General features: G+C 65.7%; 51 protein-coding genes and 4 pseudogenes. 35 read left to right on the top strand and 20 right to left on the bottom strand.

Annotation, left to right across the window (positions count from 1 at the left end; genetic code table 11):
* Window positions 1-658: 658 nt before the first annotated feature.
* The 4 genes and pseudogenes from ACFVJ3_RS39725 to ACFVJ3_RS39710 all read right to left on the bottom strand — a co-directional run bounded on the left by ACFVJ3_RS39725 (window position 659) and on the right by ACFVJ3_RS39710 (window position 1728).
* Window positions 659-1018 carry a hypothetical protein gene (locus ACFVJ3_RS39725; protein WP_378457279.1) on the bottom strand — a complete coding sequence of 120 codons (360 nt, stop codon included), beginning with the start codon at window positions 1016-1018 and terminating at the stop codon, window positions 659-661.
* A 46-nt stretch (window positions 1019-1064) separates the two neighbouring features.
* Entirely contained in the window at window positions 1065-1190 is a 126-nt protein-coding gene (locus ACFVJ3_RS39720) for a DUF6308 family protein (protein ID WP_378457278.1), read from the bottom strand.
* An 89-nt stretch (window positions 1191-1279) separates the two neighbouring features.
* Window positions 1280-1396 (bottom strand): annotated as a pseudogene (locus ACFVJ3_RS39715) (DUF6308 family protein); the annotation flags it as partial.
* On the bottom strand, window positions 1384-1728 hold the full coding sequence (locus ACFVJ3_RS39710; protein ID WP_378457277.1) for a DUF6308 family protein: 345 nt from the start codon (window positions 1726-1728) through the stop codon (window positions 1384-1386). The gene ACFVJ3_RS39710 and the pseudogene ACFVJ3_RS39715, both read right to left, overlap by 13 nt.
* Before the next feature lie 188 nt (window positions 1729-1916).
* Between ACFVJ3_RS39710 and ACFVJ3_RS39705 the strand changes: the two genes are divergently transcribed.
* The 3 genes from ACFVJ3_RS39705 (at window position 1917) to ACFVJ3_RS39695 (ending at window position 5142) form a co-directional block, all read left to right on the top strand.
* On the top strand, window positions 1917-3107 hold the full coding sequence (locus ACFVJ3_RS39705) for a restriction endonuclease (RefSeq protein ID WP_378457276.1): 1191 nt from the start codon (window positions 1917-1919) through the stop codon (window positions 3105-3107).
* Between the two features lie 130 nt (window positions 3108-3237).
* A complete protein-coding gene (locus tag ACFVJ3_RS39700) occupies window positions 3238-4236 on the top strand; it encodes a hypothetical protein (protein WP_378457275.1) in 999 nt (332 codons plus the stop codon).
* 111 nt (window positions 4237-4347) lie between these two features.
* Window positions 4348-5142 carry a hypothetical protein gene (locus ACFVJ3_RS39695; RefSeq protein ID WP_378457274.1) on the top strand — a complete coding sequence of 265 codons (795 nt, stop codon included), beginning with the start codon at window positions 4348-4350 and terminating at the stop codon, window positions 5140-5142.
* Here the strand turns inward: ACFVJ3_RS39695 and ACFVJ3_RS39690 are convergent.
* Window positions 5139-6074 carry a hypothetical protein gene (locus tag ACFVJ3_RS39690; RefSeq protein ID WP_378457273.1) on the bottom strand — a complete coding sequence of 312 codons (936 nt, stop codon included), beginning with the start codon at window positions 6072-6074 and terminating at the stop codon, window positions 5139-5141. The genes ACFVJ3_RS39695 and ACFVJ3_RS39690 overlap by 4 nt on opposite strands.
* Window positions 6075-6212: 138 nt before the next feature.
* Between ACFVJ3_RS39690 and ACFVJ3_RS39685 the strand changes: the two genes are divergently transcribed.
* The 4 genes from ACFVJ3_RS39685 (at window position 6213) to ACFVJ3_RS39670 (ending at window position 10365) form a co-directional block, all read left to right on the top strand.
* Window positions 6213-6419 carry a hypothetical protein gene (locus ACFVJ3_RS39685; protein WP_378457272.1) on the top strand — a complete coding sequence of 69 codons (207 nt, stop codon included), beginning with the start codon at window positions 6213-6215 and terminating at the stop codon, window positions 6417-6419.
* Window positions 6420-6739: 320 nt separating this feature from the next.
* Window positions 6740-7741 (top strand): Abi family protein, encoded by a 1002-nt coding sequence (locus ACFVJ3_RS39680; protein WP_378457271.1) that lies wholly within the window; start codon window positions 6740-6742, stop codon window positions 7739-7741.
* A gap of 113 nt (window positions 7742-7854) precedes the next feature.
* Complete coding sequence (locus ACFVJ3_RS39675; RefSeq protein WP_378457270.1) at window positions 7855-9738, top strand: ATP-dependent endonuclease; 1884 nt, start codon at window positions 7855-7857, stop codon at window positions 9736-9738.
* A 441-nt stretch (window positions 9739-10179) separates the two neighbouring features.
* On the top strand, window positions 10180-10365 hold the full coding sequence (locus ACFVJ3_RS39670; protein WP_378457281.1) for an excisionase: 186 nt from the start codon (window positions 10180-10182) through the stop codon (window positions 10363-10365).
* A gap of 299 nt (window positions 10366-10664) precedes the next feature.
* Here the strand turns inward: ACFVJ3_RS39670 and ACFVJ3_RS39665 are convergent.
* Window positions 10665-11192 (bottom strand): annotated as a pseudogene (locus tag ACFVJ3_RS39665) (exonuclease domain-containing protein); the annotation flags it as partial.
* 990 nt (window positions 11193-12182) lie between these two features.
* On the opposite strand from ACFVJ3_RS39665, the pseudogene ACFVJ3_RS39660 reads away from it, so the two are divergent.
* A pseudogene (locus ACFVJ3_RS39660) lies at window positions 12183-12452 on the top strand (N-formylglutamate amidohydrolase); the annotation flags it as partial.
* 67 nt (window positions 12453-12519) lie between these two features.
* Window positions 12520-12873, top strand: coding sequence for an RES family NAD+ phosphorylase (locus ACFVJ3_RS39655; RefSeq protein ID WP_378457269.1), 354 nt, complete (start codon window positions 12520-12522; stop codon window positions 12871-12873).
* A 188-nt stretch (window positions 12874-13061) separates the two neighbouring features.
* On the opposite strand, the gene ACFVJ3_RS39650 is transcribed toward ACFVJ3_RS39655, so the two are convergent.
* From ACFVJ3_RS39650 to ACFVJ3_RS39620, 7 genes are all read right to left on the bottom strand, one after another.
* Window positions 13062-13298, bottom strand: a complete 237-nt coding sequence (locus ACFVJ3_RS39650; protein ID WP_378457268.1) for a hypothetical protein — start codon at window positions 13296-13298, stop codon at window positions 13062-13064.
* Window positions 13299-13700: 402 nt separating this feature from the next.
* Complete coding sequence (locus ACFVJ3_RS39645) at window positions 13701-14216, bottom strand: hypothetical protein (RefSeq protein WP_378457267.1); 516 nt, start codon at window positions 14214-14216, stop codon at window positions 13701-13703.
* A gap of 27 nt (window positions 14217-14243) precedes the next feature.
* The gene (locus ACFVJ3_RS39640; protein ID WP_378457266.1) at window positions 14244-14951 is read right to left on the bottom strand and encodes a hypothetical protein; all 708 of its coding nucleotides are present in this window, start codon (window positions 14949-14951) and stop codon (window positions 14244-14246) included.
* 22 nt (window positions 14952-14973) lie between these two features.
* Window positions 14974-16203 carry an insoluble domain protein gene (locus ACFVJ3_RS39635; protein ID WP_378457265.1) on the bottom strand — a complete coding sequence of 410 codons (1230 nt, stop codon included), beginning with the start codon at window positions 16201-16203 and terminating at the stop codon, window positions 14974-14976.
* A gap of 115 nt (window positions 16204-16318) precedes the next feature.
* Window positions 16319-17689 carry a ParA family protein gene (locus ACFVJ3_RS39630; protein ID WP_378457264.1) on the bottom strand — a complete coding sequence of 457 codons (1371 nt, stop codon included), beginning with the start codon at window positions 17687-17689 and terminating at the stop codon, window positions 16319-16321.
* Window positions 17686-18039, bottom strand: a complete 354-nt coding sequence (locus tag ACFVJ3_RS39625; RefSeq protein WP_378457263.1) for a hypothetical protein — start codon at window positions 18037-18039, stop codon at window positions 17686-17688. Before ACFVJ3_RS39625 ends, ACFVJ3_RS39630 begins: the two co-directional genes overlap by 4 nt.
* Window positions 18040-18081: 42 nt before the next feature.
* Complete coding sequence (locus ACFVJ3_RS39620; protein ID WP_378457262.1) at window positions 18082-20229, bottom strand: FtsK/SpoIIIE domain-containing protein; 2148 nt, start codon at window positions 20227-20229, stop codon at window positions 18082-18084.
* A 1157-nt stretch (window positions 20230-21386) separates the two neighbouring features.
* On the opposite strand from ACFVJ3_RS39620, the gene ACFVJ3_RS39615 reads away from it, so the two are divergent.
* The 9 genes from ACFVJ3_RS39615 to ACFVJ3_RS39575 all read left to right on the top strand — a co-directional run bounded on the left by ACFVJ3_RS39615 (window position 21387) and on the right by ACFVJ3_RS39575 (window position 32442).
* Entirely contained in the window at window positions 21387-21698 is a 312-nt protein-coding gene (locus tag ACFVJ3_RS39615; RefSeq protein ID WP_378457261.1) for a hypothetical protein, read from the top strand.
* A 44-nt stretch (window positions 21699-21742) separates the two neighbouring features.
* Window positions 21743-22141 carry a hypothetical protein gene (locus ACFVJ3_RS39610; protein WP_378457260.1) on the top strand — a complete coding sequence of 133 codons (399 nt, stop codon included), beginning with the start codon at window positions 21743-21745 and terminating at the stop codon, window positions 22139-22141.
* Window positions 22138-25194: an ATP-binding protein gene (locus tag ACFVJ3_RS39605; RefSeq protein ID WP_378457259.1), complete on the top strand. Its 3057-nt coding sequence runs from the start codon at window positions 22138-22140 to the stop codon at window positions 25192-25194. Before ACFVJ3_RS39610 ends, ACFVJ3_RS39605 begins: the two co-directional genes overlap by 4 nt.
* 26 nt (window positions 25195-25220) lie before the next feature.
* On the top strand, window positions 25221-27335 hold the full coding sequence (locus ACFVJ3_RS39600) for a hypothetical protein (protein ID WP_378457258.1): 2115 nt from the start codon (window positions 25221-25223) through the stop codon (window positions 27333-27335).
* Window positions 27335-28165, top strand: a complete 831-nt coding sequence (locus tag ACFVJ3_RS39595) for a hypothetical protein (protein WP_378457257.1) — start codon at window positions 27335-27337, stop codon at window positions 28163-28165. Before ACFVJ3_RS39600 ends, ACFVJ3_RS39595 begins: the two co-directional genes overlap by 1 nt.
* Complete coding sequence (locus ACFVJ3_RS39590; RefSeq protein WP_378457256.1) at window positions 28162-29763, top strand: peptidoglycan DD-metalloendopeptidase family protein; 1602 nt, start codon at window positions 28162-28164, stop codon at window positions 29761-29763. The genes ACFVJ3_RS39595 and ACFVJ3_RS39590 overlap by 4 nt, the downstream gene beginning before the upstream one ends.
* A 332-nt stretch (window positions 29764-30095) precedes the next feature.
* Entirely contained in the window at window positions 30096-30683 is a 588-nt protein-coding gene (locus tag ACFVJ3_RS39585; RefSeq protein ID WP_378457255.1) for a hypothetical protein, read from the top strand.
* Window positions 30684-30696: 13 nt separating this feature from the next.
* Window positions 30697-31284 carry a hypothetical protein gene (locus tag ACFVJ3_RS39580; RefSeq protein ID WP_378457254.1) on the top strand — a complete coding sequence of 196 codons (588 nt, stop codon included), beginning with the start codon at window positions 30697-30699 and terminating at the stop codon, window positions 31282-31284.
* 117 nt (window positions 31285-31401) lie between these two features.
* Complete coding sequence (locus ACFVJ3_RS39575) at window positions 31402-32442, top strand: DUF3068 domain-containing protein (RefSeq protein WP_378457253.1); 1041 nt, start codon at window positions 31402-31404, stop codon at window positions 32440-32442.
* Here ACFVJ3_RS39575 and ACFVJ3_RS39570 read toward each other — a convergent pair.
* Window positions 32393-33802 carry a cytochrome P450 gene (locus tag ACFVJ3_RS39570; RefSeq protein ID WP_378457252.1) on the bottom strand — a complete coding sequence of 470 codons (1410 nt, stop codon included), beginning with the start codon at window positions 33800-33802 and terminating at the stop codon, window positions 32393-32395. The genes ACFVJ3_RS39575 and ACFVJ3_RS39570 overlap by 50 nt on opposite strands.
* A 79-nt stretch (window positions 33803-33881) precedes the next feature.
* Here ACFVJ3_RS39570 and ACFVJ3_RS39565 point away from each other — a divergent pair, with 79 nt between their 5' ends.
* Together ACFVJ3_RS39565 and ACFVJ3_RS39560 are read left to right on the top strand one after the other, a co-directional pair.
* Window positions 33882-34550 (top strand): ImmA/IrrE family metallo-endopeptidase, encoded by a 669-nt coding sequence (locus ACFVJ3_RS39565; RefSeq protein ID WP_378457251.1) that lies wholly within the window; start codon window positions 33882-33884, stop codon window positions 34548-34550.
* 74 nt (window positions 34551-34624) lie between these two features.
* Window positions 34625-35872, top strand: a complete 1248-nt coding sequence (locus ACFVJ3_RS39560; RefSeq protein WP_378457250.1) for a DUF6545 domain-containing protein — start codon at window positions 34625-34627, stop codon at window positions 35870-35872.
* Here the strand turns inward: ACFVJ3_RS39560 and ACFVJ3_RS39555 are convergent.
* Window positions 35760-36215, bottom strand: a complete 456-nt coding sequence (locus ACFVJ3_RS39555; protein ID WP_378457249.1) for a helix-turn-helix domain-containing protein — start codon at window positions 36213-36215, stop codon at window positions 35760-35762. The genes ACFVJ3_RS39560 and ACFVJ3_RS39555 overlap by 113 nt on opposite strands.
* Window positions 36216-36737: 522 nt before the next feature.
* Window positions 36738-37169, bottom strand: a complete 432-nt coding sequence (locus ACFVJ3_RS39550; protein WP_378457280.1) for a helix-turn-helix domain-containing protein — start codon at window positions 37167-37169, stop codon at window positions 36738-36740.
* A gap of 366 nt (window positions 37170-37535) precedes the next feature.
* On the opposite strand from ACFVJ3_RS39550, the gene ACFVJ3_RS39545 reads away from it, so the two are divergent.
* From ACFVJ3_RS39545 to ACFVJ3_RS39495, 11 genes are all read left to right on the top strand, one after another.
* A complete protein-coding gene (locus tag ACFVJ3_RS39545) occupies window positions 37536-38234 on the top strand; it encodes a hypothetical protein (RefSeq protein ID WP_378457248.1) in 699 nt (232 codons plus the stop codon).
* 671 nt (window positions 38235-38905) lie between these two features.
* Window positions 38906-39196, top strand: coding sequence for a hypothetical protein (locus ACFVJ3_RS39540; RefSeq protein ID WP_378457247.1), 291 nt, complete (start codon window positions 38906-38908; stop codon window positions 39194-39196).
* Window positions 39193-39711, top strand: coding sequence for a hypothetical protein (locus ACFVJ3_RS39535; RefSeq protein WP_378457246.1), 519 nt, complete (start codon window positions 39193-39195; stop codon window positions 39709-39711). The genes ACFVJ3_RS39540 and ACFVJ3_RS39535 overlap by 4 nt, the downstream gene beginning before the upstream one ends.
* Window positions 39708-40010 carry a hypothetical protein gene (locus ACFVJ3_RS39530; RefSeq protein WP_378457245.1) on the top strand — a complete coding sequence of 101 codons (303 nt, stop codon included), beginning with the start codon at window positions 39708-39710 and terminating at the stop codon, window positions 40008-40010. Before ACFVJ3_RS39535 ends, ACFVJ3_RS39530 begins: the two co-directional genes overlap by 4 nt.
* Before the next feature lie 233 nt (window positions 40011-40243).
* On the top strand, window positions 40244-40501 hold the full coding sequence (locus ACFVJ3_RS39525; RefSeq protein ID WP_378457244.1) for a hypothetical protein: 258 nt from the start codon (window positions 40244-40246) through the stop codon (window positions 40499-40501).
* Window positions 40502-42546: 2045 nt separating this feature from the next.
* On the top strand, window positions 42547-43134 hold the full coding sequence (locus tag ACFVJ3_RS39520; RefSeq protein WP_378457243.1) for a hypothetical protein: 588 nt from the start codon (window positions 42547-42549) through the stop codon (window positions 43132-43134).
* A gap of 339 nt (window positions 43135-43473) precedes the next feature.
* Complete coding sequence (locus ACFVJ3_RS39515) at window positions 43474-44709, top strand: hypothetical protein (protein WP_378457242.1); 1236 nt, start codon at window positions 43474-43476, stop codon at window positions 44707-44709.
* Window positions 44710-46007: 1298 nt separating this feature from the next.
* Window positions 46008-46790: a ParA family protein gene (locus tag ACFVJ3_RS39510; protein WP_378457241.1), complete on the top strand. Its 783-nt coding sequence runs from the start codon at window positions 46008-46010 to the stop codon at window positions 46788-46790.
* A complete protein-coding gene (locus ACFVJ3_RS39505) occupies window positions 46787-47158 on the top strand; it encodes a hypothetical protein (protein WP_378457240.1) in 372 nt (123 codons plus the stop codon). The genes ACFVJ3_RS39510 and ACFVJ3_RS39505 overlap by 4 nt, the downstream gene beginning before the upstream one ends.
* A gap of 156 nt (window positions 47159-47314) precedes the next feature.
* Window positions 47315-48790 (top strand): DUF2637 domain-containing protein, encoded by a 1476-nt coding sequence (locus ACFVJ3_RS39500; RefSeq protein ID WP_378457239.1) that lies wholly within the window; start codon window positions 47315-47317, stop codon window positions 48788-48790.
* Between the two features lie 407 nt (window positions 48791-49197).
* Complete coding sequence (locus ACFVJ3_RS39495) at window positions 49198-49506, top strand: hypothetical protein (protein ID WP_378457238.1); 309 nt, start codon at window positions 49198-49200, stop codon at window positions 49504-49506.
* Window positions 49507-50156: 650 nt separating this feature from the next.
* Here ACFVJ3_RS39495 and ACFVJ3_RS39490 read toward each other — a convergent pair.
* From ACFVJ3_RS39490 to ACFVJ3_RS39475, 4 genes and pseudogenes are all read right to left on the bottom strand, one after another.
* Window positions 50157-50717 (bottom strand): hypothetical protein, encoded by a 561-nt coding sequence (locus ACFVJ3_RS39490; RefSeq protein WP_378457237.1) that lies wholly within the window; start codon window positions 50715-50717, stop codon window positions 50157-50159.
* A 253-nt stretch (window positions 50718-50970) separates the two neighbouring features.
* On the bottom strand, window positions 50971-51273 hold the full coding sequence (locus tag ACFVJ3_RS39485; protein WP_378457236.1) for a hypothetical protein: 303 nt from the start codon (window positions 51271-51273) through the stop codon (window positions 50971-50973).
* Complete coding sequence (locus ACFVJ3_RS39480) at window positions 51270-51596, bottom strand: hypothetical protein (RefSeq protein WP_378457235.1); 327 nt, start codon at window positions 51594-51596, stop codon at window positions 51270-51272. Before ACFVJ3_RS39480 ends, ACFVJ3_RS39485 begins: the two co-directional genes overlap by 4 nt.
* A gap of 436 nt (window positions 51597-52032) precedes the next feature.
* Window positions 52033-52979, bottom strand: a pseudogene (locus ACFVJ3_RS39475) (phospholipase D family protein).
* A 259-nt stretch (window positions 52980-53238) separates the two neighbouring features.
* On the opposite strand from ACFVJ3_RS39475, the gene ACFVJ3_RS39470 reads away from it, so the two are divergent.
* The 4 genes from ACFVJ3_RS39470 to ACFVJ3_RS39455 form a co-directional block, all read left to right on the top strand.
* Window positions 53239-53466 carry a hypothetical protein gene (locus tag ACFVJ3_RS39470; protein WP_378457234.1) on the top strand — a complete coding sequence of 76 codons (228 nt, stop codon included), beginning with the start codon at window positions 53239-53241 and terminating at the stop codon, window positions 53464-53466.
* 485 nt (window positions 53467-53951) lie between these two features.
* The gene (locus tag ACFVJ3_RS39465) at window positions 53952-54347 is read left to right on the top strand and encodes a hypothetical protein (RefSeq protein WP_378457233.1); all 396 of its coding nucleotides are present in this window, start codon (window positions 53952-53954) and stop codon (window positions 54345-54347) included.
* Complete coding sequence (locus tag ACFVJ3_RS39460; protein WP_378457232.1) at window positions 54344-56296, top strand: hypothetical protein; 1953 nt, start codon at window positions 54344-54346, stop codon at window positions 56294-56296. The genes ACFVJ3_RS39465 and ACFVJ3_RS39460 overlap by 4 nt, the downstream gene beginning before the upstream one ends.
* Window positions 56296-57077 (top strand): hypothetical protein (locus ACFVJ3_RS39455; protein WP_378457231.1); only part of this gene is annotated, 782 nt, incomplete at its 3' end. The genes ACFVJ3_RS39460 and ACFVJ3_RS39455, both read left to right, overlap by 1 nt.

Here is a 57077-nt window from a genome sequence, read left to right as displayed (position 1 = left end):
GCTCCCGGTGCTCCGCACCGGGAGACGGGGCGGGTCGCTGCGCTCCCCACCAGGGAGCCGCTGCGCGGCTCGCAGTGGGTCCATTCCCGTTGCCGTCGATCGAGTCGCTTCGCTCCTCTGATTTTCCCGAGATTAGGTTCTCACCTGCGCTTTTACTCGTCCCGTTCGATTCGGTCCCCCACACCCCAACGAGGCTGGGGAAGCAGGAGGGTCCGCCCGACCCACCGCCCACACGCCTTCCCGCGCCGCTCCATGTCATACCCACAGCATACCACCCCACCACCACGCAACACAAAACAGTCGAAAAACTCAAAACACTCAAATCTATTGATTTATAATAGATTACGAACCTTACAACCTGATGTTTGTGCACAACATCCGTAAAACCTTATTCATCAATTGATTACCCAAACATATTGTAAATCAACAACTTTCAAAACGGCTCAAAATTGGGCGAAACGGACACCCACGCGCCCGTCGACACCCCCGCGCCGGCACTCCCCCAACACGTCGCCGGCACCCCCACATCACAAACCGGGGACATGTCATCACACCAGGTCACAGCACCATTACGGCCCCACACAGCACACGGCCCGCACCCCGGAAGTCGGGTGCGGGCCGCCGTCAAACCAAGCAGATTCAGCGCTTCGCCGGCGGTTCAGTCGGGGGTGAAGAACAGTTCCATCCCGATCATGAACCACGCCACCATCGCCGCCATCGGCACGAACGCACACACCAACGGCACGGCGAACTGCCGTGCGGGCCGCCACGGAACCGTCATCAACCCGCACGCCACCACCACAACAGTTGGTCCAGCCCAGCTCACCCAATACGAGGCCGGCGGCGGATCAGGCCCGAACGAGCCGTGCGGATACACCCTCGGCTGCGGAACATCGCCGTAGTGCTGCCACAAGATCACCACCGGCAGATAGCAGAAGAACCCCAGCAGAAGACCCGCGATGACGCCCAGCGAAATCCGCAGCCCTTTTCCCGATCCCGCGGGTGTCGCCTCGTCCACACCACCCATCATCGGCCCCACCGATGACGGATCACCCCGGGACGTGTCATCTTCCCAGTTCAGAGCGCTCTCCGAGGCCGCGGCTCTTGCCGTCCATCCACGCGATCACATCGAACACCCGCAGTGCCGAGATCTCGTCGGGGAGGCCGGCCTCCTTCCGGAGCGACAGCAACCGGTGATGCAACGCGCTCCGCCGTCGGCGCGGAGCGCCTCCCGGACCGGGTTCAGATGTGCGCGGGCGGTGCCGAGCACATCCATCACCACCGAATCCCAGATCGGGTACAACCGGGGACGTTTACGCGCGATCAACTTCGTCGCCTTCGTCCAGCCCACCTCCCGCAGGCCGCGGAGGGCGGTTCCAGGTCCTAGGCGGGCCATCCCGGGGGCCAGCGGGACCTGGTTCGTCGACCAGGCCCCGATCCGGGCCTATCGCCGTCAGAAGGGCGTTCAGCGCCTCCGCCTCGGTGTGCAGGATCGCCCGCGCCGCCGTCGGGGGGACCTGTACCGACAGGAACACCCGCCGCGACCAGATCGTCCGCGGTGAACCGGTCCGCCTCCCCGGCCCGATTACCGGTGCTGGACCAGGCGTCGAAGTGCGCGCCGACGTAGGCGTCGTCGCCCAGGTACGGGCGGTCGTAATACCTCGTCAGCGCCGCGACCGCAGCGGCGTCCGAGTCGGTCGCCAGGGTGGTCGGCAGCCGCAATGTCACACCCCGCACCCTCTCACCCCTCAGGTGCCGGCGACAGGGAACCGAGCCGAAATGGTCGCTACACGCCCGGACCGGAATCCGTGCCGACTACCGCGCGGCCGCCAGCGGTCTCGGGCAGAAGCGTCCGCGCCTTCACCAATCTGCGGGCTCATCACCACGCCAAGCTGAAGGGATGGCAAGCTACGTCGGTGAACCTTGAAAACCTACTTCAGGTCATGGATATCGCCGCAGCGAACCTCGCAAAGCTGGAAGTTCTGTGGGAGCGTGCCAGACCATTAATCCCGTCCGGTCCCAGCCGAGGGTCGAGCCCTGAATACGATGACCTTCGTAGATCATGGAAGGACCTCCTCGTAGGGCTTCCACCGATCGATGGGTGGACCGTTTCCGAAGAGCTCCCCGACGCCGACGCAACCGGCCAGGCGTTCATCGATTATATGGAGATCAACGAACCGCCATTCGCGCTGATGAACGAGCTCGACGCACCCGGCCGGGACCTCGATGAGTATCGTTTCCGCCTCGGCCGAGCACGCCGCCGAGCGATTCGCAATCGACTGCAGGAACTCACTGCGAGTATCAGTTCCGCACTCCCGGACCTCCTCCTGGACGTGGCGCGCGACTCCAGCGAACCCCTCTCTGATTCGCGAACACGGCTCGTTGCCGATTCCATCAGCGAGATCGAACGACTCTTGGGCGATACAATTGAACGCCGCGGTCGTTGGGGTGACCTGCACCGCCACCTATACTTCGGTCAGGGACATGATTGGCACGACATCATGGAGCTCGACTGGCCATCCGTTAGGGCAGATATTGAAGCCGTGAGCCTTTCGGACAACGACCCCATCCCCGTGCCAGAAATCGACCTCGGCTCTGCCGCGTCGGCGAACCCCTCGGGCGGCGTGACAACTGGATTGAACTGGAAATCCCTCACTGATGATGGATTTGAGCGGCTGCTGTTTGATCTCCTTCGCGGATTCCCTACCTACCAGAATGTCGACTGGCTGATGAAAACGCGCGCTCCGGACCGGGGACGCGATCTATCGGTTGAACGGATAGTTCGCGACGATGCCGGGACGACACGCACCGAACGCACAATCGTTCAGGCGAAGCACTGGACGACGAAGTCCGTTACCCCTAGCGACGTCATGAACACCTTGGCCGCACTGTCCATATGGGAACCACCCGCAATCCGTGTCCTGATCATCGCCACTAGCGGTCGTTTTACCGCAGACGCAGTTGCGGTCGTGGAGAAGCACAACACAGACGGAAAGATGCCTTTCATTGAACTCTGGCCTGATAGTCGGCTGGAAACACTTCTGTCGCAGCGCCCCCAGCTTGTAGCCGGTCATGGGCTTGAGAACCGGAGCACTTCTGGACAGTGAGCGGTGGTTCCTGCCGAGAACGACATAAGGCAAGCGTCGTCCACCACGGAAGCGAGGCGTTACGTCCGGCCGCGCATCGTCGGGCCTCATCCGTATTCCTACTCACGTAAGCTTTTTAAGGAGCCCATCGATGCCTCCGGTCCCGTATCACCTTCACGCCTTCCCGAGCAGCCTCGGCATCCCAACCGCTGGAACCCTGATCGTGAGGCAAGTTGACCTCATGCGGGCGGCAGCAACCATCGGAGTCACGCCCTTCGGTCGAAGCGCGCACCGCTACCCCGCGAGCATCGATTTGCTGTGGCGTGCAGCAATGGCCCAGGCAAATCTCCAGGAGCGCCATACCCATTGGGAACGGAGCGATAGCTACTGCCGCATGAACCCTACCGAGAAAGGCGCGGTCAGTTACTTCCTCGGCCAGGTTCAGGCCAAGCTTGCCGCTGAGCAGATCTTTGGGATCGCCACATTCGCACACTTCGAAAGCTACCTCGAAGCGATCGGACAGCGGTCAAATCAATCCCGTCCAGATTTCATCGGCTTCAATAACCGCGGCAACACCTTTGTCACAGTGGAGGCGAAGGGCCGATTCGGGAAGCATCCAGCTGACCGCTACGTACAAGCTGCCAAGAAGCAGGCGCAAACAGTGTCCAGCTCAAGATCATCCGGTACCGATCATGTGTACGCCCAGGTCGCCCACTTTGAATCCGGAGTATGGACAGCAGACCTCCATGACCCGCCGAGCGTGAGGCAGACCAACGGACCCGACCCTTCCGCAGTCACCTTTGCCCACTACTGGCCGACGGTCGCCGCGATCAACGAGCGACGACGACTGCTCGAAACGTCGCTTGACCTCTCCGACGCACAGGAACTCGAAGGAACCCGCAGCGCACTTTTTCCTGAGGTCGGGTTCGCACTGGGTGTCCCAGAGGATATCGCCGACTCCGTCACAGTTGCTGCGCAATCGGCACTCGCCAGCAAACATTTAGACCGACAGCAACGATTTCCCGATCTGCTCGATGCCACCAGCATTGATGCAGAAGAAGCCCACGCTCGTCGGACGGACGATCCGCGAGTAAGTGTCGGCAATGACGGGATCGTCTGCGTTCTCTTGCGGCCCGGCAACAGCGGCTGATTCGCTGGGCTCGACGCCCACAAAGTTCAGGAGTTGCCCCCCTGTTGCGTCCGTAATGCGGTTCATCACGCGAACGAAACCGACTCACCACCATGCGAGTACTCTCCTGGGATGGCACTGGGAACAGTAATCCGCGACGTTTACACGGACGCCGAGCGACGGACGATGTACAAGACGTTGCGCGAGCTACTGCCCAGCCCGGACTGGAGCACTGCTGGCCTCTACTGCTACTGGGACCCCCACACCCGCGAGGCGCTGTACATCGGCCTGTCCAACAACCTCCCTTCTCGCTTCGCACAGCACAACAGCCTCAGCGGCAAGCCAGGTAAGGGCGACAAGGCACTCGAGATCAACGACTGGTTCCGAACCCACGACCGTCTTGGGTTCAGCATCGTCATCCAAGACGCAGTCGCCGACGATGATTACGGGCGTTATTCAAAGATCGCGGAAGGTCAGCTCATCGAGGGCTACCGAGCACTGCACGACAAGTTCCCGCCCTGGAACAAGATAAGTGGCAGCACGGACGGCCACGGATACGTCGGCGCGGACACCGCAACCTGGTTCGACTTCATGACCGGCAAGTTCGACGGCCTGGTTGTGGCGAGACGGACCATCCGAGGACTGAACGACGACGGTGCCGCCGACCTCAACGAGGGCCGGATCCACATGTCGCGGACCGCAATGAACTTCCACGCGGTCGACCGGAAGCTCGACGACAGTGCGATTCTGGCCGGCCTGAAGGACCAGGTCGCTATGACCATGAGGGTAGCCCCCTACATGGCGAGTCTGTACAGCTTCGAGGGGCTACGCGACTACCTCATGCAACCCGCGCCCCACCCAGAACGCTTGGAGGACGCGTTCGACGGGGAACTCGACGACGCCACACCCGTCCCTGGAGCTGATTAGAACGGCGCGGAGTAGATGTTCTTCGCCAACCTCGTCAAAGCAGGACGCTCCTCGGCTGGGCGCACAGCGACACGGCCAAGAACGAACTGCTGCGCCTCATAATCCGGTCCGAAATCGCCGCTGAGTGCACCAGGCGGCCTGACTGCTTCGATCTGGTCAACCCACTTTGTGAGGTCGTCCGCACAATCCGACACCGGTTCGAGCACCTTCAACGCCTCCTGCACCGAAGCCGGGGTGAGAGTGAGGTGTCCGTCGGGGTCGAACCACAGTCCGTGTGCCAGACCGATCCGGTAATCGCGTGGCCACGTTGTCAGATCGTCGGATGTGAGGACCGGGTCGAGCCCATCCCACCGAACGACGAAGGTCTGTCGCATCGCCCTCTGGCCCACTGCCATTCCGATGCTCCGCTGATGCCGCGGCTCCAGCGTGGGCAGCTTTGCCGAGAGGAGACGTTCCTTCAGCAGCCCGGCGCTGAAAGAGCTGGGGCTGCTGCCGACAAGAGCGTTGATGAGTGGTTCGGGGCGGCCGATCGCGAAGTAGCCAACTCTCCGTAGAGCCCAGCGCGCCCACAACAGGCCGCCGTCCAACGAGAGCGCGATCATCTCATCATCCAGAGCGGGAACACGAGCACGACCATGCCCTCCCCCGTACTCGTTTCGGATACCACCCAGGTTGAGCGCGATCTTGTTCGCTTGCGTCGCGACCTGGCCGAATGCGCTCTGATTCGCCAGTTGATGCCCTGGTTGGCCAACCAAAAGGTTATGCGCCTGCTTGACGGTCATCTCGTATGCCGCATTTGGAGCTACTGGATTTCCATCGAGGTCGAGGACGATCTTGGCGATGCACTCAACCAGGCACTTGAGATCGCCGAGCGCCTGCGCGCCATCGTCAGCGTCAAGCGACCGCGACAATCGGCCGATCTCCTGCTCCACGCATGTCCAGTGCTCCTGGGGCATGTGCGGGGGCCTCTTGATGTCGAACCGGCTGTATCCAATTCCCACTCGACAAGCATCGCAGACCTGTCACCACGCGTCGGGAGGTAGCGGGGTCCGGGGAGCACTGCGCTCCCGATGACAAGCAGGCCACTGAACGGCAGCGCACAATCGGAAAGTGCCCACAGCACTGTCACCAAAATTACCGATGCTGGCAACGCTCCGCCGGCCGCCGGACGGCGCCGGGTGACGTTCGAGATGAAGTGGGCCAGCGCGATCGCCGTGGTCCGTCTGTTCAGCCGCAACCGCAACGACGTCACCAACAACCTTCCCCGCGCTGTCTGAAACGCTCCTCGAGGCAATCATGGGCCGAAGCGGCATCATGGACGGCGAGATCGTCGCGCTCGAAGAGAAGGGTCGGCCATCGTTCGCCGCGGTCAGCGGAAGATCGCCCTCTCTCCTCTCGTGCCTGGAGGAAGGGCTGGAGGGTGCTACCCACGTGCTTTCGTGAGGCCATCGGGACCACTGAAATGAAGCCCACCAGATGGTCGGCGCGACTGATGTGACACCCATGACACCGGTTTGTCGGTGGATTCCGCTACACTCAGTAGCAACACGGCCAGCCTTCCGCTCATCTGAGGGGAAGGCTGGTTTTCTTTATCCTCGTGAACCAATCCGCCTACGGCAAACCGTTCAAGACCATCCGGGAGCAACGGGAGCTGCTGGAATCACGCGGGATGACGGTACCCGATGCCGCTGCCGCCGAGCGGTGGCTCGACTCGGTCGGCTACTACCGGCTCAGTGGGTACTGGTACCCGTTCCGGGTTCGCAGTCAGCGGGCAAACAGTGCACCTGTCATCGAGGATCGGTTCCAGCCGGGCACGTCGTTTCAGCAGATCCTCGACCTGTACGAGTTCGACCGGATACTGAAGCTCCTCGTCCTCGACGCGATTGAGCGCATCGAAGTCGCCATGCGGGTGCGGGTCGGTCACACGCTGGGCCGGCACGGAGCCTTCGCGCACACCGACCCGAACGTCCTGAGCACCGAGTTCGTCGGAGTCGCGGATCCATCGCGGCCGCCGGCGCATGCCGGATGGCTCGACAGCGCGCACGCCAAGTGGCTCCGCAAGGTCGGACAGGAACAGGACCGCTCGAAGGAAGAGTTCGTCAAACACTTCAAACGAAAATACGGCGGGCCGCTTCCGGTGTGGGTGGTCACCGAGATCCTCGACTTCGGCGGCCTCTCACGCCTCTATGAGGGACTCAAGCAAAGAGACCGCGATGACATTGCAGCGAGCTTCGACCTAAAAGACAACTCCGGTGCCGGCCACGGAGCTGCCCTCGTGAGCTGGATGAAGAACCTCAACTACATCCGAAACACCTGCGCCCACCATTCACGCCTGTGGAACAGAAACATCGACGTCCAGCTCTCGTACCGGCATCTCTCGGCTATAGCTGACCTGCAACACGCTGCTTCACCTGCGACCACAAAACGTGTCTATGCATCGTTGGCGGTCCTCGCATACCTACTCAACCACGTCAGTCCGGGATCGAGCTGGACTACGGACGTCCTCGGGCACATTCGGTCCGGGCTCGCGGCGATGAATCGATCCGAAGCCGAGATGGGTTGCCCACCAGGATGGGTCAACGAAATTCTCTGGGCCTAGCCGCGCGCGCCGGAACCCGGCGGTCGGATCGCCGTCATCTAGAGTCGATCCGAGCTTCGCAAAGACATACTGCAATTGGCCAGTCGGCTCCAAACCAGCTAGAGGGGGATGCGTTGCGCATCGAGTCAGTCGGCATCGTGAACTTCCGATGCCTCGACAACGTCGAGGTCGCCTTTTCGGACATAACGACGTTCATCGGGCCAAATGGTGCCGGCAAGAGCTCCGTACTTCGGGCGCTGGATTGGTTCTTCAATGGCGGAAAGCTGGACGAACGCGACGTGTGGTCTGGCCACGACGGACCGCCCAGAATTCGGGTCCGCGTCACATTTACCGATCTCACGAAGCAGGATCGGGAGGCGTTGGGCCCCAGATACGCCCCACCCGCGGCATCTACGTTCACCGCATGGCGAACCTGGGAGTCGGGCGAGGACAAGATGAGCGGCAGTGCACTGGCCTTCCCTCCGTTCGAGGCGATTCGGTCCGCCACATCGGCGGCTACGAAGAAGACGGCGTACAACGCTCTTCGAGATGAACAGCAGGATCTTGACCTGCCGAAGTGGACCTCGGCGAGCAATGTCGACGGGGCGATGGAAGATTGGGAACGCGACCATCCCGATCGGCTTTCCGATGCCGAGTCCGGTGGGACGCACCTCTTCGGTTTCAACGGGCAGAACAAGCTATCCGGACTCTTCGATTTCGTATTGGTCACTGCGGATCTACGTGCGGGCGAAGAAAGCAGCGATGTGCGCGGCACAATCATCGGTCGAATCCTGGAAAGAACAATCGAGCGTGGAGAGGTAGACGCAGAGTTCGCCAAGCTCGCAGACGAGATCGCCGAGAAGCAAGCTGCCATCAACGCCGAGCATTTGACGGGCCAATTGGCGGATCTGGCGAAGAAGCTCAGCGCCGAGGTCGAGTCGTTCACGCGCGGTCGATCCGTCAATCTGCAACCTGTCGAGCCGGAACTGAAACCGCAGCTGACGAAAATCAAGGTCTCGATCCAAGACCACCTAACGGAGACCGATGTCGAGCGCCAGGGCCACGGCTTCCAGCGCGCGCTCCTGATCTCGAGCCTCAAACTGTTAGCTGATCACGGTACCCACGACGGCAATAGCAGCGTCATTTGCCTCGCCATCGAGGAGCCGGAACTATTCCAGCACCCGACCCAAGCAAGGGCCTTCTCCACGGTGCTTCGGGACCTGGCATCGCACCCTGAGAACAACCTGCAGGTCACCTACGCCACACACAGTCCATACTTCGTCGATGCGCGATATTTCGATCAGGTCCGACGCGTACAGAGGGCAACGGACGGCGATGACGCGCACGCGAAGGTCCGAATTCGCCACGCGACGCTGGAATCGGTTGCAGCCCGACTTCAGGGCTATGTCAAGGACGCTGTCGTTGTTGCACGCTGGCATCTGGTCTGCAACAGCCATCTTGCGGAAGCATTCTTTGCGAACGCTGTCGTTCTTGTCGAGGGTGACAGTGACAAAGCCATATTCGACGGGGTAGCCGCACGGACCGCTCACTTCGCGATCGATGGCATCTCGATCGCTGCGGCGCAGGGGAAAGGACACCTCTACATCCCCCACGCGATCCTCTCCGAACTCGAGATCCCGGTACTTGTCGTATTCGACAACGACTCAGGATGCGAAGGACGCATGCGGACAGACGGTAAAGGCTCAGCAAAAATTCTGGGTACCGTGCGGGATCTCAAGAAGGGCAACAGGGATTTGCTTCGCTATCTGGGGGTGGCCGAGGAAGACTTCCCGGAGGGTCCCGTCGCCCCGCACGTTGTCGCCATCCCGGACACCCTCGAAAGCGTCCTCACCACGCACTGGCCCGCGTGGGACGTCGAACGCCAGCGGATTGTCGCCAGCGGTCAAGGCGTCGACGGTAAGAACTGGCCCACGTACTCCCTCGCGGCCCAGACCTGCCCCCAGACCCCTAGTGGTGTCCTCCTGGACGTTGTTGCCGCGGCACGTGATCTGATCTGACGCTTCGCCGGTTTCAGGCCTTAGTTCTTCTCGAGGAGCGCCTGGGCCTTGGTCCTGCGCGCAACGAGCGGATGGGTCTCGTCGACGTCGTAGCGATTACGGCGGGCAGCGTCGATCCAGCGTTGCAGGATTGCGATCTCGGATGCGAAGTCCTGTTGCTTGCGGTAAACGATGGCGGCCTGCTCGGTATACCACGGCGCGGGTGGGCCGCCGGCCACCACGGTCGGGCGCTCTACGACCTCGACACACTCGAGCAGCAATCCCAAGGCCTCGTCGAGGCGTCCGTCGCGCTTGAGCTGGTTGACCGGCTCGACCCACGCGGTGAAGTGCCTGCCCCGCACCTGCTGTCGGAGGTCGTTGCGGTTGTTCGGTGCAATATTGTCGTCGTCTGCCAGCGCATAGGCATCCACGGCCGACGGCACCGCGAGGTCCGGCAACTCGATGCTCCGGTCGCCGGCTAGCAGCGCTTCCATCCGCGCCTGGTCGAGGATCGCGATCTTTTGTCCGGCCTCCTGCAAACGACGCACCTGTGTGTGCTTCTCCGTGATCGCCGGCTGCCCCGAGTCATCGGTCCACGTCCCGATAACCAGCACACTCGTGCGACGGGTGACTGTCTTCTTCACGTGAGCACCGCATTTCGCAAGCTGGGCCCATGCCTCGTCCTTGGTCAGACCGCTCAGCGCCCCGGTGATGACCACGGTGTGCCCGAACAGTGGGTGTTCAGGGTCGGCGTCGGTGCTCGGTGCCGGTGGTGTCGCGTTGGAGTTCAACGGCCCCCACGTCGGGGCACCCGGACGGCTGGTGGCCTTGGGCCCCATGGCCGCTTCCGCCGTGGCACGGCCGAGCACGATCCCGGTAGCTGAGGCATAGGTGTCGACGGTCGCAGCGCCCCTGCGCCGCATGAGTTCGAGCGCAATCTCGGCGGCCGCTGTCGCGTCGGCGGCGGCGTCGTGATGCTGGAGCAGGGGAATCCCGAGTGCTGCCGCCACGGTTGGCAGTTTGTGGTTGGGTAGCTCGGGTAGCTCGCTGCGAGACCAGATCAGGGTGCAGCCGTAGGTCAGCGGCCGCCAGGAAAGAGCTTCGGCGGCTGACGCTTCGCGGAGGGCCCCGATGTCGAAGGCAGCGTTATGTGCGATCAACGGTAGATCTCCGACGATGTCGAGCATGTCGGCGAGGCGCTGCCGGAAGGTCGGCTGGCCAGCGACGTCCCGGGCCGTGAGACCGTGGACGCGACTGTTACCCGGGTCGAACCGATCGATGCCGGCGGGAGGGCGGCACAGCCACGAATGTGTGGCGGTGACACGGCCGGCGGTGACAACGCTCAGCCCGATCGCGCAGATGCTGCCACGTGCACCGTTGGCGGTCTCGACATCGAACCCGACGAAACTCGGCCCGGTCGAGACCCGGACGGAGACCGTCGGTGCGGCCGCGGGCGGCGGTGACACATCCTCCATCGTGGCTGCCGGCTCTTGCAGGGGCGCAGTCGAAACCGGAACCAGGTCCCTCTGCAGAGGTACCGAAGTCGGGGCCACTGGAGACGCTGGAGAAGATGCTGCGTTGGCGAACGGCCGCGGCCGCTGCTGGTTGTAGGCCACCACCTGCTGCAGATAGGCAACCAATGTCGCCATCTGCTCGCGCTGGCCGCGCTTGAACATCACCGTATGCGGGTCACTCGGCGCGCCGCCACGACCGAGCTCGGGGCGCGGGCCGCCGACACACAGCTGGACCCATCCGTTGCTTAGCAGTGATGGTTGCTTGACGTGGTAGGACACCACATCTGCCAGCGCGATGACCTGTTGGCGACCGATCGTCACCGTCAGTACCCCTCGGCGGTCGATCACCAGGTGTTCCCCTGTGATCGTGACCATCGCCCCGTACCCCTGACACTGTGACACCCGAAGCCTCCTCGCTGTAACTACCTGGACAGTAGAGGTCGGTGCCGACTGATCGTCTATGCGGGTCGTCGACGTCGCCTGAATCCAACTTTGGCAGTTCGGGTGTCGCTGTGCCGGTGCGCTTCGAGAGCTGCATTTCTGCGGCCGGACAGCGGTGTCAGCGCAAGCGGGAAAGGCGTGCTTTCGGTACACAGCGTCTCCAACTCCGCACCTTCCCCCGAGTGAGGTCTTGCCCCCTCCCCCGCCCAGCTCTCGCAGCGATGGTTGGCATGCGCGGTCCGGAACGAGCATGGCGAGTTCACGCTCGAGGTCTGCTGCGGTTCGGTAACTCACGGACCAGTCCTGCCCTGAGAGGACGGTGATCAGAACTGTGCCGCTCTACGGCTTCGAGAAGAACGCTGGCAGTGCGCATTCGCCGGCCAACACCCCATTTCAGGAAGACATGCCGTCACCGCAGGTCAACAGGTCATTCCGCCGAACCAATCGCCGGTCGGACGAATCACCGGTCGCCTTGCCAGCTGGGTATCGGCGGCCCCGTACCCTTGCCCCATGTCCGCTGATCCCGGCAGCACCCGCCCCCACTCAGACGAGGGGCTGCCGTCTCTGGCGACCGATGACACCTCACCGCATCCGCAGATCATCACGGCGTCGGCGCGCACCGGAACGGACGTCGAGCTGCGGATCCACACTGTCCTCACACCGTTCGACGTCGCCGCCGAGCAATGGTTCCCCGCGGCTACCGGGTTCGCCGTCACAGTCATCGTGCACACCGTCGACGCCAAGACGGGCCGGCCCCGCAGAGTCCGAGCTGATCACCCTCCTCGAGACCTGGTGCGGGATCGCGCTCATCCCGAGCCCGGAGATCGCACAACGAGTCATCTCCGCGGTGGTCGTCGACCGAGAACTCCGCGTCGCCGACGCGACCTCGAATGCCGCGATCGGATTCGGAATGACGTCCGAGATCTCGACGACCTCCGACTACGCACGCACCCAGCAGTGGGCACAGGCACTACGCGCAGCCGGCTTCGACGGAATCCGCTACTGGGCGCGGCACGAAATGACCCACGTAGAAGCCTGCGTCGCCCTGTTCGCGCAGAGTGGAGACCAGACCAGCACGGTAGCGATTCCCAGTGACTTCACCGTGCTCGGCACCGACGCATTGCCCGATCGCCCCGACCTCTGGGATGCGCTGCGCGAGACGGCCGGGATCGAGGTCCTGGACATCCCCGGCAGCATCTAAGCGAGGCCACCCCGACACCGGTGGGCGCCTCGGGGTGGCGTCGAAGGAGTGACTCAGGCGGCGGCCGCCATGCGCCACCCAGACCGGGACGTGCCATGTGCGCAGGTCAGCACAGAAAAATGCCCTGCACCCGCCTTACGGGTGCAGGGCCTTCGTCATCGCGTGCTGCGCCGGACGCGCCGACAGCGTCAGTCCACCGTCAACTGGAAGTCTTCGGGCTCGATCGCGATGTCCGAGACGGTCGCGGTGACCTTCTCGAAGTTGGCCTTCGCCTCCCCACCGACGATCTCCCGCTGAAGTTCGTTGACCACGGCGTTCTCCCACGCGTCGGGGTTCTCGGCGACCTCGTCGACGTACACGTCCTTCGGCAGCCTCACGCGGGCGCGGACGGTGAACTCGAGTTCGATCAGATGCGGGTCGTTCATGCGTGTGCGCTCCTCTGGCAGTTGAGATGTGGATCAGGCGAGTGGCAAGCCAGACCACGGATGCAGATCGGTTGTGGCGGCCCCTGCCAGGGCGCCGTGATGGTCATCGTTCGCAAGGCCCCCACCCTCGTCATCGCCGCCTTCAGTCGACAGCGGCCACCGATGGGCGCCCCCGCCGCACAACCGTAAGGCAAGCTCAGAAGCCACGCGGACGCACCCTTGCGATCTTCGGTCCCCTATGCGCCGCGCGTGCGTGGGCCGGGGCCTCACTGGGGTGCCACCCTCGGACTCGACTCCTCGAGTTCTCGGTGTCGGGGCAACATGCGCGGCGGGCGTCACCCAGTTGTTGAGGCGTACCGGGACCGCGCTCGATATGTCGTGCCCGCTTATAGGGTTCATTCGTTATGTGGTGCAGTCGATGTGCAGGGACAGGTAGATGCGGCGGGGTCCGTCGGCGGAAGGCCAGTTGTCGGGTGCGTCGGACGGTGCTGATGTCGACCTGGTCGGGTTGGGACCAGTCCACCGAGTGCAGGTGTCGAGGTTCTGGTTGGTGGTGTCGACGTCGGCGGTGGCCAGGACCTGGTCGGGGTTGGTGGGGGTGAGCGTTTGGGAGCCGTGGCGGGCGTGGATGTTCCAGCCGTGCGGGGCGGTGATGTCGACCGCCAGGGTGTCCGCGCTGCCGTGGCGGGCGGTGACCTCGCTGGGCCGCGGTGTGGTGATCTCGGTGACCGAGTGTTGCTCTCCCCAGCCGATGATGATGCTGCCCAGGTCGGTGCTGGTATCGGTGACGGCCGAGCCGCTGGTCGAGGCGGTGACCGACGCGGCCTCGCGGCCGTCGTCGCTGCAGGCGGTCGGTGCGGCGAAAGCGCCGAGGGCCAGGGCAGCGGTCCCGGAGGTCCGCCTGTGGGACAGGGGCATCGTTCAGTCCTCATCAGTTCGGGGGGCTTATGTGAAGATGTCGACGTACCAGCGGCCGTCGATCTTGACGGTGGTGATGGTCTGGGTGCCGCGTTTGACCAGCTGCGCGGGTTGCATCACGGACAGGTCGGCGAGGTAGACCCCGACGGACAGCTCGATGGTGCGCAGGCAATAGTTGGTTCCGACCGGGACCGCGTCGATGACTTTCTGCAGCTCGGGGCCGGGCAGCACGGACGAGGTGGGGGTGGCGAGGGCGCGGGCGGCGTCGCCGTTGCGCTGGCGGTAGTAGGCGTGGTTGAACGCGGCGATCACGCCGGCTGCGCTCTTCTGGTCGCCGCGGTCGGCGCGGCATTCCCGGTCCGACGCGACTGGCTGCTCGGTCGGTTCGGGGTCGGGCAGGTCCAGGATGGGCAGCCCGTTCTCGTCGGCCGTAGTGGCAGCAGTGATTGTGGCTGCGGCCTGCGTGGCTTCACTGTCGTCGCCGGGCAGGTGGCTGATTGCCATCGCGCCGGCCAGGGCGACGGCGGCCGCCCCCGTGACGGCCGCCGCCTTCTTTGTCGGGCCGCGGCGCCGGGTCGAGAATGATGTGGGCGGCCGGGGCGGTGGTGGTGTGGCCGGGCCGCCGGGTGCCGCGGTGCGGGCGCCCGGCGGGTTGCCGGCGGTGGGTGAGCCGCCTGGAAGGTCGATCACGGCGGGATGCCGCGCAGTCTTACGGCCGAGGGTCGGTTTCTTCATGGTGTGCACCCACCTTCCGATTTCAGTTGCCGGGTGTGATGCCGCCGCCGATGGCGCCGGACAACAGGTTTCCGGCCAGACCGGGCGTGGTGTCGGTGAAGAACGAAGTCAGGGCGCCATCGACCTGGTCGATGATCTGCTCCCCGCCGGGCTGGGCGGCGACGAAGTCGCGGGCCTGCTGGTCGATCGCGGGCGCGGCCAGGGCCGTGTCCTGTGCGGCGTCGGCGGCGGCCTGGCCGACGGGGCCGGAGTTGCGCCAGTCGGTGAGTACCGTCTCGGTCTGGTCGGTCACGGCGTCGGAGTCGATGTCCGGGACCTCGATCTCCTTCGGTTCGCCCTTGTCACCGGCGGCGATCGGGGTCACCGCGGCGACCGCGGCCGCACCGCCTGCGACGGCGCCGAGCGCTGCCGCCGGAATCCCCACCGCCGCGCCGCCGGCGGCGGCTCCGACGCCGGTCGCGATGGCGCCGACCGGTGCCCAGCCGATGCCGGGGAGGAACGCGTTGCCCACGGTGGCGCCGACGATTCCCGCGACGGTACCGACGGCGGCGCCACCGGCGACGGCGGCGGGAATTCCGACCGCCGCGGCACCGGTCACCGCTCCGAGAGCGCCGGCGCCGACCTGCGCGGCGGCGATCCGGTCGGCCCGGGACGTTTCCACACCGACCGAGCGCCAGGCCGTCGAGACCCCGGATTCGACGACCGCGAAGGTGTTGTTGGTGCGATCCTTGTCGACGTCCGTGACCCAATTCGGTTGCGTGAGGTGCAGTTCCCCGATTCGGAGGGTGTCGCGGGGGGCGATGAACGGCTTCGTCGGCTTCACCGGCGTCGGCAGGTGCAGCTGCTCGAACGCCGCCGGCGCGAGGTGGTAGTCCTGCGGCTCGACGTAGACGCCGGTGTTGTAGTCGTAGTTCGGGAGCGGCTGGTACTCGATGTTCTGGTACTGGGCGGGCGGGTCGATCCAGTACACCGGTTCCGCCGGGGTCTCGGGCACGTAGGCCGGCTCGGGTGCCGGTGTCGGGGTGGTGGTTCCGTTGGGGGTGTCACCGCCGGTGACGCCTTCCTGGTTGCTGCCGCCGGTGACACCGCCCTGGATCGGGTCGGCAGCGGCGGACGGGGACAGCGCGATACCGGAGGCGAGGGCGGCGGTGATCACTGCCAGGGCGGCGGCGGCCTGGGTGGCGCTCTGTCGATGATGCCGGCCTCGGGCGCGGCGGGCGGCGCGGTTACCGGTGTTGATGTCGTTGCTCATCGAGCATCGCCTTTCATCTGGGTTCACCCCTCGCGGGAGGCGGGGATCTTTTGTGGAAGGGCAGGGATCGGAGGTAGGACGGTCACGCCCAGCCCTGGCGGGCCGGGCCAGCGCATCAGCCCACGGCGCCCGCCATCAGGTCGACGACGGTGGCCGCGAGCACGGTCAACGCGTCCTGCGTCTTCCGGTGCAACTGGCTGAGCGCGATGCGCTCGCCGGAGGCGAACAGCGGCTCGAACGGCATCCGGCACACCGGCACCCGCAGCGCGGAGAACGCGTCGACGGCCTCGGTCTCGACCATCGGGACGTCCCCGGGCCCGGCGGTGATGACCACGACGGTGCGGGCGAGAACGTCGGGTCGGACCGCGGCGATCGTGGCGAGGGTGCGCTGGGCGGCCACGGCGGCGTCGCGGCGCAGCGGGACCGGGACGATCACCGCGTGTGCGGCCGTGATCGCCCACCGCCAGCTGCCGGAGTGGCTGGAGTTGCCGGTGTCGGCGACCAGGACGTCGCGGTGCCGGCCGAGGATCGCCCCGAGCGCTGCGGCGTCGTCGTAGCGCAGGGGTGAGTCGGCCCCGGCCCGCCCGGCGATGATGTCGGAGCCGGCCGGCTGGCGGGTCAGGAACCGCGCGAGCCTGGACGGACGGGCGTCGGTGGTCGTGGGGTCGATGCCAGCCCGCAGGCTGGCCACGTCCTGGCCGGCGGCCGGAGGAACGGCCACGCGATCGGCGAAGCTGCCGCCGACCTCGCCGAGGTCCATGCACGTGACGGTGGCGGGGCCTCGGTGCTCGGCCAGCGTCTCGGCCAGGCTGATCGACATCGGGGTCTTGCCGACGCCGCCCTTGAGGTTGGCGACGGTGATCACTGCGCCCTCCGGGAGCGGGCGGGCGATCGTTGTCTGCGCGCCGCGCAGTCGCATCTCGAGCGAGTCCGTCTTCGGTGCGAGCCCGAGTTCGAGGATGGCGTTGAGTCGGCCACGCACACCGCGCCGAGCAGGGTCGCTCGCCGCGGGGTTCGCGCGGGGCGCGGACAGCTGCCCGAGCACGTCCAGCGGGCCCGTGACCGGGCCCGTGACCGACTCTGCCGGAGCGGCCCGTGCGGGCGCCGCGGGTTGCGGGGCCGCCGCGGAGGCGATCTGCTCGGCCGCCACTACCACCGGCCCGCCCGGCGGGGTGGAGACAGGCTCCGCTGCCACCGGTTCGGGCGCCGTCGGCACGGCGATCGGCACGGGCATGCTCGGGTCGCGTTCCTCGGCCTTCCCGTCCGGTCCGACGGTCAGGAACCGAGTGTCCTTTGCCGTCCGATAGACGACCTCGACGTCGGCGCCCTGGGCCTGCGCCATGTTGTGCAGGAACTCGTGCACGACCGTGGACAGGGTCTTGCTCTCGGTCGCCTCCAGATCCATCGCAGGCACGTCGGCATCCGCCAAGGTGGCCGATGCTGTGGTCTTGGAGGTGATCTCGACATCAACGGTCGGCGGCGTCATCGTGAGCTGACCCCGAAGGCGCCGGCGCCGGCCAGTGCGGTGTCCATGTCGTCGACGACGGCCTCGGCTGTCTCCAGCTCGGCCAGGGCCTTGTCGCGGGCGCCTCCGCCGGGCAGCGCTTCGATGACGACGCGACGCTTGGACGAGGCATCGCGGATTTCCGTGAGCCGCTCGCGGGTCAGCTCCTGCTCCTCGCTGAGCTTGGCCAGCCACGCGGGGACCGAGTCCTTGAAGTAGTCCCGCAGCGCCTTGATCACGGGGTCGTTCGCACCCTTGGCGACGAACGGTCCGCGCAGCGCGGCGACATCCTCGGTGGTCGGGGTGATCGACTGGGAAATGCGGCGGCTCATGGGTGCTCCCTTTTCGGTGGTGGTGGATCGGGCAACGAGGGGTCACGCCGACGCGGCAACGAGGTCGGCTTCGGGGAGGACGACGACGCCGGTGGCGTCGAAGGTGATGCGGGTCTTCACGCGGCCGGTGCCGACGGTGAGGACGGTCTCGACGACGTCGCCCTTGGCGCCGCGGCGGACGTCGACCGAGTCGACGGTGACCGGGACGAGTTCGCCGTGGTCGTCGTCGACGAGGACGGTCTGGCCGGCCTCGACTGCGGAGGCCGGAATGACGTCCGAGAAGTCGTCATCGCCGGTGGGCGCGGCGTCCACAGTCGGCGACTCGGCGGACGTGTCGCCGGCGGTGGCGGCGGTCGCGCCGATGACGATCGGCTCGGGAGCACGGCCGTGCCTGCGTGCCCGCGTGGCCAGGGCGCGCTCGGACTCGATGAACGAGGCCAGCTCCCGCGAGTAGCAGGTGAACTGCGGGGCCTCGGTGGGCATGAGGCCGTCGATGATCGCCTTCTCGCGCTCGGCGAGCCGGTTCCACTTGTTGGGGTGGCGGTCGACGTTCGGGGTCCACCACATCTGCGCGTCGACCGGGTTGCCGTCGTCGCCGAGCGCGATGCCGCGGCCCTTGACGGAGGTGTCGACCTCGCGGCCCACGGTCGAATCACCCCACATCATCAGCGCGCCGTCCTGCGAGAGGTTGCCGAGGCTGATGCGGGTCCCGAAGTTGTCGCGCGCGTTACCGGACGCGCCGCCGAACAAACTGGCGTCGGGGCGCTGCACGCCGAGCAGCAGCCGGATGCCGGCCGAACGGGCGAGAACGGCGAGGTCGGCCCACGCACCGAGCGGGTCGAGTTCTTTGAGCTGCTCGCGGGTCTCGTCGTCGCCGGTCTTGGCCAGGCGCTGCCACTTGCCGGAGAGAATGAAGAACTCGTCGAGCACCGCGATCATCAGCGGCAGCTGCGAGCCCTCGATCTTCATCTGGTGGAGGTAGGCGTTGCGGGCCATCATCTCGGTGTGCAGCGCGCGCACGAACATCGCGGCACGCAGGGCGTCGTAGATGATCGCGCCGCAGCCGGGGTAGCCCTCCAGGCCGTCGAGTTCGATCATCTTCGGATCGACGCCGACGAACGGAACTCCGCGGCGTGCGGCCTCGGTCAGCAGGGTGCGGATCACCGATGTCTTGCCGCCACCGGTCGGGCCGACGATCAGGCAGTGTGGCTTGTTGGAGCTGGTGGAGACGTCCCAGTACATGATGCGGTCCGCGGCGCCGGTCGCATACGGCAGGTGGCGCAGGTTTTCGTCGACCAATGCGAGCGGGTGGTCGACGCGATCGGGCATCGCGGTGACCAGACGCATCACCAGGTGGCCCTTGTCGGGGTACCAGTCGGTGGTCCAGTTGCGGCCGGACTCGTGCGGCCCTGCCAGGGAGGCGAGGGCCTCGTCGACCTTGACCTGGAAGCCCTTGGCGCCTGCGTTCATCGACTTTTCGAACGCGATCCGGTAGCCGGTTTCGATGCCGGCCTCGTCGACAGTTTCGGCGGTGACCTTCGGGCCGGTGAAGATCGACGTGTCGTCGAGCGCGGACTGGAGTGTCCGCTGACGGTCGGAGCGGGTGTCCGGGGTGATGGTCTTCCGGGCGATGATGATGCGGTCGTGGTGGGCCTCGTGGCGGACCTTGACCTTCCACTTGTCATTGCCGGGGAACGCGGCCACGATCGCGCGGGAGAGCTCCTCGAACTGTTTGGGTCGAATGATGGTGCCGCGGTGCAGTGTGATCCTCGCGCGGCGGATCACACGCCACCCGGATGGGAACGAGACGGCGACCTTCTTCGGCAGGTGTCCGGTGGCCTGTCGGACCACCGATTCGAGCATCTGCGACCACCTGTGCGTGCGGTGGCGCAGGACGTCGACGATGACGAGCAGGGCAGCGGCGGCGACGAGCAGCACCCGGTAGTCGTGCAGTGTCGTCAGTACCTCGACGACCGTCTCGTTGTCGGCGGCCGCCGGCGTCAGGCGCGGGGAGTACACGGCAACGCCCGCGGCGGCGACGGCGATCGGCGAGAGCGGGGTGAACCGGCGGATGCGCGTCGGTTGGCCGTCCTCGCCGACCTGGTTGCCGCGACCGTCGGCGGAATCGCCGAAGATGTCGCGACACGTCGCGACCAACCAGTCCTTGAGTGGGTCGTGATTTCCGCTCACCGCCTGTTCCTTTCGATCGTTTTGAGCCTGAACGCCGTCCGGGGAGGCGTCGTTGAGCACAGTGACAGGAACCCGCGATTTTCCTCAACGGGGTGTCCCCCCTCGTGTGGCCGACCCCGGGGGTGCGACGAACACCGCTCTCGCGCCGATCTCCAGGCCGGATTGCCGAACCCTCAACGTGTTCACCTCGCACCCTGGCGGGTGCCGTGTTCACCGCCTGCGTGCACGGTGGTTGCATCGGCCCGTCGACCACTGCGCCGGGGCGCTCTGTCGATCACTGTGCGGCACGCTCGTTCGAGCGCTCTTCCGGGGCGTTCACCGAGTGCTCTACGGGGCAGTGTGAGGCGCGGTTTTCAGCGCTCGCGGCAGTGCTCTTTCAAGTGCTTTTCGAGCGCTTCGCCACGCGCCTCTATGGGCGGGTGTTCCCGCTCGATCGAGCGGTGTTGTGAGCGCTGCGGAACGCGTCGACACGCGTGGCGGTGAGTGCTCGCCGACGGTGCTGCTTCGAGCACTGCGTATAGCGTTCGACATGGGCGTTCCGAATCATGTTGGCGCTGAGCGTAATTCTGGATTACACTCCCCCCAAGGAACGCCGGGGGGAGTGGCCCCGGAGGGGGGTGGCGTGGGAGGCGCTTTTTCGAGCGGTCGAATCCACCGCCGAAATCCATCGCCGCATCCGGCGCCGGTTTCACCGCGCATCTGAGCGCTATCTCCACGCACCGGCTCACTGGGTGCTCGATCCGCTCGCTGCGGACCTGCCGCGACAGCCCGTCCGGGCGCAGCCTCCGACGCCACGTGCGCACACCGCCCGACCCCACGCTTGTAGAGCCTGTGTGCGTACCCATATCCCCTACACCCCATAGGGTCCTGATCGCCGCGACGACACACGGGCCGCCACCATCGGGCGAATCACCGCGGGGGAATCCCCTCACCCGCCTGGTTACCGGCTGACCCTCGAGGTCGTGCGGGCCGCGCCGCGCCGCCGCTGCGCGCCCGTCGCGGGAAAGACATTCCCGATGCCGCACAGCTCCGTTGGCCTGCGCCGATGACCCGATCCCGGCGCGGACACCCCATTGAGATGAAAACCGAGATCGACTTACGGTCGTGCGCATCCACATTCAGATGCACCTACCGAATCTCAGCGATGGAGAGTGCTCATGTCCCTCACGTCCGCAGTCGTCGAACTGGCGACCACCCCACCCGGAAGCGTCGACGTACTCGCCCAGGACACCGAAGTCTCCACTGACAGCCTGCGCGCGTGGATCGGAGACAACATCATCTTCACGATCCTCGCCCTGATCGCGTGCGTCGTCCTCCTCGGCGGCCTGCGCGGCAACCTGTCGAAGGTGTTCACCGTAGCCGGCCTGTCGCTCGTCGGTATCGCGTTCTTTTCCCTCGCGAGCAGTGAGAGCGCCGCGACCGGCATCGGTAACTGGATTCTCGGCCTATTCGGCATCCGAGTGGTCTGACCTGCCGTGCCCGATCACCAATCGACGATCGACGGGAGCCGACTGTGATCGACAACGACGACCTGCTGCACCGGGTGGATCAGCACTACCTCGGCCCGACCGGGTTCACCCTGCCGGTCCGGATTCGGTACGCGGCGCTCGGACTCGGGGCCGCGTTCATGGTCACCGTCTTCGTCGTCGCCCGCGGCGTCGTGCACGTGCCGCTGGGGTTCAAGTCCCTCGTCGTGATGGTCGTCATCACCGTCACGCTCACCGCGCGGGTGACGAAGTTCGTCAACGCCGACCGCCCGGTCCGGTCGGTGGTCCGGGCCGCGTGGAACGACCTGAACGCACCGCGCCCACCGAAGCCCGGCCAGACCGTCGTGCTCCGCATTCCCGCCATTTCCCGCGCTGCCGGCAGCGCGCATGCCATCACACCGATCGAAGGTGAGTCCTCCCGATGACTTTGCAGCCCGACAACGAGATCGCCGCACTGTTCGATCCGAACTTCGACGAGCCCGAGCCGGCCATCGTTGCGCCCGGTGCGTTGCCGCCATCGTGGGCGGCGGCGATGGCGGCGAACCGAGCGGCCGCCACACCGGCCCCGGCCCAGGAATTGGCATGGTCACAGGCTCCGAACAGCAACATCGCAGCCCCCGCACCGGCCGTGGTCCCCTCCCCCGCACCTGACGCGGAGCCAGAACCCACCGCGAAAGGCACGCGGCGCGGAAAGAAGCGCCGCCGCCGCGCCGACCCGGAGGCGGAGTTCACCCGGCAGGCCGCGGCGGCGAAAAAGCGCGCCGACCGCGAACGCAAGGCGGTGCGGCTCGCGCTGGTCGGGGTGGAGGGCAACGTCACCCGCACGCGCCGGCAGTCGACGGCGTGGTTCGTGCAGCCGCCAGGGCCGTGGAACATGCGTCCGGTCGGCAAGCAGCGCCGCTACATCCAGAACGAGGGCCTGGTCGTGGCGAACCTCGCCGAGGCCGGTGTGACGGGGCTGCACCGGCGGCTGGTGCGCACACCGTGGCCGGTGCGGCAGTGGGCGCAGGCGCATGACGGGTGGGCCGATCCGATCCCGGACGTGCCGGGTGCGTTGTCGTGGGCGGATTACCTGCGCGGGCAACAGCATGCGATGTTGTGGGGCAACCCGACCCAGAAGGGCCGCTACTGGGGCGTGGAGCTGCCGCGGCGCTCGGTGCTCGCTCAGGGGCTCGACACGGTCGGGCAGTGGCTGGTTCCTGTCGTCGACTGGCCACTGCTGGGCACGTTCGCTCAGCTGTGGCGCACGTGGGCGCGCGATGCGTTCCTGGGCGAGCAGAAGGGGATCGCGGACCATCTCGCCACGATCGAGCGGCACCTGTCCGGGCAGGGCGTGAACGCCAAACCCGCGACCCCCGCGCAGATGGACTACCTGCTGCTGCGTTCGGCGACACTGGGGCTGCCGCTCGATGCGGACGGTGTGATCTGCGGCGGCGGCGACTGGGAAGAATCCGACGTCGCCGCGCTCGAAGACCTCACCACCCTCGAGCTGACCCCCGGCGACGGCTACACCACGGTGCGCGGGCAGGTCGGCGGCCGGGACTACACCGGCTACGCGATCGTCCTGACGGTCGGGCGCATGGCGCCGCTGCCGATCCCGGAGAAGATGCTGCCGTGGCAGGTGATCGGCGATCCGTCCGGCGAACCCCTCGAATGGTCCGAGCGGATCTCGCTCAAGACCAAAGGGCAGACGCTGCGCAGTCTGCGCCGACTGACCTCGAAGATCGAGGCCCAGTTCGACCACTACACCGTCGAACACGACCAGTCCCCGCCGCAGGAACTTGCCGAACAGCACGCACTCGCCCAACGGGTGATCTCCGACATCGAGGAGGACCACTCGGGCCTGTCGGTACGCACCGAGGGCTGGTACCGCGTCCTCGTCGTCGGTTCGTCGCCGGAGGAGGCCAAGGAGAAAGTCGCGCTGCTGCAGGAGATGTACGCGCCGCGGATTCGCCTGGAACCCGAGCACGGCCAGTACCAGCTGCTGCGCGAGTTCATCCCGGGTGAGCCGCTGGCGAACATCGCGCACTGCCGGCGGATGAACGTCGAGGCACTGTCCGCTGGCATGGCCGCGGTCGGGGACCGGATCGGTGACCGCACCGGTGTGGTGGTCGGGCAGACCGCGTCGATCGCTCCGCGGCCCGCGGTATGGGATCTGTTCGCCGCGCACGAGAAGAAGCACAAGTCCGGTCTGACTCCGATCGTCGCGGTGCCCGGCTCGGGTAAGACGTTCCTCGCGGGCATGCTCGTCTACCAGGCGGTGCGTGCGGGCGCCTACGGTGTGGTGCTCGACCCGTCGGGGCCGCTGAAGAAGCTTGCGCAGCTACCCGAGTTCCGGGGTGTCGCCGAGGTGCAGGCGCTGACCGGTCGCACCTCGCGTCCGGGATCACTCAACCCCTACCGAGTGATCGTCGACCCCCGGCGCGAGGATCCGGAGTACGACCCGTCCAATCCCGACTACACCGACGACGCCGATCCGGTCGCCGCCGCACAGTCGCAGTACGAGGCGGATCTGCGAGCCGCGGAGGCGGAGCGGATCTCGGTGGCGGTGTCGGTGCTGAAGATGATGCTCACGCCGTCGCGACTCGAGCACCAATGGACCGAGACGGTCCTTCAGACCGCGGCGAACATGGTCGGCGGCGACCGCCGCCACAACCTGAGCGAAGTCCTCGCCGCCATCGCCACGATCGGCGAAGGCAAGGACGAAACCAACGTCGACCTGATTTCCTGCGCACGGTCCCTCCACCAGGACCTGGCGATGATGTCCCAGCTCTCCGAGGCTCGCGTGCTCTTCCCGGAGGAGGGAACCATCGGCGACGGCGAGGACGTCGACCGCACCGTGCGCCTGACGGTCCTGACTATGCCGGGCCTGCAACTACCCCCGGAGGGCACCGACCCGGCACAGTGGACCCCGCAGCAGCGGATGGCCGGCCCGCTGATGCATATGGCGGCGTGGATGGCGAACCGGCTCGTCTACGAGCTGCCGCGTTACGAACGCAAGGTGCTCTTTCTCGACGAGAACAAATACCTCGAGCAGACCGGCGCCGGACGCACCCTGAACCTGCGGATCGCCCGCGACAGCCGGAAGTTCAAGGTTCGTGCGCTGGTGTGCTCGCAGCTGCCCGACGACTACCTCGGCGTCGACGGCACCGACGACAAGTCCGCGCTGACGTACGAGGTGATCATCGGTGACCTCGGCGGCAACGCCCACGCGATCGAGGGCGCGCTCACACTGCTGAACCTTCCGCTCGGTGAGGGCTACGAGTCACTCCTGGCCGGGCTCGGCGGCGGCGGCGAAGACACCCTCGACGAGGACACCGACACCGAGCACCTGGACCAGGCCCGCCGGTTCATCGTGAAGATGGCCGACGACATCGAGCTGATCCGGTCGGACTGGACGCACTACGTGCACCTGGCCCACGTGTTCGACGCCCTGGACTCGCGAGCGACCCGCGCCGCAATGGGGGGTGGGGTGTGAGCCCGTTGCGGCCCCGAGTCGCACGGATGGACCGTTTACCTTTCCCGCGCCGTTTCGGGTGGCGTACGGGGCTGGTAGGGCGGGTTCTGGTGGTGCTGATGCTGGCCGCGGTGTCGCTGATCGGACTCGGTGGCGCTGTGGCATCGGCCGGCGGGTTCGACTGCCAGGAGGTCCCGTCGCCGGAGTTCCCGAACGAAGTTATCGAGACCACCTTCGACTCGACCAGCGCCGACCGGCCGACCACCGGCGGCACCGGCTATCAGACCTACGGGTGGGCCGGGCTCGAGTGGCACACCTACGACCTCGGCTGCGGCGCGGACCTGGTCAAGGCGCCGGGTGCGGTCGGTGACACCACCCTGGGTAACACGTTCTTGACCATCGGCAAGACTATGGCGGCGGCCGCGTTCTGGCTCGACGACCAGACCAAGACCGGCCAGGACGCCACGCAGGCCGGGGTGACTCCCGCGCTGGAGCGGTTCGACCAGATCGTCTTCTCGATCACCGAGGGCATGCGGGGCCTCTACGGGCAGTGGGTCGGCATCGGCCTGGTCGTCGCGGCCTCGGTGATCCTGTGGAAGGCCCTGAAAGCCGACACGGCCGGGGTCACGAAGACCGCGGCGATCGCCGCGGCTGGGCTCGCGCTCGGGGCGTTGATGGTCGGGGCTCCGCAGAAGGCGCTCCAGGTGGCCGACGAGACGTTCGGGTCACTGATCACCGAGACCCAAGACCAGATTTTCGCGGTGCAGTTCGGCGACGACGGAGGCACACTCGCCGGCGGCAGCACCGACCCCCGCAACGTGCTGATCGACAAGGTCTTCCTCGACGACTGGCGCAAGGGCTGGTTCGGCCAAAACTACGACCCGGAGGACAAGGACCAACTCGGGCCGAAGCTGCGGGATGCGCTGGCGTTCAGCTATGACCAGCAGAACACGGTGAAGGACGACCCGAAGGCCCAAGCGCAACTCGCCGAGGAGAAGGCCGACCAGTTCCGCGACATCGTCTCCAAGCTGGAGACCGACTACCAGCTCTCCTACTACCAGTTCCAGGGCAAGGACTCCGGCCGCACCTCCACCGGCTTCATGGGCATGATCAAGCTGGCCATGCCGTCGCTGCTGTGGATCGGCGCGTCCCTGCTGAAGCTGACCGCGCTGCTGGCGATCCGGTTCGCGGTCCTGTTCGCCCCGATCTGGATTCCGGTCGCGATCGCCTACGGCGGGTGGCTGACCCGGGTGATGCGCATGCTCGCCTCGGCCTACCTGTGGGGCGTAGCCGGCTCGGTAATCGTCGCGCTCTACCTGATGGCGCTGGTCCAGCTCTACGTCGACTCGAACGGGGCCGTCGACGGGTCCTGGCGACTGTGGTTCATGGTGCTGCTGACCGTCGTGTGCTGGGCGATCCTGCGGCCGTTCAAACGGATGAGCCAGACGTTCACACAGAACAGTGCGAGCATGGTCAATCGCAAGGCCCGAAGCGCCAAGAAGTCCATCAAACGCAAGGCATTCGACGCTGCGAGCTTCGCGGTCGGCGGGCCGGCGCAGGCGATCGCGGAGAAGGCCGCCGAGCGTTTCGCCCGTCGTGGACGCGACGGACATGAGGACGACGACGGGGCGAGCACGGTCACTCGGCCCGAGGGTCGCGCGCTGGGCAACCGCCGCCAGCAGGCGCTCACGCAGTCGCGGGCCGATGCCCGGAAGGCGCAGGGGCTGGGCCGGGTCGCACGCCTGGGCCAGGCGCCCGACACCGGGATCGAGCGCGATGCACGTATCGCCGGGATCGCTGCCGTGGCCAGCCGCGACATCGCCCGCGGCAAGGGTGGGGTCGACGATATGGACGCCGATCGCGCGGTCAGGTCCGGCGCCGCGGCGTGGAAGTGGTTCGACCAGAACGAGGCCGACAACCTCGTTCAGGATCGCCGGGCCCGCAAGGAACTGCTGACCGCCAGCGTCGGGCAGCGGTGGGACGGCGGCGACCGCTCGGCCATCGCCCCGATGAAGGTCTACACCCCCAACCGCGGCCAGCGAGGGGCACCTCACGCCACCGCGCCCACGCCGCACCACTCACCGGCGAAGGCGCCGCCGAACGCGAAGGTATGGAACGCCGCCGCCCCCACCCACACGACACCTGAGGACCGGTACATCTGATGTCGTCATCCGGACCAAACCCTGTCCTCGCACCGATTCGCCGATGGGTGCTCTACTCCCGCACCCACCTGGCGATCACGGTGGCCGGCACAGTGGCGCTGCTGTTCGCCGCCGGCGCGGTCTTCGGAGAGACCCCTCCGCCGCGGGCAGTCGCCCACGACGCCGACACCACCGTCGAATCAGTCACGCCCACGGAGACGATCAGCTACGACCTCGACGAAGTGAGCGAGTCCCTGGTCGCCGCCAAGACCGCAGCCTGGGCCGCATCCATCGCGCCCGCCACCGCAATGGCCTACGCGCACGCCTTCGTCGACACCACACCGTCGGATGCGATGTGGGCCAGCACCATCGGCCGCCACACCGCCGACAAGCCTGGAGAGTACGTCGTAGCGGCCAGGCCGCGGACCCCGGTGGTCATCACCGGCCCCACGGTCAGCACGCTCACCGACGGGCCCGACGGCACGAAGACCGCGCGGGTGACCGTTCCGACGCAGGCCGGGGACCTGCGGATCACGCTCACCGTCGACGAGGTCAACGGTGAGAAGCGGTGGGTCGTCGACACTCCCCTACCGACCCTCGACCTCTCCGAGGTCGAGACGATCGCCCCGGCGACCACCACGGTCACACCGCGCAAGTCGACGACACCGACCACCAGCGCGGCCGAAACGACACCGTCGCAGCCGACATCGAGCCCATCGTCGACGGCGCCGCAGCCGATGTTCGATCTCGACGAACCGGCAACCGCCCCGAGCCGCGGCAACGACCCGACGCCGGTTCCCGGACCGATTCCGATCCCGGAACTCGACACCCCGATCCCGGGGGGACGGTGAACATCCGCCGCGCACGGAGGGCGCTGCTGCTCACCGGCACCATCGGCATCCTCATCGGGACATCGGCCTGCTCACTGGGCGCACCGGTTATCCCGAGAGACCCGTGCCGGACCGTCATCTCCGACAGCACCGACGGCGTCGGGTCGATCACCGAGGACCTGACGCTAACCGTGTCAGGACCAATCCGTCTGCCGGTCGAACCCGGGACCACCACGTTCACCTCCGGATTCGGTGAGCGCTGGGGAGCCCAGCACCAAGGAGTGGACCTCGCCGGACCGGTCGGCACAAAGATCCTCGCCGCGCTCGACGGCAACGTCGTCAAAGCCGGGGACTCAGGCGAAGGGCCCGGGGTCGGGTTCGAGAACTGGGTGGTCATCGACTCGAACGTCGACGGCAAGCCCGTGAGCACCGTCTACGGCCACATGTTCGCCAATGGAATTCACGTCAAACCGGGTCAGCAGGTCAAGGCAGGCGACCACATCGCCGACATCGGCAACGCCGGCGGATCGACGGGCCCGCACCTGCACTTCGAGTACTGGCAGGGCGGCCGGTTGCAGGGCGGAACGGCCCTCGACCCCCTCACCGTCCTACCCGACATCGCCAAGCAGAACGGCACCAGTGGAGGCGACCCCAGCACCGCCAGCAGCAGTCCCATCCAACTCGTGGCCGCATCCCGGTCCACGGCTGACTGCTCCGGCTTCGGCATGGCCGGCGGCGGCGAGCTGGCATTCGGGATCGTGCCGGCCGAGTTCGAGCCGTGGCTACGCCGCGCCGGCAGTGCCTGCCCTGAGATCGACGCTCCGTTGCTCGCCGCACAGCTCCAGCAGGAGAACGGATTCCGGCACGGCCCCCATGCGCCGGTGTCGGAGACCGGAGCGCTGGGCCCCGCACAGTTCATGCCCGGCACCTGGGCAACCTGGGGTAAAGACTACGACGGCGACGGGAAGGCCGACCCGAACTCCATCGGCGACACGGTGATGTCGCAGGCGCACTTCATGTGCGCCCTGTACCAGGACGTTTCCGGTTACATCGCCGGCGGCCAGGCCAGGGGCGACCCCATCGAGCTGACGCTTGCGGCTTACAACGCCGGTCCCGGGGCCGTGCAGAAGTTCGGCGGTATCCCACCCTTCGCCCAGACCGAGAATTACGTCCCCAAGATCTTGCAGGCCCGTGCAGGGTTCACCAATCCCAATGCCCGCGGCCGATTCATCCCCAACGCGTCCGGTGACAGCAGCCAAGTCGTCACGGCTGCTCGCGAATACCTTGGTACCCCGTATGTGTGGGGCGGTGGCGGAACTGGCGGACCCTCCGGCGGCGGGTTCGACTGCTCCGGTCTGACCTCGTACGCCGTGCACGCGGCCAGCGCAGGCAAGGTCACCCTCCCCCGCACCTCGGAACAGCAGTGGGGTGTCGGCACCGAGATCCCTATCGACCAGGCCAAGCCTGGCGACCTCGTCTTCGGCAGCTGGGGCCCGAACGGGCCTGGTCACGTGGGTATATACGTGGGCACCGGTCAGATAATCCACGCCCCCACGCCGGGCGATGTCGTCAAGGAAGCCCCACTCCAGGAAGGGATGAAGGCCCGTCGCGTGATGTAGGGGAACGTGCCATCTCCGCAGAAATAGGTTCTCACACTACTTTTCGCTTTCACACCGATTCTTAGTCAATCTTACGTATACGCAGAACGGGTGGGAATCTGCGCAGATTGTACGGCACTCCCGACTAGCTTGCGAAATTTACCGAGCGGGTCACGGGGAGGAATTCTCCTCCCGCCCCACCCTTGTCGGGTGTTTCGCCTCCGCCGCACGATGCACCATGAGCTGCCGTGATCGATGTCGTATCCCCGCTCCGGACCACCCATTCGGAGTACGGGGGACGTGTCATTTATCGTGGTGAATGGCCAAATTCGGCCACTGGGAGGGAGAATGATGTGAGGGCGCGAAAGCTCGTCATCGTGGTTCTGGTGGTCGCTGTCATCGGATTCCTGGCCTACACGTATCTCTCCCGAACCAACGATGACGAGGACTCGGCGAGCGTGGCGGCGTCGACGACCACCAGCGCGCCCACGACCACGCCGGCCATGCCGCCGGCCGATGTCGAGACCGCCGATCTGCCGACTGCCTCCCGCGACGCTGAAGAGGCCGCTCGACAGGGTCTGACCGTGGCGTTCACCTGGTACCCGGCCACCGACACCACCCAGAACGACGCATATGGGCGGGCCCGAAACTGGCTGACCGGCAAGCTCGCCGACCGCATGATCATCGATGCCCGCACCGAGCGCGGGCCTGGCGTGCAGTGGGACGAGTGGGCGCAGCAGCAGGCAAAGGTCATCGCCGACGTCAGCGTCGAATGCTCCGGCTGCCCCGAGGACACCGACACCGCCGTCCACCGCGTGGCCACCATCAAGCAGACCGCGGTCGCCGGCAGCAAAACCGATACGGTCAAACCTGACACCACGGTGTGGGTCACCGTTGTCCGCGAGGGCGACCACTGGCTCATCGACGACATACGCTACTGACCCGGAGGACCCCGTGACCCGCAAGAACGTTGCCGCAGTACTGATCCCCGCATTTCTCGCCGTGGTCCTGACCGCATGCAGCAGCGATGAGTCGACGACCACCACCCCCGCCAGTGCACCGATAGTGTCCACGACGGTGTCTGTGTTCGGCACCGACGAGTTCATCGCCAACCGGCTGCGCCGCTCATCTACAACGATCGTCGAGACAGTGGAGGAACGCGGCGGCACACCAGAACAGGCAATCGCTGCTCTCGTGTCCAGCGAAGCCGAGACGGGCTGGCAATCCGGACTGCGGATGTCCCCGCCGGCAACGGACATCCGGGACATCTACGGCTGGCGGCTCAAGTACAACCTTCCGGCCGACTCCGCTGAGGTAGTCGTTGCCGCCACCAACACATTCATGGACAACGCCGCCACCGCCACCGTCACCGCCAGCGCCGACGACCCGGCTGCCTACGCCCTCGCGGTACAGCAGGCAGATCCACGTGGGTACAACGAGAAGGAGCACTTCTACAAGAAGGGTGAGACCGCAGCCACCGAGTACGCAGCCGCCCTACCCAAGGCCCAGGCCGTATACGCCGAACTCCGCGGAACGCAGTAGATGCCGCACCCACGCCCTACAGGGGACGTGTCATCTTGCAGGTCAACTGAACTATCCGCTGCCGGTCGACGAGTACTTGGCGACAACACCGCAGCAGAGCAATGATCCGAGGTTTCAATGCAGTCCCGCTTCCGTACCGTCCTACCGAGCGTGCTCGTAGGGGTGGGCGTCTTGCTTCTCACCATTGCCGTGTTGGTCCCGACCTACGCAGCCCCTCGGATCAAGAAGCTGCCCCTGGACCTGGCTGTCACAACGATTTCCACTGCCGAGGCGACGGTCGTCGACTCGGTCGCGCTGGCGATGGGTCGTCCGAAGGTCGAGACCGGTGTTCCGGTCATCGCGCAGCGCCATGTGACGGTGCAGGATCCGGTCGACTCGGAGATGGCGACGATCGAGGCCGGATTGACGATCCGCCGGACCGACAAGAGCGGTGACTCGGGCCTGCTCAGCGCCAGCATCGACCGGGTTTCGGTGGACCGGGCCACCGGGATGCCGACCGGTGATGTCGCGACGATCCAGACCAGTCCGACCGAGTCGGCTGTCGAGGTGCCGAGGGAAGGGCTTCAGTACAAGTTCCCGTTCGGAGTGGAGAAGAAGAGCTACTCCTACTTCGACCTGAACATGCGCGAGAGCTTCCCCCTCGACTTCGTCGACGAGACCGAGATCGAGGGCGTGCCGGTCTATCACTTCAGCCAGACGGTCGGACCGTCGGACACGATCAACGCGCTCGGCGCCCCGGGCACGGAACTCACGCTGCCCGGCACCACGTGGGGAATGGACACCCCGGAACCGGTGACCATGCACCGGATCTACAGCACAGTTCGCGACCTGTGGGTCGAGCCCGTGACCGGCCTGGTACTCGACGGCCGCGAGAGCGTGCGGCAGGCATGGGGGCGCACGTCCGACGACCAGTACCTGATGCCGTTCCTCGCGATGACCACCGGATTCGACGAAGCAACGCGGGCAGAACAGGTCGACATGGCGACGCAGTATCGACGGATGATCCAGTGGGGCACGGTCTACGGACCGATCGGCGCAGGCGTCCTCGGGGCAGCGCTGCTCGGGGCAAGCGTCGCGCTCGGTGTTCGGGGCCGGCGGGGTCCGGCGGCTACTTCGCCGGGGCTGGAGCCGACGCGTCTGCTCCAGCCCGCCGAGTGATCGAGAGCCGGAACCCGGCCGGCTTGAGCGTCATCTGCTCCGCGATGTCGAGCATGTAGTCGGGGTCGGCAGCGAAGTCGTAGCGGTGCAGGATCGTGGCGAGCGCCAGGATCATCTCGTGGTAGGCGAACTGCCGGCCGATGCAGGCGCGGAGGCCGGTGCCGAACGGCTTGTACCCGTGGCCGGGCCGCGCCCGAACCTCCTCCGACTGGAAGCGGTCCGGCCGGAACTGGTCGGCGTCGTCGCCCCACACTGCCGGATCGCGGTGTACCTGTTGCAGGACCACCATCAACCACTCCCCCTGCTTGAACGGGTAACGGCCATCGAGCACGGTGTCCTGCTTGGCCTCACGGAAGTAGCCGGGCGAGGCCGGCCACAGCCGCATCGTCTCGTCGATCACCCGGCGCACGGTCCGCAGCTTCGCGACCTCCTCGAACCGCACCGCGGCGTCCGTCGACCACAGCTCGTCGACCTCGGCGCGCGCCTTCGCCGCCTCGTCCGGGTGGGTGGCCAGCAGGTACAGCGCGAAGGACAGTGCCGAGGCGGTGGTCTCGTGACCGGCGACGAGGAAGGTCAGGATCTGGTTGCGGACGTTGCGGGCGTCGAGCTGCTCGCCCGTCTCCGGGTCCTTCGTGGTGAGCATGAGATCGAGCAGGTCGCGCGGCTCGTCGTGCGGGTTGGCCTGCCGGTCGGCGATGACGTCGTCGACGACCTTGAACATGTAGTCGACGTTGCGCTGGTGCTGGCGGGTTCGCCCGGTCAGGGCGTCGACGACCTTGCGGCCCGGGACCGGGACGCCCTGGGCCTGAACGTATTCGAGCATGTCCTTCAGCGCGGGCAGGAACGGGTCGACCTCGCTGCGGCCGAACGAGTCGAACCGGTAGCCGAATCCGCAGCGGCCGATCGTCTCCAGGGCGAGCTTGGTCATCTCGGCCGCAACATCGACGTCCCCGGAGGCCCCGTCCCACGCACTGCACATCTCGTCGACGACCTGGACCATCGTGTCGTGGTACGAGCGCATCGACGACTGGGTGAACGCCGGCGCGAGGATCGCGTGGGCCTTGTGCCAGTTCGGCTCGTCGTTGTACGCGGTGAACAGGCCGTCCTCGGCGATCGGGCGCAACAGCTGAAGCGGCCGCGGCACGGCCTTCTGCCAGGTCGCGTCGTCGTTTGCCTCGTCGGCGATGTCTGCGCCGCCAACGAAGGTCAGCCGCATGCCGAGGATCCGCCGCTGGTAGATCGGGCCGATCTCGCCGAGAATCCGGGCGGTGTTCTGCATCGGCTTGACGGGGTCCAGACCGATGATGTCGCCGATCAACGGCACTCGCTTCGGCGGATGGGGCGGGCGTAGGACACCCATCGGTGGCTCCTTCGGTCGGGGTGGAGCGCTCGTCATCCGAACAACGGGCTGGCCGAGCAGGTCGTTGCAGTGTAAGTGTATGAGCCCCGACCGCTTCAGTTCGTTCGCAGGGCTAGACTTCATCGGGTCCAGAACCGCCAGTTCGGAGGGCTGCGGTTTCATCACATCGCATCGGGGGTGCTTGATGCGCAGTAGAGTACCGGCGCGCGCGGATACAGGCGTGCGTGGGCAGCTGTTGCCTGTGGTCGCCAGTCTCGGGCTTTCACGGAAATGGTCGGTCAGCGAGGCGATCGCCGCCGCGAGCCGGGTGACCGGCCGCAGGATCGTCGTCGAGACGATGGACCCGGCCGTCTATGCGGCGCAAGGCGGTGCGACGGCATGCGGGATGACCGTACGCAACTTCGGTGTCGACACGATCTACCTGCGGCCGACGAATTCGCTCGCGCAGAAGAAGCAGAATGTCGGCCACGAACTCGGCCACATCGTGCTCGACCACCTGGAAGCACCGATCGAGACCGAGGACTTCGACGCGCACGAGTTCGCCAGCCAGCTGTTGGGGATCGACATCCCGCGCGATGTGACGGCGAGGGCGCTCGCACGCGTGAACTCGATGTTCTCAATCCCGGATGCCAAGCCCCGGTTCGGCACTCGGAACGAATTCGAGGCCGAGGTGTTCGGCACGCTGCTGGTGATGAAGCCCGACCTCCGTGCTGCGCGTGAGCGGCCCGCGGCGTTCAGGTTGTTTTGAGAAGCATTCGCAGACCCGCGCACTTCCGGCTACGTCGACTCTCCGACGGGGACGGTCCTCGGCGAGTTGCGCAGGTGAGCACCGTCCTGTTGGCGGTCTTCGCGCTCGTCGCCGTCATCGTGCCCTCGCCGTACCGCCCCGTGTCGGACCTCCTATGGGACGCCGGCTACGTCCTCATGGTCGCGATCATCGGCCTACGGCTACTGCTGGTGAACGACCTTCCGTTCGACCGGACCAGCAATCGCGCGGCCGCAGCAGCCGGCTTCGTTGTTGTCCTGTGCGATCCCACCGTCGCGCTGCTCGTCAGTCATGTGCTCCCTGGGGGCGCTCCCCAACTCACCGATCTGTGGCACGCGATCTTCATCTACACCTGTTTCGTCCTGATCGCCCTGGTGCTCCAGTTGGATCGGCCGGAGGAGGACGGCACGCGCCGAATAGGTCTCGGGTTCTACGCGATGCCGGCCGCGATCGTCGCGGTGCTGCTGGCGCTCAGCTACCCCAGCGTCGCGAGCGGACGGGAGATGTACCAGAGCCCCGACTGGAGGTTCGCGGCCTACTTCGTCACCTACGCGCTCGTGCCGATCGCGCTGTGCGCCGTCGCTCTGTGGGTGTTCGCGTGCCAGGTCAAGCGAACGGAGGGCATGAGGGACTGGCTCGGAGTCGGGGCGATTCTGGCGTGTGGGCTGATTGGTGCCGTCAGTGTTGCGAGCATCGCATTCGGCGCCGTCATGATGGCGCGCGGCACGGCCAGCAGGGAACTGGCGTCGGCCACCATCTCGCGCGTGCACGGCCTGTTCATGCTGCCCTTTGTTCTCGTGGTGCTGTTGTCGTTCCTTCCGAGCCTGAAGGACGCTCTTCAGCGGTGGTGGATCGAGCGTGAGGTTCAGCTTCTGCGGCCGATGTACGAGGACTGCACGAGGGCCATCCGCGATGTGGTGCTCACATTGGAAGATTCCGAGTTCGACGCTGAGGAAGAGCTGCACCGCATGAAGGTCGAGATCGCCGACGCGCTGCTCGAGCTCACCCCTCGAATCGAACCCCTACCCGACTCGGTGCATACGAAGAAGCGAGGCGGGTACCTAGGACGGTATGCCGTCGAACTGGTGTTGACTACGCGAGCGATAGCAGCAGGCGAAGAACGTGAAGTTACTGACCGAACGCCGCCCGCGGATGTGGATCCGTCACGGATTGCCGAGCACTGGCTGAAGGCTAGGAAGATGGCCGATCGGATCGGCGAGGGCCATCGGGCATCCGCTCCAGAAGCTCCAGCAGCGCCTCAACCGCATCCGGACCGAACTGAGTTCCGTCAGCCCCAGCCTTGATCCCCCGAGCGGCCACACTCGTCACACCGGTGCGTTGCAGCTCCGCGACCAGGCGGGCGTGCCGCTCGATGTCGTCCTGGGTGTAGGCGGGCCTCTCGCTCGGTGTGCCGCCGGCGAGCACCGACGCTGCACTGCCGGGCGCCCAATCGAGCCCCTGGTCGATCTTCGCCAACGTCGTACCCGTCGGGCGCGGCTTCAGGCCCCGCTCAATACGGGTGAAGCTCTTCGGACTGGGGCCACCACGCTCAGCAACTTGCTCCTTCGTCAGAGCCAGCTCCTCACGGCGCGCGGACATGAACGTGCCCAGCCGTACGATCTCGGGACTGCTCAGAACATCACCCATGACCAGGGATAGTACAGGCGTCAACCCCCAGGTTGTGCGCCACGACCGTTTGCAACCCGCAAATTAACCGACACATGGTCTTTGTTTTCCCGATTTTATTCCGATACGGTGGCCATCATGCGTCCAGGAAATCCACCTGGGCCGGGCGCCGAACCGTCGGCGCACCTCCGGCCTTCGTTGCGAGCACTGCGGGTCGACCGCAGGGTCGTCATGACTGGAACTCGCCCGCTGTCACCAGAGGAGCCTTGTGGCTACGCCGGCGTGCCGGGCTCACGGGTCTCGCGCACGCTTGTGGGCAGCACGAAGCGCATCCGTCGCAATCCCCCAGGACCGAACAGAGCCTCGCCGCCACCTCATCGGCCAAGCGAGCTTCCCCCCGCTCGATCGCGCCGACCATTGCGGTGCTCACACCAGCTTGTGCGTCGAATGAACACTCACATCGCTTACTGCACCACCACGGTCGCCAACACCCACGCACCGTACGACTGGAACCGTTCTCTTCGCATCCGCGACGCCCGAGGGCTATGCAGGAGCGCCGGCGGCGCGGGTTCGCACCCGCTCGTAGCTTGCTCGCAGCTCACTCTCTGTAATTCCGAGCGCATCGGAGAGCTTCGCAGCGACGTTGCCAGACAACGAGATGACTCCACGTTCGACACTGCTGACGATCTGCGTGGCTACGCCCGCCTTCGCCCCGAGCTGGGGTTGCGTAAGCCCCAGGAGCACCCGCCAATCCCCCGGGTAACGCTCATCTGCCGGAATGTGTACGACATCGGCAATCTCGACCCCCAGCGCTTCGACGACCTTGGCGAGCAGGTCAACCTGCGGAGAGGTTTCCCCTTGCTCCCATCGTCGAATCGTGTCCGCTCCTATGCGTGCGACACGGGCCGCTTCCATTTGGGAGATACCCGCGGTACGCCGCGCTTCGCGCAGAGACACGGGACTGAACCCGCGCATAACACGTCGGCTCACAGACCGAGTCCTCCTAGAGAAGTCATCATTGCTAGACACTGTGCAGTCCTCTCGATACGATGCGCACATCTGAATGTGATTAAACAAGTATGAATAGATGCCAGGAGATGTGGGGGAATGTCAGTCAGAAGTGAACGATCCCCCGGCTGTTAGCGCAGCCGGGGGACCATCCAGAGCAGCAAGTCGACTGTTAGCGCAGTCGGACAAGCCATGAGACCAGCGGGTTAGCGGCCCGCGGCCTCGAATGCAGATCGGAGCCTGCAAATGAACACGTTAGATGGTGCTGGTGCTCTACGCCTAGCGACTGCAAGTTCTCATGCTGGTCGGGAGAAGGTCGACGGGCACGATCGCGTGACCGACGGCCCTAGCCGCGAGACCCTGGCCAAACACCGTCCGAACCATGACCACACGGCCTGCACGGCATGTGGGTTCGTCTACACCCCTGCCCGCCCGCTGTGCCGGTCCGTCGCTGGCGCTCTGCGCGAGCTGTCCACGGGCGCCCTCCGGCCCCAGGACCTGTCTCTGGGCCACTACACGACCGGTCGGCTCCGCGCGATGATGCGCGAGCACACCGGCGAGGGCCGGTGCCGGCGGTGCGGGTTCGTCTACGCCGGTCAGGTGCGTCTATGCCCGACGTCGCGGCGGATCACCGCCGAACTCGAGACTCGCGGCAAGGCACCCGTGACCCAGCCCCACACAGGTCAGGGGCTGTGCGCAGGTAAGGGCTCCGGTTGGACCGTCACCAGCACAAAGGCCGCGGTGTGGAAGCGTGCGATGGCGGCCTGCTCGGTGTGCCCGCTGCTCGCGCAGTGTGAGACGCAACTGGAGGACAGGCTCGCTTCCGGTGTGAAGGTCCGCGAGCAGATCATGGCCGGACGGCTGTTCACCGTCACCGGCCGCGAGGTCGAAGCCGCTGGGGTCGATGCATTCGCAGTTGCCCGGGGGCGGACGAAGAAGAAGCAGCAAAAGCCCCGGGCACCAATCCCGGCCCCTGCTGCTACTCCGGCTCCGGCGCGGCAGCTCGCGCTCTTCGAGAACGGGGCGGCATGACGGTCCGCTCGGGTTTCGGCCTGTTCGACGCGCTCGCACAGAATGCCCTCGAACTACCGACCAGCGGCAACTCAATCCTGAGAGGCGTCCTCGAGATGAGAGTGGTCCCCCCAGCGGTTTGCAGCAGCCGGGGGGGACCGAACACGATGCCAGTCCAGCTGACCGATACAGCCGGAAAAGCCGTGCAGTGACGGGTTGCCGCCCGTCACTGCAAATGCAGAAATGAGTGCTCTGCGATGACCACGATAGTTGGCGCGTCTGCTACGCGCCTAGCTGCTCCTACCACCGTCAATACTGATCCACAGCATGTTCTCGCCGTTCACAGACGCATTAACGGACAGTGCTCCGGATGTGGGCACACCCAAACTCCGGGCCAGCCGCTCTGCTCCGCAGCCGCTCGCGCACTTCGCATCCTCGCCGGCCGCGGCACCCGATCGGCTCACATTCGAGCGCTCGCCGACCACTCCGACAGAGAGCTGTTTCGGTTGGCCGACGAGCACACTGGTGATCATCGTTGCCGCCGCTGCGGTTTCTTGTATTCGGCGACTGTTCGGTTCTGCCCGACGTATCGCCGCATTCGTGACGTGCTTGAGTCCCGCCGGCTGGTACACATCACCCCAAGCTCCTCCCCCGCTCATGGTCTCTGCGCCGGCAAGGGGTCAGGCTGGACAGTGACGGGCATCGATCTCTCATCCTGGCGTAAGGCCATGGATATCTGCTCGGCCTGCCCGCTCCTCAGGAAGTGCAGAGAGGAACTGAACACTCAACTCGAACTCAGCCAGCGGCCCCGCGAACAGATCGTCGCGGCCCTGCTCTTCACCACCACCGGACGAGCCGTCACCCGCGCCGAACTCGACGACTATGCGATCCGCCGCGGCCGCAGTGCCCGCACCGACCGCCCCGCCGCATCATCTCGACGAGGCCAATCACGTGCCGCCAGAATTCGCGAGGTCGCAGCATGACGTCACTCGTCGACCAGGTCTATCTGATGGCCAACGGACATGCAATGACTCCCGCCACCGAAGGGCCAGCGGAGATCCGCTGGAACTGGTTCGCAGACCTTTACGCCAACCCGCGGTGGGGGCTTGTCACTATCCCGGGCTTCACCCCGGCGGCCGCGCACGCCGTGGCCGGACTGTGCCGGGCGACGGCTCTCGGTCCCACAGCTGACGCCGCCGAGGTTGCGGTCAGCGCACTCACGGCACGCTGGCAAACCATCGATCGCCTTGCCGCAATCAAAGGTGGCCGCGCACGATCCGAGGCCGCCGACTACGCCTGGGCTGCAGTGTCGGATTCCGCTATCGACGCCTACGACTACCTGGCCGGCATCGAGTACAGCGGTGCCGAGACCGTCTCCTGCGCGTTCTGGGCCCAACTCGCCACCCAACCCTCCGAAGTCGCGGAGGCCCGCATCAACGCCGCTATCGATGCCTGGGAGGCCCGTTTTCAGGGTTCGGCGACAGGAGTCGCAGCATGACCACCGTCAGTGCTGTCGACTTCCTCGGGCGCCAGTGGGAACTCGTCCCGATGCAGGATGTCATCTGCGCCAGGATCATTGCGGACGGCGTGACGACACCTACCGTGCTTTCCGAGCAACTTCTCGCCGAATGTCCTCTGGTGATCTCGACTGACGCGCTGACCCTGAGTGTGGGCGCCCGAGAGAAGCTTGCCGATGTCGTCGACTTGGTCGTGACGAACCCTGAAACGGCTTCCATTGAACAGATCCGTGAGGTCGCTTCGCTCGCCCGTCTACTTCTCCACCGACATCCCGCGTAGCAGTACAGATTCAGCGCGCTTCAGAGCAGGGCAAATCGGTCCCGATCACCCCAATCTTGTCGCGCCCTCACTAGAAGCGGGGTCGCTAAAACCCGCGGCCAAGTCCGTTCAGTCCTGATACGCCGAATCGTTCACGAAAGGCAGTCACCTTCGATGACCACTTCAGTCACATGCGACACACCGAAGAGCGCCGGTTACCCGTATCGGTTACAGGTTCGATCTAGGGTTTGCTCATGGCACAGCACAACAAGGGGCCCCGCGGGCAGATCGCTACCCGCGCGCCCCTCAGACACCACAAGGTTTACGAGAGTCGGGCAGCCGAACTCGGCATCCCTGCTGGCGACTACTCCGTGCTTATTCTCGCCATCACGCACGGACTGGACATCCCGGATTACATCAGCGAGAAACTTCAACCGGAACAGCTCCGGCTACTTGAAGTCGAAGCTGCGGGGTCGCTGCATCGCATCGAGCAGTTGGCGATGGGCGCATGAACGACACCTAAACACGGAACAACCCCCAGGGCTTGGCGGCGTCGGGGGTTGTCCGTCTATGAAATTTCGGGACCTTACCAGCTCCCTGACCACCACTACCTCGAAAGGAAGAGGCGGTGCTTACTCGATGATAACGCACGGCCGCAACTCTGGCCCGCCTGCGAATCTCCAGTCAGTCACGTGTCTGTCTCAACGAGACCACATGCCGGCTACGGCGCTCCCTCACGCTCAAGAACACTGCGACGGCGCTACCCCCGTGTTGGCTTACCAGGGCGCCCATTACGCGACGGAATCTGCGGGTTCTGAGCTGCGACTTCCGGTGCCGCTTGTGCGCGCACCGGCCCTTCTAGCTGAGGAGGGCGGTGGGCCTGGCGAATAGCGCATCGGAACTAACTCGATAGCTAATTCAAGAGCAGCGGTACCACCCAAAGGGACCCCCGGGCGGGGGTGGGTTTAGTCAATGAATCCCACTGGGAGGACTGGCAGGTCCTCCCGTCTAGGGCGATCGTCTGGCAGGACGGTCATTCCCTGAGGTGAGTGGAAGAAGTGAGCAGCCTCTTCGACTCGGTACTGCATCCCCGAAGGGACTACCTGTGCTACGAGGTACGTCTCAGGGTAACGCATACCCTGACGCCCTTTCCACGGTTCAACATTCCGATCTCGGCGTGTCGTGGGATAAATCACACAACTCGCCGGTTCCACAAACCGCTACACAACCAGCAACGCAACCACTTCAGACCCCGTGGATCGACGAGCTACGACGACTCAATACGGACACCGATCAGCGCGGAAAATCCTGGACGCTGCCCATCAACCCCGGCCAAGAAGCAAGCATCCCGATCTGGACAAGCCGCGACGGATGGATGCGACAAGTCCGGTACGCAGTCACCAAGACCGCCGCCGGCCGCGCCGCAGCCGCCCGACACAGGATCGGCGTCGAAAGTATGGTCGCCATCGCTGCCGCGCACGCATCGTCGGCCGACTCGAAAACTGGGCGCCGCGTTACTGCCACAGTCCAAAACCTCGCCGCCCGCGCCGGTGTGTCCGAGTCGGTGGTCAAACGAGGTCGCCGCGTGCTGAAAGCACTACACCTCGGCTTCGAGCTGGTACGGGGCCGCACCCTGACTACGCGTGAATTCCAAGCCGCAGAAGTCCACCACGGTGGGCGTCAGCACCGCGCTGCCAGCGTATGGGCTCTATCCTCCCCACCTGACCTCGTCGCAGCCACCCCCGCTCCCCCACAACCAAAAAAGCGCAGCTCCCACCGCAGGACACACCACGCGGCAAAGCACGCTCGCCACACCACCCCGACGGGTTCGAATCCCAATCCCCAAGCCCGCGACCGTGACCCCCTATCTTTGAGTGGTTTTTCCCCGAAGGGGATCTCTTGTAGAGAAGTAATCACCAAACGCGCATGCGCGCGCGCGAAGCAACCCTCATCCCCGAATCAGACGAACCCACGCCCACTAAATCTCCAACGAGCCGCCTCGGCCCTGGTCGCCGCAGCTCCAGTCATCGCACCCAGCGGCCACATCGGAGCCGTGTGCGACGTCATCGATCGTGCAGGAATCGACACAACCCGCTGGACAGGACGGGATATCGCCCAAGCTTTGAACGCTGACACCGTCTCGCGAGGTGAGCTCTGGCCGAACACGGTTCGCACACCGATCGGATATCTGACCTGGCGCTTATCCAGAATCGACTGGTCGGGCCCCTCCCCCAGCGAGCGACGCGTCGCGGAGGCTGCGCACAGCGCACAGCGCCGCGCTGAGCGTGACGCCGAACGCGAACGGGCCCGTCGCGCAACGGCCTCGCCTGAGCACCGAAAAGCTTTCATGGAACAGATCCGCGCCGCCCTGGCACCCCAAAAGCAGGCGGCCTAACCATGCCCATCGATCCTGGGCCCACCCTGCACATACGGCAACGCTGGTCGGACCGACCGCGGACGATCACCACCGCGCCGACCGACGTACCAGTCATCAACGAGTCTCGGCCATATACTGCGAGAATTATCGTTGCCGACTCGCACAGAACGGAGTGCGCTCGTGGGTAAGAAGAACACCGCGTCCCGATCGACCCACCGCCACCCACGCGTCTATGTCAGCCGAGTCCAGGCGCCGCACCACATCAGCCGCAACGCAGACTCGATCCGCGAACGCCTCCGCAACGGCGCCAAAACAGTCGTAGTTGACACTGCAGGTCAGCTAATCGAACTCGACGACAAAACATTCGCATCGGCCGGCGACGAGTGGACCCTAAGATTTACCGCTGGATCGCAAGCACGGATTCATCTCGACTCACCACTACCCGCGACCGCGCACATCGTCGCCACCGACGCAACGACCGTGGAAGTCACAGGGCAAGTTCATGTCTGGGCCTACACCCACGCGACAGTTACTGCCTTCGACCGGTGCAGGGTTGTAGCTCACAATCACGCATTCATCAGAGCATGTGACCACTCCACTGTGTGGGCCGACGACAATGTCGTTGTCCACGCCTACGACGAGGCCACGGTCCAAGCTAGAGATCACGCGATTCTCGCGCTTTCCGATGAAGCACGTGCAGTCGTGGACACCGCAGTTGAGGTTCGCGGTCCGGCCCGCAAGAACGTCACCATCAGGGGCACAACATGATTCCCGATCATCGGCAGACTCTGCTCCGTTGACGCACCACCTGTCCACCAGCAGTTCCAAGAGGGCCTTCGTATGCCCGGCTGTCGAAGTTGGCCCTCTCCAGTGCGGTGTGGTCTACCCTCTTGGCTGTCCGGAAGCTACGTAACCCAACCTGACGTTGCTAGCAATGCGAGCTAGCATCGCTAGGCGACTCTAGCGACCCTGAATAGTTGGGCGAGCGTTGATACCCCGACTACCTACGGTTTCTGTCACGTGACGGCAGATACGGGCATCGCCTGAATCTCACCGGACGGCGCGTCGCGATGGCGCCTTGATCGGTGTCTGTGGTGGACTGCGGATATGCCCAAGAGCCGTGGCCGCCGCAAGGGCGGCAAAAGCCGACCCGTTCGCCGTGCTCCCCGGCAACTTCACCCCGCCGATCTTCTGCTGCGCGACGCTCGGCAACTCCTCGAAATCGACGATGTGCTCACCGCCGAGACCTGGGCCAGCGGCTGGCTCGGTGAGGCGTGGTCGACGGCGGCAGTGACCGAACGCGAGCCCGAGCATCAACTGTGTATGCAGGTCACCGGGAGAGCATGCACCACACCGTCACCGCACTCACTGGCCGCGATCGACGCGCTCGCGCGGGTCGCACCTGCGGCCGACCTTTCCATGCTGACCGACACCCTCGACATCTTGGCCGAAACCCAACCACTGCCGGCCTGGCACACCGTCGAGGCGTGGACTCCGACCGCGGCGTGGCGCGCAGTCGACGTGTACGACAGCGAACGGGTCCTGTTCATCGATTACGACGGACCCCACCCACACACTTTAATGGCACATATCTACCAGGTCGGCGGGCTGATGATCGACAAGCTCGCTCTCCTGAATCCCGGCGCAGCCACCACGTGGGAGCAGCTGCGCGAGCCCAATGAGGCACCGATGCCGCTCCAGTCGGCTCCGGTGGCCGAGGTGCTCGCTGATCTCGCGCACGCGTTGCGCACCACCGACATGACCTGGCCCCGCACCGACGACGAGGACTTTTGCGATCACCGGGCGCTGGCATGGTCCCGCTGCCGGGACTACCTGCCAGAATGGCCAGCACACGCCGGACTGCCCGAGCAAAGGCGCCGCCAACTGGTCGAGGACTTCCTCACCGATATCGGAAGCGACGACGACGTGAGCCGGTCGCTGGCCGAGCTGTTCCTGGACTACGGCGACGGCTACATCGGCGCCGGGGCGCTGTGCTGGAGCCCGGGCGAGGTGATGCTGCTGCTTACAGATTGGCTTCCCCGCAAAGCAGTCCTCGACGCCGGCCAACGCAACGCACTGCCCTTCGTGTTGCGCCGATGGCTGACCTTCGCGCTGACCCAGCAGGGGATCGACCGCCAGTGGATCAGCCTCGTCGTTGATGCTGTCGACACCTTCCTACCCGAGTTCCATGACGCGTTTGACGATGAAACTGCCTGGGGCCCCGCCAAGCAGGTGGCCGCAGCTCTTGCCGAGCGAGGGGTCGACTTCGCCGACCGCCAAGCCGTCGACGACGGCATTCGGCAACTCAACGCCGAACAACTCGCCCGCCGATTACTGCCCTGAACCGTCGGCTCTGAGCACACGCGAGTCACACGTCCTGCCGGTTCCTTCCTAACCCGGGGGAATGCTTTCCTGCGACGCGCTGCCCAGCGAATGTGCGCTCGTTGGGAAAGCGACGCAACCTCACAGTGGGATGCTAGCTCGGCTACCTAGCGTTGCTAGAGACACTAGGTAGCAAAGTTACGCTATTCCAGATATTGCGAGTAGCTATGCGAGCGTTGATTGCTCGCCCGTCTACCGCTGCTAGGAGTGACGTAGTAGCTAGCGTTGAAGCGACCGTTGCACTACGGCCGCTTGCGGTAGTAGCAGTTCGCGCGCAGGGAGATAGGGGCGCTAGCCTAGCTAGCGGAGCGCGGCTAGCTCGAAAATCGTGCTCGGTTGATCCGTGGCGAGATCCGCTCGGGAGCATGTCGAGCGGTGAAGACTCGAAGCCGGCCTGCTCTGTTTCGCCGGGTTCCGCCGTGTCTTGGCAGATGCGATCTGGTCGAGGGATGCGTTTCGCGTCACGGTGCCTCGTGGCATAGTTGTGGCAGCGACCCCCTGACCTGCTGAAATATCAACGCTAGCTTCGATAGCATTGACGGGATCGACTTTGGCAGCACGAAGGGAAGCGTAACTATCCGGGCTATTTGGGCTATCGTCTCTAGCCTTCATATCTCGGATAGTTCTGCTATGGAGGCGATCACAGCTACCCCTTGTATCGCAGCGATTCTCGCAATCGTAGCTATCAGAGAGATGCCAGCAACGATATCTACCGGAGCTAGACGCCGTATGATCGCTACTGTAGCAGCGCTTTCTATAGACGCTCGCATGTCTAGGAGGACTCGCCGTTCTCGCCTTTCTAGCCTTACTAGGCTGTCTACGCAGTCTAGGATTCGTAGGGTTGCGTGCAGAGCTATGAGTGCGAACAAAACTACGAGCGCAATGCTTGCTAGAAAAGTTCAAATACCGAGCGTTGCTGGCATCGCTATAGGCGCAGTCGTATCTAACGTCACTATGAAAACTAGTGCAGTAAGCGTTGCGAGCAAAGCGATTACAGACACCGTAGATAGGGTCGCAATCGTAGAGGCAATAGCTATGTCTGCTTTCGCAGCGTCGATCGCTACGAAAGCCAAACTAGAGACACTAGTTACGCTATGCACGCTAGCTCACCTAGCAAAGAACGCTAGCGTTGCTCGGCGTGTCGAGCTAGCTCAGCAGCCAAGCCTCGCTATGCTCCCTACGCGAGCGTGCGGAGTTGCACTAACGCTCATCGCGCGCATCTGGAAGTCTCCTGGCCTCGACGGAACGGAAACCAAGTCATGACACGCAAATGCGCGATCTGCAATCAGAAAGGGGGAGTGGGCAAGACCGCCACGACCCTCGGTCTCGCGAGCGCAATAAGCAACGCCGGCGGACACGTCCTCATTGTCGACGTCGACCCCCAGGGCAACGCCACCAACGGCGTGGGCGTCACCATCACCGACGACATGCTGACAACCTACGACCTGATGAGCCGAACCGAGTCGGGCACGGCGATCGACGCCGTCATTGCCACTCCATGGGACGGCGTCGACCTGATCCCGGCCGACCAGACGCTCGCGAACATCGAGTCGGATGGGGCCAACGACCTCATCTTCCGCCTCGACATCGCCTTCGAGGGACTCGACCTGTCCGCGTATGACGCTGTCCTTTTCGATTGCCCACCGTCGCTCGGCAAACTGCTCTTCGCCGTTTTCTGTGCGGTGGACGGGGTCATCGTAGTAACCGAGCCCACCATCGACAGCGTTCAAGGCGTCACCAAGCTCCTCGAAACCGTCGAGAACGTCCAGCGACGCCCGAACCCGAATCTGGCTATCGACAAGATCGTCCTCAGTCGACGACGGGGGACAGGCGAGCACCAATTCCGGGAGAGCGAGCTGCGCGAAGTCTATGGCGACCTCGTCGCGCGCACCGCCATCCCGGAATACGCCACTCGGCAGGACGCACACAGCGCGCGCACCCCAATCCACAAGTTCGCGGGCGGAAAGTCGCTGTCATTGCAGCTCGCGTACACCGACCTTCTCAGCGAACTACCCTTCAAGACCGCAGGAGCGACCGTATGAGCGTCCAACGTGAACCCGCTATCCGCAGGCCAGCGCACCCTGCTGCAGATCTTCCTGAGCGCCCCCGGGTCGTCAAAGACCCCACCCCGGCCGCCGTCGACGAGCAGCCGACGCAACTTCCGACCGAATCGACCATCAGACCTGTCGCCGACGTGCCCGTCACGCCGGTCTGGTCTCCTGCACCCGAGGCGGCATCGCCTGTCGAGAAGCTCAGCGAACAACACAACGTACGGTTGCGGCCCTCGACCAAGGCACGCCTGACGCGCGGTGTGGACAAGCTGCGCTACGAGACCGGGGACCGGAGCATCACCATCTCGTCAGTCACCGACGCCGCGCTCATCGAGTACCTAACCAAAAACGGCTGCTAGCACCAATAGCGACACTAGCTAGCGATGCTAGGTGAGCACTCGTAGTTCGAGGTAACGCCCACCGCAACGCACTGGCCGCACCAACACAAGGAAGCCCCCGCCGATTGCGCCGGCGGGGGCCTCGTGGACCGGGACCCCGTGAAAGGACACCCGATCATGAACGACCTTAGTATCCGAGCAGCACGAATCCAGCTCCGCGCCCTGATTGCGGCCCTAATCGTTGCGATCGCCATTGCGGTCGGCATCACCACCGGAGCGTTCGTACTCTCGTTCGCCGTGCAACGCGACCTCGCAATGCAGGCCGGAATCCCGCACTACCTCACCTGGATCTTCCCCGCCATTGTCGACGGCGCAATCCTCGGCGCAACGATCGCCATCGTTGCGCTAAGCAAAATCAACGGCAGCGCAACGGGGAAGCACTTCTTCCTCTGGCTCGCAGTGGTCGTTGTCTTCATCAGCGTCTTCGGCAACGCCTACCACGCGTACCGCGCCGGGGAAGCAGCTGCGCGAAGTGTTGCAGCGGGCATCGACCTGGGATACACCCCATTGACTCCAACCGGCGCATCGCTCATTGCAGTCATTCCGCCACTTTTGGTCTTGGCCTTCACCCACGGTGTCGGAATCCTCATCAAGGCCATCGGCACCGCCCACACCGAGTACACCGCGGTCGTCCGAGACACCCGCGACCGCGAACAGCGGGACGGTGAGGACATCACGACCGATTACCCGACGGCGGCGGCTGAGTCGATGCCGGCATCTGAACGGAACGTCGACCAAATTGCGGCCCTCGTTGCTCCGAGCATTGCGCCGGACCTCGACGTTGCACCGGACCTCGACGTTGCACAGGACCAGAACGTTGCGCCGGACCTCGACGTTGCACAGGACCTCGACGTTGCACAGGACCAGAACGTTGCGCCGGACCTCGACGTTGCGCCGGACCTCGACGTTGCACAGGACCAGAACGTTGCGCCGGACCTCGACGTTGCGCCGGACCTCGACGTTGCGCCGGACCTCGACGTTGCGCCGGACCTCGACGTTGCACAGGACCAGAACGTTGCGCCGCGCATTGCTCAGGCCGTTGCGCAGTTCGCCGACGTTGCACCGGCAGACGACTCCTCGGCACCCGACGACAGCCGTGAGGCCGCGGCCGGACCCGAGGGTTCCACTGGCGTTGCGGATGCCGCGCTACCAACCGAAGTGAACCCAGATGACCTCACCGACGTTGCGACCCTCGCCGAGGAGCACGTTGCGCGCAATGCACTGGACGGGCGCAAGGCCGATGCTCTGAAGGTCGGCAATGCGCGGGAGGACTCGCAAGAGCCATTCGTGTTGCCGGACGAGGCCCAGACCATCGAGAACCTCCTCGACTTCATCGACACGTGCGCCGACTTCGAGCCTGTAGTGAAAGAGACGGCCCGACTGCGAATCATCGAACAGCACAGCTACGCGGAGATTGCCACGCTCACGCGGGCCAAGGCCGCAAGCACCGCAATGCGCCGGTTCGACAAGGTTGCGCAACGCGCGGTCGACGCAGGGTTCCGGACGCCCCCGTTGCCGGAGCTCGAGGAGATGGCGGACGGACGCAATGCGGCAACGCTCGATCCGCAGTACACATTGGTCGGGGCACCCTGATCACCCGGCCCCGGCAAGGCGGCGACGGCCGGTTCGTACTCTCCGCGGCTCGACCGGGGAGACGACCCGACCCAACAGAACGAGGCGCGCCCCACCCAGGAGATTCCGAACCTCCGCAACACCAAGCGCCTCTGACCGCAACACAGCCCGACGTTGCAGACCCAACCAGATGAGGTTGGCAACGCAACGCCTGGTTGCGGAAACGCAACGCCGACAGTACGAGGTTGGCAACGCGGGCGCCCGATTCGGATGCAACAGACAATCGGACGTGTGGACCGCAATGCAGATGCAACACCATCACAACGTCGGCGATCATCTGCGCATTGCAGGTGGGCGGGCGCCGCGTTGCATGCTGGACGCTGATGACTCATACAGTTCACTCAAGAAAAGTGGATGAGGGAGCGGTTGTGGAGTGGTTCGTGTCGTTTTGGGATCTGGAGATTCAGCGGACATCGGTGCGTGCAGGGGAAGCGTCCGATCGCGTTGACGCCATGGCTCAGGTCATCGCCGCTGGGCGCGACCTGGCGTGCCGTGACGACGGATCGGTGGTCAACAAGACTGCCCACATCCGCGTCGGAACCGAGCTGGCGGTGGTGACCGGGTTCGACAATCCACACCTGGACGACGAAAACCTACGCTGCCGTATCGAGGCCGCCATCACCGCGAAGCAGCAACACGCCCGCACGATGCAGCAACGTATATCCGTCGAGCTCTAGTGGTCTCCTCGGGGGTATCTGGTGACGCTGACGCCCGCCGCAGGTACACACCCACCCCGCCACTCGATCTCGAAGTGGGCGAGTAGATCCGGTTCCACTCGCCCCTCGGGCCCAATGTCGTTTCGTACGTCAGCGCAGTCGGCACGGCACACTCAGGTCACCTGGTCGAGAGCCTGGACGGCATGAGGAGTACAGGCAAGCCGGACCAGTCCCGGCCTTCCCGGCCTTCCCGGCCTTCCCGGCCGTGCCGGTCGCCGGGATCGCCCACTACGTCCCGGCACTACGTCCGGACAATTTCATCACTGTGACGTAAATGTCTGAGCGGCCGGTTGTCGATTTTCCTCGCCGGCAACCGGATTGTTTGCCGCGAAAATGGCATCGTCATGAATCGTGCGCCGAAAAGCTCCGGGATCGTGACCGCGAGCGAGGATAGCTAACTCCGCTACGCTAGCTAGCGTCGCAATTGTGGATTGCGTGTTGTGCAACGCATGGCTTCTGTGTGAGCACCGATTCGATACGCGGTCGCCGGACACACCGCGGCGGTGGCCTTCGCCCGGATCAACGGGTGGGTCGTCGCGAGACCACCCGATGCCCGATGTGCGCGACTACCCGCATCGGCTGAGCGTCAGACGCGAGTGTGCGGTGCACCGCTAAGTTCCGATAGCCAGGAATCTCAACAGCGGCTCACCATTCAGCTCGTCGAGCGCAGTCGGACACCGACACCGACATGCATCGGACCCGAAGGTGGTGGGGAAGGGGCTGGGACCGAGCGTGAGGGTGACCGAGGTGGGGTGGAGTCCGACCTGCGGCCAGCTGGTGGTGACGGCCAGTGATCCGGTGGCCGGGTAGGTGCCGATCCAGTACTGCGGTGAGGTTCGGTACGGCCCGGATCCCTCCGGATCGGGCTCGAGGATCGGGTGGAACGGATCGCCGAGGCCGCCCACATCGTCGGCGAGGATGCGCACAGCCAGATAGGACCACTGCGCCGACCAGTCGTGAGGGTCGGTCAGGGGACGGGTTTCGTAGCGCACGAAGTCGGCGCGGACACCGGTGACGCACAGCGTGAACCGCAACAGCAGCCCGGACACGAACGCGGTCGCCGCGGACAGTTCGAGGGTGAGATCTTTCTCGGCCACGATCGGCATCGCCTCGTGCACGGCGATCCCCCCGATGGTGGGCGGCGCGAGGGCCGGCCAACGATGGCGGCGCATGCTTCATCGTCGCATCACTCGGCCCCACGGTGTCTGTGAAGTTCCTGAGAGTCCCACCCCACGAGAACGATTCGAGTACGAGACCTACCTCGAGGTAGCTGAGATCAGGGTGCAGCCCCACTCGGAAGTGTGATGTTGCCGATGAGCGCACGTGTCTGCTCCGGGTCCACCGAGGCACGACGAACGCAGGACGGGGGTGACACTGCGCCACCACCGGAACGAACACGCCCGCGGACGGGGGATGCGGGCAGTGTCAGAGGGCGGCGGTGATCAGGCCGGCAATGCCGGCGACCGCGACGAGCGCGAGAAGGGCCAGCGCGAAGGATCCGAGGACGGTGCACACGAGGGTTGTCAGCAGCGCCAGGCCGACGGTCACGGCGATGCCCGCTTCCCAGGACTCGAGGAGCGCCGCGCCGTTCGCCGCGGGGTCGTCGCACCCGGTGTCGAGGGTGGTCTGTGTGGTGGGCAGATGCGGGCCGGGGACGGCGGTCACGGGTGGTGCGGTCCCTTCCAAAAAGTCGAGGACGGGGCGTGTATGGGCTGATGTGCGGGTCACAGGTACTCCAGCACCGGAAAGAGCGCGATCGCGGACACCGTGATCCCTGCGACTCCGGCGACGACTCCGAGCAACGCCCGCAGCGAGGCGGGCTCATCGCCGGCTACGCCGGACCGGAATGCGGCGAGAGCGCCGCACACCACGGCGCTCACGCCCAGGATGAACCCGAGTCCGAATACCCAGAACGACGCGATGGACAACGCCCCCAGGGCGATCGACACGGAGGGCAACCGTGATCCCCCGCGCGGCGGTCGCCGGCGTGCACGCGCAGAGGAACTCTTGTCGCTGGTGACGCCTGATGGGCGCGGGGTAGCGGCGGTCATGATCCTCCTCCAGTGCGTCGGGTGGTCCGGTCGTCGGTGCTGCGAAGCCGGATGTGCCCAATCGTTCGAAGGGCAACCAACCTTCCAGCCACTGCCCCGACCCGGGGGAGGTAGCACTTGCGCTGCAGCTGGCCGGCGACTGTGTTTGGGCCCAGCGGTTCTCGCGGGTCCGTGTCTTCGGTTACACGGAATTTAGCACTCTCGATGGTGGAGTGCTAATGATTTACCGGCCGGCATGCTGTGAGTCGGGGATATCATCGCGCGGCCAGGTTCACGAAGGGCCCGTTACTCTTGAGCCGAAAGGCTGGCAGCACCGCTTTGGCACCTTTCGAGTCGCGCGCAACAATGTCGCGGTATCTAGCCGTCTAGCGTTTCGACCGTCGGGTTCGTCGGTTCTGTGCAGCTGACTCCCACGCTGACACAGACTCCCTGACGGTCAGGGGCCCCACAGTCCCAGCAGCGCGGTCCGGAGGCTGGGGGAGCGGACGTAGTGGTCGGTCCGCAACCGTGTGCGCCCGGGTGCCCGAGGTCGGTGAGCACCTTCTCCGCCTCGGGAAGGGAAAGTGGAGGCAGGTCGGTGCGGATACGGAGGAAGTACAACACCGCCCCGCCGGACCGTGGGATCTTCATGGCGTCGGACACCACGACGGCGGGTGGGTAAATCCATTCGTCGTCGGCGGAGACGAAGATGATCACGTCGCCGCGCTTCACACTGCTGGGTTTGTCGAGGCGCAGCGATTCGAGCTGGTATTTCGCCGCCGGCCCAGCCGTGGTCCGCTGCCGCGACCGGTGCTGCTCGAGCACATGTTCTTCGGTGAGGGAGGGCTCGTAGTCGACGGCATGTTTGACGAACATCCGGCTCACCGGCGCCGGCAGAAAGTCCGTCCCGGTGCGGACGCGGCCGGTGACCCCGGGCAGGGGGACGGCGCGGCCGATCTCCCACTCCCGGATCGCATCGTCGAGGAACACCTCATCGACCTCGGTGAGCTCGTCGAGGCCGTCGATGAATGTCCGCACCGAGGCGATGACCTGGGGGTCGTCGGTGATGATGACGGCGTCGTCGGCGAGGGTGGAATTTTCGGACGCGTTCGCCGACCCGATCACCGCTCGCCGACTGGTGGCGATCACCTTGGCGTGCAGGGTCGGCGACGACAGCACCCGCACCCCCTTGTTCACGTAGTACGCGAGGGCGGCGGGGGAGGTGGCGTGCGCCCGGACCGCGGCCTTGGAGGCGTTGACGACCAACAGGTCCCCGGCGCGCAGCGGGAGCAGCTCGGGTGCATCCTGGCCGAGGTAGCCGATCGCGGCGTACCGGGCGCCCCGGGTGCGGATGGCGCGGGTGATGTGTGGCCACGGGCTCGGCCCGTGGAAGGTGGTCCCCATACCGACAGACGGTAACCGGCCAACCTCCCCGGTGGTGCCGGTCCCGGGCGACGCTAAAAGAAGCTAAAGGGAGCGCCGTCGGTCTGTCGCTCCCGGCGCAGGTCGACGGTGGCGCGTGCGGCGGGCTGACCGCGCCCGAGGTGCGGCGTTCCGGCCGGATCGCTTTGTTGCGGAGAATGCGTCGGCGTCGGCATCGGCCACGACCGTCGGCCCGACGCTCGTACGCTGTGAGCACCACGAGACCAGCGGGAGAAGGATGATGAGTTACGAAGCGATCTACGACGGGGTCCGTTATCCGCTCGCCGATGCGGCCGCCGCCCACGGCCTCGAGGAAGCTATCCGGGGCCTCTTCGCAGACCACGGCAACGGCGGATTCGTCGGTTTCGTCAGCCAGAACTCGACGGTTCGCCTGCTGATTACGCCGGCAACTCCGGTCGCGATTCGGGGCAGCGACGAGCCGGACCCGAGCGTCGTCCACCGCTGGTAGCCCGCACCCAGCCGATACCTTCGTCGGGCCGCGACGGTGTCTCCGTCCCCGCCGAGGACCGGGGGTCAGCGAGACGTTCGGCAACGATCCACCGTCAGCAGAAGGAGGGTACGGTGCCCGGCCTCATCTTTGGGCGGGTGTCACCTACGGCATCAGCCACACCAGATTCGAGGCCACCCGCGAGCTGCTCGTACGGTTCGCCGAGGGACACACCACCGGAGTGGCGATGTCCCTCACCCATGACGGCGGCGCTCAACACCACCTGTTCATCACTCCCGGGGTGCCGATCACGCTGGTGGAATGACGAATCCGAGGTTGTCGGGTCATGACGGTTCCCTGCGCTGACGTACCCGAGCTGTGTGTCCGACTAGGTCGTCGCCAGCGGCGTCGAAGCCGTCGGCCGTAACACTCACATCCTGGGCGCAAATCTGCATGCAAACATGCCCGCGAAGATACGTGCGAGAAGGCATGTGGTGGGTAGGGTGATGTCCGCGCAAGCACACGGACGGCACGCGGAACACGAGTGGGTGGGTATGGCGAAGATAGAAAATTCTCAAGGCAGCGCCCGCCGCCGCCCGACCGGGGGTGGACGCGCAGGCGCCGCGGGGTCGGGGAAACGCGCTCCCGGTGCCGAAAGCGCCTCCGATGCGGGAACGCCGAGTCCGGAGTTGACGGCGAAGTTGGAACCGCGGAAGGGACCGGCGAAGGTTCCGCTCAATACCCGGGTGCTGGCCTCGACGGAGGCCCGGTTGACCTGGCTGGTGAACAATCGTCAATCCACGGTGACCAACGTCGTGGACGTGGCCCTGCAGGAGTTCTTCGACCGCTACAGCGTCCCTCCGGCAGATCTCGACGGCCGGATCACCGAGCAGGACTCATGAGCGGCCGGGGGGAGCAGATCCCTCTGTTCGCACTGCCCGAGGGAACCCTGACGGCGTCTCCCGATTCCACCGATGACGTTCTCCCTGACGATGATGTTGTCCCCGACGACGACGCTGTCTCCGTCGATGCTGTTGTCTTCGTCGCCGCCGATCAGGCGGGCTCGGAACCGGCCGTTGCCGGACACCCGGAATCGTCCGAGCAGTCGGATGTCGCCGAAGCCGACGACGCACCGACGCCGCCGTCTCCCGAGGTGGACGGCGACGAGGTGGACAGCGCTGCGGTGGACGGCGACGAGGTGGCCGACGACGCGGCCGGCAGCGACGCAGCGGATCCGCCGGTGTGGGAGACATTGCCCGCCGGCGAAGACGCCGATGGCCATGCGCTGATCGTGACCGCCGCGGGGACGTACACACCCTCCGGGCGGGAGTTGACCGGTCCGGTCGATTCGGTCGAGAAGCTGGACAAGCTGATCCGCTGGGCCTCGCTGACACCGTTGGGAGCCCCCGCGCAGATCTGGGTCGTCGGACAGGGCGCATGCGAATCGCTCGGGTGGATTATTGATCCGGGCAGCGAAGACGACGTCGACGACATGGAAGCCCTCCGCAACCGCGCCGCCCAAGAATTGACCGCCGTCCTCCAGGCCGCCCTCACCCCACTGCTGAACGCGGGGTGGGAGTTGCGCGGCGATCCCGGGCACGTGGTGCACCTGTCCCGCTCGATCGGGAACTTCACCTCGATGGTCGATGTGGTGATCGAACCCTATGTATGGACCTACTGGAACAAGGACTTCGGTTGGCACAACCGGGTCGGAGACATGGGCATCCTCGGCTCACCGACGGCCGGAACGTATCTCCCGGACGACGACCTCCCGGCAGCACGGGAACTCGGTCGCCGGTTGGCCTGGTGCGCCCAGCACCTGGGGGTGCTCCCGGGGCCGACACCGGCGCGAACCGGCGCCGCGATCGTCGACAAAATCAAGCGTGAACGCACCCGCAGCGGCAAAGGCATCGTTGTCACCACACCGGGCTCGGTCCCACCGCTGGACGGCCCGCCGCGGGGAGATCTCGAACCCGCTGTCGGCTGGACCCGCGTCCCCGACGCGCAGGATCTGGACGGGGCGAGCCGGTTGGTGTCCATCGATCAGCGCGCCGCTTACCTCGCCTCCGCGGGCATGCTCGAGTTCGGCTACGGGCAGCCCCAGCACCTGACCGGTAACGCAGCGGCCGCGGCGGCGGTGGGGGAGAAGGGGGCCCCGTTCGGGCTGTGGCGGATCACCCTGCCCGCGGGGCAGGCGCTGTCGCTGCCCGAGAAGCTACCTCTTGCGCACCCGCACATGCTCGCGGACCAACCGGTGCAGACCTGGGTCACCTCGGTCAGCCTCGACGGGTTGTGCTCACCGGTGGCGGACGGAGGTATCGGCGCCGAACTCGACGATGTGGACATCGCCGAGGCCTGGGTCTACCCGGAGCAGGGCCGCGCCCTGGACAAGTGGGCGAAGATCCTGCGCGAGGCCCGCAAGGCCGCGGTGGACACCGACGACGAAGCAACGAAGCGGTTCCTCGGCACCTGTTACAAGGGTTACATCGGGCGGATGGTCAACCCGGACATGTGGACCGCGACCCGGATGCAACATCACCACCAACCGCTGTGGCGTGCGTCGATCATCGCGCACTGCCGGTGGCGCGGCCGCCGGGTGGCGATGCGGATTGCCCGCGAGCACGGCCGCTGGCCGGTCCGCACCGTCACCGACTCCTGGGTGTACCTCCTCGCCGACGGGGAGGAGATCGCCGACCCCAGCGAGGCGTTGGGGAAGATGTCGGTCGAGAAGGACGTGGTTCTCACCGACACCCTGCTGTCGGCCTTCACTTCGGCAGAGGATGTGCACGAGGTGAACCTGGCGATCAAGGCGGCGTTCGCCGACGAGGACGAAGGGGAGGGGGTGCTCTGATGGCACTGCATCTTCCGAAGCCGCGCACCACCAAGCCGGCACAGCAGGCGGTCGGCCTGGACGGCCTCAAGGTTTCCGTCGCCAACGCCGCGACCAGCGGTGTGGAGAAGTCGAAGCAGGTCAAAAGTGGGGGACTGGCCGGGCTGACCGGCAAGGTCTCGGTGAAGCAGCTGCGCACGGAGCTCGGCAACGAGGGCCTGCGGCAGGCGGCGATCGATGCCGGCCGCACACCCCCGTCCGACCGCACGCTGCGCCGGTGGGCGCAGCAAGGCCGCATCCCGCACCCGGATGTCCTCGAGCGTGCCCAACGGCGCGCCGCGATCGAACGCCTCGGCGGCATCGACGCCGTCGCCACCAAAATCGGGCGGTCCCGCTCCGCCGTCTCCCGATACCGGTCCGGGGACACCAACGAGCTGCGCGCCGACGCCAGCAAAAAACTCAAAACCGTCAAAGCCGAGGACATCATGAAACGCGCCGGAGTGTTGCGCCCGGACGGAACCCCGAAACGGGCGGTCATCCGCGTCAAGGGCGGCGTCATGGTCCGCAACGGCGCCGACGAGGGCTACGACTACCGGGTCCGCACCCTGGACTTCGCGAACTCCGACACCCCGTTCAGCAGCGACGAGTCCCGCGAACTCGCCGCCGCGCTGGCGAATGACGATCACGCCCGGGTCGTGGCCTTGCTGGAGCGGCACGCCACCCTCGACTACCCCGAGAACAAGGGCTTCGACAAGTACAGCGACCAGTTCGGATTCCACTTCGACCACATCGACTCCGTCCA

It is taken from the genome of Rhodococcus sp. NPDC127593 (assembly GCF_042671975.1).
Classification (GTDB): Bacteria; Actinomycetota; Actinomycetes; order Mycobacteriales; family Mycobacteriaceae; genus Rhodococcus_F.
Note: the sequence above shows the minus strand (reverse complement) of the source record. Positions and strands in the feature narration are given on the sequence as shown.

Bases quoted from the DNA above. Each gene is read 5' to 3' on its own strand.
- ACFVJ3_RS39635 (WP_378457265.1), bottom strand. From the start codon at position 16,203: ATGAGCAACGACATCAACACCGGTAACCGCGCCGCCCGCCGCGCCCGA.
- ACFVJ3_RS39685 (WP_378457272.1), top strand. From the start codon at position 6,213: ATGACAAGCAGGCCACTGAACGGCAGCGCACAATCGGAAAGTGCCCAC.
- ACFVJ3_RS39500 (WP_378457239.1), top strand. From the start codon at position 47,315: ATGAACGACCTTAGTATCCGAGCAGCACGAATCCAGCTCCGCGCCCTG.
- ACFVJ3_RS39530 (WP_378457245.1), top strand. From the start codon at position 39,708: ATGACCACCGTCAGTGCTGTCGACTTCCTCGGGCGCCAGTGGGAACTC.
- ACFVJ3_RS39480 (WP_378457235.1), bottom strand. From the start codon at position 51,596: ATGACCGCCGCTACCCCGCGCCCATCAGGCGTCACCAGCGACAAGAGT.
- ACFVJ3_RS39670 (WP_378457281.1), top strand. From the start codon at position 10,180: ATGCTCCGGTCGCCGGCTAGCAGCGCTTCCATCCGCGCCTGGTCGAGG.
- ACFVJ3_RS39555 (WP_378457249.1), bottom strand. From the start codon at position 36,215: ATGGGTGATGTTCTGAGCAGTCCCGAGATCGTACGGCTGGGCACGTTC.
- ACFVJ3_RS39645 (WP_378457267.1), bottom strand. From the start codon at position 14,216: ATGCCCCTGTCCCACAGGCGGACCTCCGGGACCGCTGCCCTGGCCCTC.
- ACFVJ3_RS39510 (WP_378457241.1), top strand. From the start codon at position 46,008: ATGACACGCAAATGCGCGATCTGCAATCAGAAAGGGGGAGTGGGCAAG.
- ACFVJ3_RS39650 (WP_378457268.1), bottom strand. From the start codon at position 13,298: ATGAACGACCCGCATCTGATCGAACTCGAGTTCACCGTCCGCGCCCGC.
- ACFVJ3_RS39630 (WP_378457264.1), bottom strand. From the start codon at position 17,689: ATGACGCCGCCGACCGTTGATGTCGAGATCACCTCCAAGACCACAGCA.
- ACFVJ3_RS39460 (WP_378457232.1), top strand. From the start codon at position 54,344: ATGAGCGGCCGGGGGGAGCAGATCCCTCTGTTCGCACTGCCCGAGGGA.
- ACFVJ3_RS39595 (WP_378457257.1), top strand. From the start codon at position 27,335: ATGTCGTCATCCGGACCAAACCCTGTCCTCGCACCGATTCGCCGATGG.
- ACFVJ3_RS39615 (WP_378457261.1), top strand. From the start codon at position 21,387: ATGTCCCTCACGTCCGCAGTCGTCGAACTGGCGACCACCCCACCCGGA.
- ACFVJ3_RS39605 (WP_378457259.1), top strand. From the start codon at position 22,138: ATGACTTTGCAGCCCGACAACGAGATCGCCGCACTGTTCGATCCGAAC.
- ACFVJ3_RS39625 (WP_378457263.1), bottom strand. From the start codon at position 18,039: ATGAGCCGCCGCATTTCCCAGTCGATCACCCCGACCACCGAGGATGTC.
- ACFVJ3_RS39515 (WP_378457242.1), top strand. From the start codon at position 43,474: ATGCCCAAGAGCCGTGGCCGCCGCAAGGGCGGCAAAAGCCGACCCGTT.
- ACFVJ3_RS39470 (WP_378457234.1), top strand. From the start codon at position 53,239: ATGAGTTACGAAGCGATCTACGACGGGGTCCGTTATCCGCTCGCCGAT.
- ACFVJ3_RS39570 (WP_378457252.1), bottom strand. From the start codon at position 33,802: ATGGGTGTCCTACGCCCGCCCCATCCGCCGAAGCGAGTGCCGTTGATC.
- ACFVJ3_RS39695 (WP_378457274.1), top strand. From the start codon at position 4,348: ATGGCACTGGGAACAGTAATCCGCGACGTTTACACGGACGCCGAGCGA.
- ACFVJ3_RS39565 (WP_378457251.1), top strand. From the start codon at position 33,882: ATGAGCCCCGACCGCTTCAGTTCGTTCGCAGGGCTAGACTTCATCGGG.
- ACFVJ3_RS39700 (WP_378457275.1), top strand. From the start codon at position 3,238: ATGCCTCCGGTCCCGTATCACCTTCACGCCTTCCCGAGCAGCCTCGGC.
- ACFVJ3_RS39505 (WP_378457240.1), top strand. From the start codon at position 46,787: ATGAGCGTCCAACGTGAACCCGCTATCCGCAGGCCAGCGCACCCTGCT.
- ACFVJ3_RS39575 (WP_378457253.1), top strand. From the start codon at position 31,402: ATGCAGTCCCGCTTCCGTACCGTCCTACCGAGCGTGCTCGTAGGGGTG.
- ACFVJ3_RS39600 (WP_378457258.1), top strand. From the start codon at position 25,221: ATGGACCGTTTACCTTTCCCGCGCCGTTTCGGGTGGCGTACGGGGCTG.
- ACFVJ3_RS39640 (WP_378457266.1), bottom strand. From the start codon at position 14,951: ATGAAGAAACCGACCCTCGGCCGTAAGACTGCGCGGCATCCCGCCGTG.
- ACFVJ3_RS39490 (WP_378457237.1), bottom strand. From the start codon at position 50,717: ATGCGCCGCCATCGTTGGCCGGCCCTCGCGCCGCCCACCATCGGGGGG.
- ACFVJ3_RS39465 (WP_378457233.1), top strand. From the start codon at position 53,952: ATGTCCGCGCAAGCACACGGACGGCACGCGGAACACGAGTGGGTGGGT.
- ACFVJ3_RS39535 (WP_378457246.1), top strand. From the start codon at position 39,193: ATGACGTCACTCGTCGACCAGGTCTATCTGATGGCCAACGGACATGCA.
- ACFVJ3_RS39550 (WP_378457280.1), bottom strand. From the start codon at position 37,169: ATGCGCGGGTTCAGTCCCGTGTCTCTGCGCGAAGCGCGGCGTACCGCG.
- ACFVJ3_RS39525 (WP_378457244.1), top strand. From the start codon at position 40,244: ATGGCACAGCACAACAAGGGGCCCCGCGGGCAGATCGCTACCCGCGCG.